The organism is Nostoc sp. DSM 114161, assembly GCF_052692665.1.
On the sequence record NZ_CP195141.1, the window covers coordinates 2,715,560 to 2,773,230 of the forward strand.

General features: G+C 39.7%; 52 protein-coding genes, 2 tRNA genes, 3 pseudogenes and 1 other annotated feature (2 of these 58 running past the window's edge). Of the genes and pseudogenes, 29 read left to right on the forward strand and 28 right to left on the reverse strand.

Features of this window, described 5'->3' with window-relative positions; all coding sequences use genetic code 11:
- A protein-coding gene (locus NSTC745_RS11825; protein WP_445637304.1) for an efflux RND transporter permease subunit crosses the window boundary here: on the forward strand, nt 1-2,834 show its 3' portion. The gene continues 466 nt to the left of window position 1, outside the view; the window shows 2,834 of its 3,300 coding nt (coding positions 467-3,300); its start codon lies off the left edge, out of view; the stop codon is at nt 2,832-2,834.
- Nucleotides 2,835-3,004: 170 nt separating this feature from the next.
- Here the strand turns inward: NSTC745_RS11825 and NSTC745_RS11830 are convergent, their stop codons facing one another.
- Entirely contained in the window at nt 3,005-3,475 is a 471-nt protein-coding gene (locus NSTC745_RS11830) for a GNAT family N-acetyltransferase (protein WP_445637305.1), read from the reverse strand.
- 349 nt (nt 3,476-3,824) lie between these two features.
- On the reverse strand, nt 3,825-5,225 hold the full coding sequence (locus NSTC745_RS11835; RefSeq protein WP_445637306.1) for a sugar porter family MFS transporter: 1,401 nt from the start codon (nt 5,223-5,225) through the stop codon (nt 3,825-3,827).
- Between the two features lie 938 nt (nt 5,226-6,163).
- On the opposite strand from NSTC745_RS11835, the gene NSTC745_RS11840 reads away from it, so the two are divergent.
- Nucleotides 6,164-6,826: a hypothetical protein gene (locus NSTC745_RS11840; RefSeq protein WP_445637307.1), complete on the forward strand. Its 663-nt coding sequence runs from the start codon at nt 6,164-6,166 to the stop codon at nt 6,824-6,826.
- Here NSTC745_RS11840 and NSTC745_RS11845 read toward each other — a convergent pair.
- Nucleotides 6,823-7,875, reverse strand: coding sequence for a glycosyltransferase family 4 protein (locus tag NSTC745_RS11845; RefSeq protein ID WP_445637308.1), 1,053 nt, complete (start codon nt 7,873-7,875; stop codon nt 6,823-6,825). The two genes, NSTC745_RS11840 and NSTC745_RS11845, sit on opposite strands and share 4 nt — an antisense overlap.
- Before the next feature lie 300 nt (nt 7,876-8,175).
- Between NSTC745_RS11845 and NSTC745_RS11850 the strand changes: the two genes are divergently transcribed.
- The gene (locus tag NSTC745_RS11850; RefSeq protein WP_445637309.1) at nt 8,176-8,493 is read left to right on the forward strand and encodes a hypothetical protein; all 318 of its coding nucleotides are present in this window, start codon (nt 8,176-8,178) and stop codon (nt 8,491-8,493) included.
- On the forward strand, nt 8,490-8,858 hold the full coding sequence (locus NSTC745_RS11855; protein WP_445637310.1) for an aspartyl protease: 369 nt from the start codon (nt 8,490-8,492) through the stop codon (nt 8,856-8,858). The genes NSTC745_RS11850 and NSTC745_RS11855 overlap by 4 nt, the downstream gene beginning before the upstream one ends.
- Nucleotides 8,859-8,990: 132 nt before the next feature.
- Here the strand turns inward: NSTC745_RS11855 and NSTC745_RS11860 are convergent, their stop codons facing one another.
- Complete coding sequence (locus NSTC745_RS11860) at nt 8,991-9,935, reverse strand: glycosyltransferase family 2 protein (RefSeq protein ID WP_445637311.1); 945 nt, start codon at nt 9,933-9,935, stop codon at nt 8,991-8,993.
- A 151-nt stretch (nt 9,936-10,086) separates the two neighbouring features.
- Between NSTC745_RS11860 and rplS the strand changes: the two genes are divergently transcribed.
- The 10 genes from rplS (at nt 10,087) to NSTC745_RS11910 (ending at nt 17,513) form a co-directional block, all read left to right on the forward strand.
- Nucleotides 10,087-10,449: a 50S ribosomal protein L19 gene (rplS, locus tag NSTC745_RS11865; protein ID WP_096541468.1), complete on the forward strand. Its 363-nt coding sequence runs from the start codon at nt 10,087-10,089 to the stop codon at nt 10,447-10,449.
- A 154-nt stretch (nt 10,450-10,603) separates the two neighbouring features.
- Nucleotides 10,604-10,676 (forward strand) — tRNA-Trp (locus NSTC745_RS11870).
- 279 nt (nt 10,677-10,955) lie between these two features.
- On the forward strand, nt 10,956-11,177 hold the full coding sequence (gene secE, locus NSTC745_RS11875; protein WP_096541471.1) for a preprotein translocase subunit SecE: 222 nt from the start codon (nt 10,956-10,958) through the stop codon (nt 11,175-11,177).
- Nucleotides 11,177-11,818, forward strand: coding sequence for a transcription termination/antitermination protein NusG (nusG, locus tag NSTC745_RS11880; RefSeq protein ID WP_445637312.1), 642 nt, complete (start codon nt 11,177-11,179; stop codon nt 11,816-11,818). Before secE ends, nusG begins: the two co-directional genes overlap by 1 nt.
- 6 nt (nt 11,819-11,824) lie before the next feature.
- Nucleotides 11,825-12,250 carry a 50S ribosomal protein L11 gene (gene rplK / locus NSTC745_RS11885; RefSeq protein WP_445637313.1) on the forward strand — a complete coding sequence of 142 codons (426 nt, stop codon included), beginning with the start codon at nt 11,825-11,827 and terminating at the stop codon, nt 12,248-12,250.
- Between the two features lie 129 nt (nt 12,251-12,379).
- Nucleotides 12,380-13,096, forward strand: coding sequence for a 50S ribosomal protein L1 (rplA, locus tag NSTC745_RS11890; RefSeq protein WP_445637314.1), 717 nt, complete (start codon nt 12,380-12,382; stop codon nt 13,094-13,096).
- 82 nt (nt 13,097-13,178) lie between these two features.
- Nucleotides 13,179-13,346 (forward strand) — a sequence feature (ribosomal protein L10 leader region).
- A gap of 62 nt (nt 13,347-13,408) precedes the next feature.
- Nucleotides 13,409-13,951 carry a 50S ribosomal protein L10 gene (gene rplJ, locus NSTC745_RS11895; RefSeq protein WP_445637315.1) on the forward strand — a complete coding sequence of 181 codons (543 nt, stop codon included), beginning with the start codon at nt 13,409-13,411 and terminating at the stop codon, nt 13,949-13,951.
- Between the two features lie 113 nt (nt 13,952-14,064).
- The gene (rplL, locus tag NSTC745_RS11900; RefSeq protein ID WP_445637316.1) at nt 14,065-14,454 is read left to right on the forward strand and encodes a 50S ribosomal protein L7/L12; all 390 of its coding nucleotides are present in this window, start codon (nt 14,065-14,067) and stop codon (nt 14,452-14,454) included.
- A gap of 155 nt (nt 14,455-14,609) precedes the next feature.
- Nucleotides 14,610-16,634, forward strand: coding sequence for a hypothetical protein (locus tag NSTC745_RS11905; protein WP_445637317.1), 2,025 nt, complete (start codon nt 14,610-14,612; stop codon nt 16,632-16,634).
- Nucleotides 16,635-16,889: 255 nt separating this feature from the next.
- Nucleotides 16,890-17,513, forward strand: a complete 624-nt coding sequence (locus tag NSTC745_RS11910; RefSeq protein WP_445637318.1) for a Uma2 family endonuclease — start codon at nt 16,890-16,892, stop codon at nt 17,511-17,513.
- A gap of 3 nt (nt 17,514-17,516) precedes the next feature.
- Here the strand turns inward: NSTC745_RS11910 and NSTC745_RS11915 are convergent, their stop codons facing one another.
- Complete coding sequence (locus NSTC745_RS11915; protein WP_445637319.1) at nt 17,517-19,502, reverse strand: amylo-alpha-1,6-glucosidase; 1,986 nt, start codon at nt 19,500-19,502, stop codon at nt 17,517-17,519.
- A 701-nt stretch (nt 19,503-20,203) separates the two neighbouring features.
- Here NSTC745_RS11915 and NSTC745_RS11920 point away from each other — a divergent pair.
- The 6 genes and pseudogenes from NSTC745_RS11920 (at nt 20,204) to NSTC745_RS11945 (ending at nt 25,731) form a co-directional block, all read left to right on the forward strand.
- Complete coding sequence (locus NSTC745_RS11920) at nt 20,204-21,670, forward strand: diguanylate cyclase (RefSeq protein WP_445637320.1); 1,467 nt, start codon at nt 20,204-20,206, stop codon at nt 21,668-21,670.
- Nucleotides 21,671-21,843: pseudogene (locus tag NSTC745_RS11925) on the forward strand (Uma2 family endonuclease); the annotation flags it as partial.
- A gap of 114 nt (nt 21,844-21,957) precedes the next feature.
- Nucleotides 21,958-22,042, forward strand: a tRNA-Ser gene (locus NSTC745_RS11930).
- Nucleotides 22,043-22,242: 200 nt separating this feature from the next.
- A complete protein-coding gene (locus tag NSTC745_RS11935; RefSeq protein WP_445637321.1) occupies nt 22,243-23,415 on the forward strand; it encodes a CapA family protein in 1,173 nt (390 codons plus the stop codon).
- A gap of 308 nt (nt 23,416-23,723) precedes the next feature.
- Complete coding sequence (locus NSTC745_RS11940; protein ID WP_445637322.1) at nt 23,724-25,208, forward strand: CIA30 family protein; 1,485 nt, start codon at nt 23,724-23,726, stop codon at nt 25,206-25,208.
- A 175-nt stretch (nt 25,209-25,383) separates the two neighbouring features.
- A complete protein-coding gene (locus NSTC745_RS11945; protein WP_445637323.1) occupies nt 25,384-25,731 on the forward strand; it encodes a hypothetical protein in 348 nt (115 codons plus the stop codon).
- 29 nt (nt 25,732-25,760) lie between these two features.
- Here NSTC745_RS11945 and NSTC745_RS11950 read toward each other — a convergent pair whose 3' ends face one another.
- From NSTC745_RS11950 to NSTC745_RS11965, 4 genes are all read right to left on the reverse strand, one after another.
- Nucleotides 25,761-26,333, reverse strand: a complete 573-nt coding sequence (locus NSTC745_RS11950) for a nitrate transporter (protein ID WP_445637324.1) — start codon at nt 26,331-26,333, stop codon at nt 25,761-25,763.
- Between the two features lie 377 nt (nt 26,334-26,710).
- Nucleotides 26,711-27,286: a TIGR04376 family protein gene (locus NSTC745_RS11955; protein WP_445638585.1), complete on the reverse strand. Its 576-nt coding sequence runs from the start codon at nt 27,284-27,286 to the stop codon at nt 26,711-26,713.
- Between the two features lie 75 nt (nt 27,287-27,361).
- Nucleotides 27,362-28,522 (reverse strand): NYN domain-containing protein, encoded by a 1,161-nt coding sequence (locus NSTC745_RS11960; RefSeq protein WP_445637325.1) that lies wholly within the window; start codon nt 28,520-28,522, stop codon nt 27,362-27,364.
- 67 nt (nt 28,523-28,589) lie between these two features.
- Nucleotides 28,590-29,462 (reverse strand): D-alanyl-D-alanine carboxypeptidase family protein, encoded by an 873-nt coding sequence (locus tag NSTC745_RS11965; protein WP_445637326.1) that lies wholly within the window; start codon nt 29,460-29,462, stop codon nt 28,590-28,592.
- Between the two features lie 397 nt (nt 29,463-29,859).
- Between NSTC745_RS11965 and mnmG the strand changes: the two genes are divergently transcribed.
- Complete coding sequence (gene mnmG, locus NSTC745_RS11970; protein WP_445637327.1) at nt 29,860-31,782, forward strand: tRNA uridine-5-carboxymethylaminomethyl(34) synthesis enzyme MnmG; 1,923 nt, start codon at nt 29,860-29,862, stop codon at nt 31,780-31,782.
- A gap of 230 nt (nt 31,783-32,012) precedes the next feature.
- Nucleotides 32,013-33,386 (forward strand): hypothetical protein, encoded by a 1,374-nt coding sequence (locus tag NSTC745_RS11975; RefSeq protein WP_445637328.1) that lies wholly within the window; start codon nt 32,013-32,015, stop codon nt 33,384-33,386.
- Nucleotides 33,387-33,944: 558 nt separating this feature from the next.
- Here NSTC745_RS11975 and NSTC745_RS11980 read toward each other — a convergent pair.
- Both NSTC745_RS11980 and NSTC745_RS11985 read right to left on the reverse strand, forming a co-directional pair.
- Entirely contained in the window at nt 33,945-34,271 is a 327-nt protein-coding gene (locus NSTC745_RS11980) for a hypothetical protein (RefSeq protein WP_445637329.1), read from the reverse strand.
- A gap of 381 nt (nt 34,272-34,652) precedes the next feature.
- Nucleotides 34,653-35,417, reverse strand: coding sequence for an N-acetylmuramoyl-L-alanine amidase (locus NSTC745_RS11985; protein ID WP_445637330.1), 765 nt, complete (start codon nt 35,415-35,417; stop codon nt 34,653-34,655).
- A gap of 558 nt (nt 35,418-35,975) precedes the next feature.
- Between NSTC745_RS11985 and NSTC745_RS11990 the strand changes: the two genes are divergently transcribed.
- On the forward strand, nt 35,976-36,545 hold the full coding sequence (locus NSTC745_RS11990) for a Uma2 family endonuclease (protein ID WP_445638586.1): 570 nt from the start codon (nt 35,976-35,978) through the stop codon (nt 36,543-36,545).
- A gap of 63 nt (nt 36,546-36,608) precedes the next feature.
- On the opposite strand, the gene NSTC745_RS11995 is transcribed toward NSTC745_RS11990, so the two are convergent.
- From NSTC745_RS11995 to NSTC745_RS12010, 4 genes and pseudogenes are all read right to left on the reverse strand, one after another.
- Nucleotides 36,609-38,024 (reverse strand): PAS domain-containing sensor histidine kinase, encoded by a 1,416-nt coding sequence (locus NSTC745_RS11995; RefSeq protein WP_445637331.1) that lies wholly within the window; start codon nt 38,022-38,024, stop codon nt 36,609-36,611.
- Between the two features lie 140 nt (nt 38,025-38,164).
- Nucleotides 38,165-38,375, reverse strand: a pseudogene (locus NSTC745_RS12000) (hypothetical protein); the annotation flags it as partial.
- Nucleotides 38,376-38,672: 297 nt separating this feature from the next.
- On the reverse strand, nt 38,673-39,503 hold the full coding sequence (locus tag NSTC745_RS12005) for a class I SAM-dependent methyltransferase (protein WP_445637332.1): 831 nt from the start codon (nt 39,501-39,503) through the stop codon (nt 38,673-38,675).
- 192 nt (nt 39,504-39,695) lie between these two features.
- Nucleotides 39,696-40,106, reverse strand: coding sequence for a hypothetical protein (locus NSTC745_RS12010; RefSeq protein ID WP_445637333.1), 411 nt, complete (start codon nt 40,104-40,106; stop codon nt 39,696-39,698).
- 291 nt (nt 40,107-40,397) lie between these two features.
- Between NSTC745_RS12010 and NSTC745_RS12015 the strand changes: the two genes are divergently transcribed.
- Complete coding sequence (locus NSTC745_RS12015) at nt 40,398-40,670, forward strand: hypothetical protein (protein ID WP_445637334.1); 273 nt, start codon at nt 40,398-40,400, stop codon at nt 40,668-40,670.
- Between the two features lie 257 nt (nt 40,671-40,927).
- On the opposite strand, the gene NSTC745_RS12020 is transcribed toward NSTC745_RS12015, so the two are convergent.
- Nucleotides 40,928-41,506, reverse strand: coding sequence for a DUF1634 domain-containing protein (locus NSTC745_RS12020; RefSeq protein ID WP_445637335.1), 579 nt, complete (start codon nt 41,504-41,506; stop codon nt 40,928-40,930).
- A gap of 4 nt (nt 41,507-41,510) precedes the next feature.
- The gene (locus NSTC745_RS12025) at nt 41,511-42,344 is read right to left on the reverse strand and encodes a sulfite exporter TauE/SafE family protein (protein ID WP_445637336.1); all 834 of its coding nucleotides are present in this window, start codon (nt 42,342-42,344) and stop codon (nt 41,511-41,513) included.
- 1,017 nt (nt 42,345-43,361) lie between these two features.
- Here NSTC745_RS12025 and NSTC745_RS12030 point away from each other — a divergent pair.
- On the forward strand, nt 43,362-44,015 hold the full coding sequence (locus tag NSTC745_RS12030; RefSeq protein WP_445637337.1) for a hypothetical protein: 654 nt from the start codon (nt 43,362-43,364) through the stop codon (nt 44,013-44,015).
- A 256-nt stretch (nt 44,016-44,271) separates the two neighbouring features.
- On the opposite strand, the gene NSTC745_RS12035 is transcribed toward NSTC745_RS12030, so the two are convergent.
- The 8 genes from NSTC745_RS12035 to NSTC745_RS12070 form a co-directional block, all read right to left on the reverse strand.
- The gene (locus tag NSTC745_RS12035) at nt 44,272-45,033 is read right to left on the reverse strand and encodes a phosphatase PAP2 family protein (RefSeq protein ID WP_445637338.1); all 762 of its coding nucleotides are present in this window, start codon (nt 45,031-45,033) and stop codon (nt 44,272-44,274) included.
- A gap of 250 nt (nt 45,034-45,283) precedes the next feature.
- A complete protein-coding gene (locus NSTC745_RS12040; protein WP_445637339.1) occupies nt 45,284-46,531 on the reverse strand; it encodes a hypothetical protein in 1,248 nt (415 codons plus the stop codon).
- Between the two features lie 288 nt (nt 46,532-46,819).
- On the reverse strand, nt 46,820-47,458 hold the full coding sequence (locus tag NSTC745_RS12045; protein ID WP_445637340.1) for a histidine phosphatase family protein: 639 nt from the start codon (nt 47,456-47,458) through the stop codon (nt 46,820-46,822).
- A 341-nt stretch (nt 47,459-47,799) separates the two neighbouring features.
- Nucleotides 47,800-48,579, reverse strand: coding sequence for a PEP-CTERM sorting domain-containing protein (locus NSTC745_RS12050; RefSeq protein ID WP_445637341.1), 780 nt, complete (start codon nt 48,577-48,579; stop codon nt 47,800-47,802).
- Nucleotides 48,580-49,008: 429 nt separating this feature from the next.
- Entirely contained in the window at nt 49,009-49,530 is a 522-nt protein-coding gene (locus NSTC745_RS12055; RefSeq protein WP_445637342.1) for a hypothetical protein, read from the reverse strand.
- Nucleotides 49,531-49,602: 72 nt separating this feature from the next.
- On the reverse strand, nt 49,603-50,043 hold the full coding sequence (locus NSTC745_RS12060) for a hypothetical protein (RefSeq protein WP_445637343.1): 441 nt from the start codon (nt 50,041-50,043) through the stop codon (nt 49,603-49,605).
- Between the two features lie 309 nt (nt 50,044-50,352).
- Nucleotides 50,353-50,535, reverse strand: a complete 183-nt coding sequence (locus NSTC745_RS12065; protein ID WP_096534524.1) for a CsbD family protein — start codon at nt 50,533-50,535, stop codon at nt 50,353-50,355.
- A 637-nt stretch (nt 50,536-51,172) separates the two neighbouring features.
- Nucleotides 51,173-51,640: a hypothetical protein gene (locus tag NSTC745_RS12070; protein ID WP_445637344.1), complete on the reverse strand. Its 468-nt coding sequence runs from the start codon at nt 51,638-51,640 to the stop codon at nt 51,173-51,175.
- 248 nt (nt 51,641-51,888) lie between these two features.
- Between NSTC745_RS12070 and uvrB the strand changes: the two genes are divergently transcribed.
- From uvrB to vapB, 3 genes are all read left to right on the forward strand, one after another.
- A complete protein-coding gene (uvrB, locus tag NSTC745_RS12075) occupies nt 51,889-53,886 on the forward strand; it encodes an excinuclease ABC subunit UvrB (RefSeq protein WP_445637345.1) in 1,998 nt (665 codons plus the stop codon).
- Between the two features lie 12 nt (nt 53,887-53,898).
- On the forward strand, nt 53,899-54,480 hold the full coding sequence (locus tag NSTC745_RS12080) for a Uma2 family endonuclease (RefSeq protein ID WP_445638587.1): 582 nt from the start codon (nt 53,899-53,901) through the stop codon (nt 54,478-54,480).
- Nucleotides 54,481-54,688: 208 nt separating this feature from the next.
- The gene (gene vapB / locus NSTC745_RS12085) at nt 54,689-54,919 is read left to right on the forward strand and encodes a type II toxin-antitoxin system VapB family antitoxin (RefSeq protein WP_445637346.1); all 231 of its coding nucleotides are present in this window, start codon (nt 54,689-54,691) and stop codon (nt 54,917-54,919) included.
- Nucleotides 54,920-55,144: 225 nt separating this feature from the next.
- On the opposite strand, the gene NSTC745_RS12090 is transcribed toward vapB, so the two are convergent.
- On the reverse strand, nt 55,145-55,765 hold the full coding sequence (locus NSTC745_RS12090) for a hypothetical protein (protein WP_445638588.1): 621 nt from the start codon (nt 55,763-55,765) through the stop codon (nt 55,145-55,147).
- A 144-nt stretch (nt 55,766-55,909) separates the two neighbouring features.
- Here NSTC745_RS12090 and NSTC745_RS12095 point away from each other — a divergent pair, with 144 nt between their 5' ends.
- Complete coding sequence (locus NSTC745_RS12095; RefSeq protein WP_445637347.1) at nt 55,910-56,677, forward strand: SDR family oxidoreductase; 768 nt, start codon at nt 55,910-55,912, stop codon at nt 56,675-56,677.
- Between the two features lie 193 nt (nt 56,678-56,870).
- Here NSTC745_RS12095 and NSTC745_RS12100 read toward each other — a convergent pair.
- Nucleotides 56,871-57,152, reverse strand: a pseudogene (locus NSTC745_RS12100) (DUF1257 domain-containing protein); the annotation flags it as partial.
- An 83-nt stretch (nt 57,153-57,235) separates the two neighbouring features.
- Nucleotides 57,236-57,671: the 3' portion of a hypothetical protein gene (locus NSTC745_RS12105; RefSeq protein ID WP_445637348.1), read on the reverse strand. It continues 659 nt past the right edge of the window; 436 of the gene's 1,095 nt are visible here — the last part of the coding sequence; its start codon lies beyond the right edge, outside the window — the gene reads right to left on this strand; it ends in the stop codon at nt 57,236-57,238.

Genomic DNA, 57,671 nt, shown 5'->3' on the forward strand with positions numbered 1-57,671 from the left:
CTGCTTCGTTGCCAGGTAAAGATTTACGCGTATTTGCTGATGAAGAGTTGACGCGTGAACTCAGTGTTGTGCCGGGAGTCGCCTCAATCGATGTATCTGGTGGTGCTGAGGAAGAAGTAAGAGTGCTTGTTGACTTAAACCGATTGCAAGCTTTGGGTGTGGGCTTAAATGATGTATTAGATGAATTAACAGCTCGTAACCAAGACACTTCTGGCGGTCGGATTCTAGGGCAAAATTCCGAGCCATTGACTCGGACTGTAGGACGCTTCCAAAATGCTAGTGAAATTGAAAACCTTTCTTTAGAAGTTTCCTCCCCTGCCTCCTCTGCTTCCCCTGCCTCCCCTGCCTCCCCTGCCTCCCCTGCTTCCCCTACCCCTTCCCGCCGCGTCTACTTGCGAGACTTTGCGGAGGTAATTGACGATACAGAAGAACAGCGAGTATTTGTTTACCTCAATCGTCAACCTGCTGTGAAAGTTTCAGTGCAAAAGCAGCCTGAGGCCAACACAATTACCGTTGTCAATGCTGTGAAGCAGCGAATTGAACAATTACGGCAATCGGGTTTAATCCCAGCAGACATGACCTTGAGTCCCACCACAGATGAATCTGTTTTCATCCGCAATTCTTTAAATGATGTCATCTTTTCGGGGATTTCTGGAGCATTGCTGGCAGCAGCAGCAGTGTTATTATTTTTGGGATCGTTTAGGCAAACATTAATTATCAGTTTGACGATTCCGCTGTGTACTCTGGCTGCGATCGCTTTGATGAAAATATTTGGCCTTACTTTGAATGTTTTTAGTTTGGCAGGTCTGACATTAGGAGTCGGTCAAGCAATTGATACATCGGTTGTGATCTTAGAGAATATCTCCGAAAAAGCAGGCATGACTCCCAATCAAAGAGAGAGGGGGGAGCAGGGGAGGCAGGGTAATTCCAAATTCTTTATTGACACTGCCATTAATGCTTCCCAAGAAGTCGAATCTGCTTTGGTTGCTGCCACAGGCGCCAACTTAGTTTCTGTAGTACCATTCCTCTTAATTGGCGGCTTTATTGCACTGCTATTTAATGAACTGATTCTGACAATTAGCTTCGCAGTTGCAGCTTCCCTTGTGGTTGCCATTACAGTAGTGCCGATGCTGTCTTCTCGACTTTTGGGAATTTCCTGGTCTAGTCGCATCAGTGAATTTTGGCTGCTGAGACAGTTTAATCACCGATTTGAAGATGCTACGCGCGGATACAGTAACTTTTTAACCAAGGTTTTACGCTATCGTCTCCTGGTAGTAACTGCTGCGTTACTAATTTTAGGTGGCAGTAGCTTTTTGATGTTTGGTCAAATTCCCCAAGAAATTTTACCCCGCATCAGTACCGGACAAGCTAACTTGAGAGCGCAGTTTCCTCCCGGTACACCTTTAGCAACTTCTGAGAAAGTTATGCAAATTGTCGATGACATTTTGCTCAAACAACCAGAAACCGAGTCTGCTTTCACAACTGTCGGTGGTAATTTATTTGGCAACAATACTACAGAAAATCCTTTACGTGCCAGCAGCACCATCAATCTCAAACCAGGCACAGATGTTGAAGGCTTCGTCAAAAAAGTAACTCAGGAATTTAACAAACTCAACTTAGCAGGAATTCTGCTGCGCCTCAATCCAGGTCAAGTGCGGGGTTTAATCTTGAGTAATTCTCCAGTGCAAGGGTCAGAAATTGACGTGATTTTGCAAGGCGAGAATGAAGAAAACTTAACGCAAGCAGGGGCACAAGTGCTGGAGGCATTGCAGGAAAGGGCAAGATTGGCGACATTTCGACCAGATGCCGACCCCCGGCAACCAGAAATCCAAATTCGCCCTGACTGGGAGAGGGTTTCAGCTTTAGGGTTGAGCGCTCAAGAAATTGGTGCAACAGTCCAGACAGCAATTGAAGGTTCAGTTCCCACGCAAATTCAACGCGGTAATCGTTTAGTTGATGTGCGGGTGCAGCTGAATAAAGAAGCCATTCAGCGTCCTTCACAGCTAGAACAATTACCGCTATTTACAGAAAATAATCAACTAGTCCGGCTTTCAGACGTTGCCAACATTCAAGAAGGTCAAGCGCCTGGTGAGGTGCAACGGATTAATCAGCGCCAAGCTTTTATTGTGGCAGGCAATCTCAGCGAGGGAGCTAGTCTTGGTGAAGCAATAGCAGAAGCTAATGCAATAGTCAAGAATGTAGACTTACCTGATGGCGTTTCAATTGTGCCTAGTTCTGCTCAAGAAACTAATCAGCAACTCCAAGATGCTTTAAAAACATTGGGAGCGTTGGCGACATTCTTAATCTTTGTAGTGATGGCGGTGCAATACAATTCGCTGATTGACCCATTGGTAATTATGTTCACCGTACCACTGGCCTTAGCTGGGGGAATTTTTGGACTTTACATTACCCAAACAGCAATTGGCGCAACTGTAATTGTTGGTGTGGTGTTGCTGGTGGGAATTGTGGTAAACGCGGGGATTCTCATGGTAGAACTGGCAAACCAAATTCGGGAAGAAGTTGGTTGTACTCGCCAAGTTGCGATTATCAAAGCTGCTCCTCAACGCTTGCGCCCGATTATGATGACTACAGTCACTACCATTTTGGGACTGTTTCCCTTGGCATTAGGCATTGGCGAAGGTTCTGAGTTTTTGCAACCTTTAGGGATTGTAGTTTTCTTTGGGATGGCGATCGCAACAATGCTAACGTTGTTTATCATCCCCTGTTTTTATGTCCTACTCCACGATTTACTGGGTGGAAATTGGGCAAAGCCACTATTAACCATGTTGCGTGGATTTAAGAAAAAACTTATTTCCATCACTGATAGGCATTGAATTTTAAGGCAGAGGTAAAATTCTGAAACGTTCTTCCTCTTAAAATTGAATCTTGGAGCAAGTGACGCTATCACTTGCTCACAAATGATTTAAGGAATTTTATTTCATTTTCTAGGAGTCCTCAAAAAATTTTACCTAGATAAAATGTCCAGGCGTGAATTTATAAGTATTCAGACAGGATGTTCATACTTCATAAATAGTACAAAAGCTTTTAGTAATGTCTTTCGTAATTGAGACAAGCGAAACTTAGACTTGAGTGATACTGGTAATTCCTCATAGCTGATAGGAATAAAGCCTTTTTTAGCGTAAAAAGAACCTAATTTATTTTTTAAACATTTTAAATAAAGCGGTTGAGTAGATTGAGCAATTAAATGCTGGATTAAAAAAGTTCCTAATCCCTGATTTCGGTGAGTTGGTACAACAAATAAACTACCAAGTTCTTGTGCAAATTCAAAGTTTCGTAACTGTCCGAAAGCTACTAAACGCCCATCATACTCAATAACCCAAAATTGATGCCATTTTAGTTGAGAAGCGTCAAGACTTGCTCTAATAATAAATAAACAAATTAACCACATATCAGAAGGTTTCGCTTGGCGAATAACATACCCCAGTGGTAATAAATAATTATCTGTATTATTCATCGAGATGAAGCAGAAAGCATGATTTTCAGCTTAAGAGGATGTTTTAAAAGCTATTATTGTTAATAAAGTATCTAAGAGGTTGTTTGAAAAGTGGTTGACTGTGATTTTAATTGCGTTTTTATCTGCCTTGTTAAGGGAGAAAAAGAGATCTTGTTCCCTCCCCTTGACAAGGGGAGGGCTAGGATGGGGTAATTCGATAACTTGTGTGTACACCGTAGCCTTTACAAGGGGAGGGTTAGGGTGGGGTAAAAAAATATTTGATATATCATCATAACTTTTCAAACATCCTCTAATACTCTCCCTAACCCGCTGCTTATGAAGCAGGTCTGTTGCGTTCTCTAAAGCCCCTTTACATATCTTCTAATTCAATTCCTTTGGTTTCTTTAATAAAAAACAGAACGAAGAAGAAGGAAATAGCTGCCGCAATTGTATACAGACCATAAGCAGCACCTAGCCCAAAATATTGCAGGATGGGAGGAAATGTTGTGGAAACGGCAAAATTAGCAACCCATTGTATTGCCGCAGCTACCGAAAGTGCAGCAGCTCGGATCTTGTTATTAAACATTTCTCCTAACAGCACCCAGGTGACTGGGCCCCAGGAAAAACCGAAGCAAAATACATAAAAATTAGCTGCTAAAAGAGCAATAAGACCGGCTGAACCGTTGAGAGTCAGGTTGCCAGCAGGATCTAGTTGCCCGGTTCTAAAAACAGCAGTCATTGTCCCCAAGGTCACGACCATGCCAAGTGACCCTAAAACCAGTAAAGGCTTGCGACCAAATTTATCTACAAAGGCGATCGCAATTAAAGTAGTAATAATATTTACCGCCCCTGTAATCACTGTAGTTGTCAGGGAATCTTTTTCAGAAAAACCAACTGCCTGCCACAAAACGCTGCTGTAATAAAAGATGACATTAATCCCAACCAATTGCTGGAATACGGATAAACCTATTCCTATCCAAACAATCGGCAAAAGCCCACCACTTCTTCCTAACAAATCAGAAAACTTAGGCTGACGTTCGCGTAAAACTGTTTGCCGAATTTCTTCGATTTTTGCTAATACGTTACCCCCCAAAATCTTAGTCAGAACGTTAGCAGCTTCTGGTTCCCGTCCTTGAGCAACTAAGTAACGCGGGGATTCTGGAATCATTAAAGCTGACATTCCGTAGAGTATCGCAGGAGGAATTTCCGTCCAAAACATCCAGCGCCAAGCTGCTATTCCAAACAAAAACGGCTTCTCAGCTGAACCAGCTGATACAGCAATAAAGTAGTCGCATAGGAGTGCGATGAAAATACCAACCACAATCGCTAATTGCTGGAGAGATCCCAACCTTCCCCGCAAATGGGTAGGAGAACATTCTGCAATGTAAGCTGGCGCGATGACGCTAGCAGCTCCCACTGCAAGCCCACCCAGTAGCCGCCAAAAGGTAAAATCCCAAATACCTACAGCAAGGCCGGAGCCAATTCCACTAATAGTAAATAACACCGAAGCTACCACCATTGCCTTAACTCGACCATAGCGGTCTGCAATTTTTCCTGCATAAAACGCTCCTACCGCAGACCCTAATAATGCCAGCGACACAGCAAGGCCAGTCTCTACACTGTTAGCGTTAAAAGCTTTCGAGATAGCTGCAACTGCACCGTTAATTACTGCGGTGTCAAAACCAAATAAAAAACCGCCAAGAGCCGCAGCACCAGCAATCAAAATCACATAAAACGTGTTGGATTTCCGACGTTCAGTAGTAGTAGTCATGGTTATATCTCATAGATTAAGTAACCTGAATAGAATGAAAAATCTTCTATTAGTAAATCAAGATATAAGGATAATTTTGTATAGCATTACATCCTATTTATCGGACAATATATTACTTTTGCTTAGTAAATTTTAAGCAATGAAATTTAAAATTTATGTTGCATTTAGTAAATATGCACATAAAGTTTCTATCGTGATGTTGCAAACTTGGAAATTTTTCAATTTTTTCATAGTATTTTATACCCAAATTTCAACTTCAATAGAGGACAGCATTGTCTTACATCTATCTGTGCTAAATGACTATAAAAGTCTGTATTTTATTCAAAGCAAACTTCTGTATGTACAGCTAATTAAACCAAAATCAAGGAAATTTTTGGTTTAAAAATTCAAAACAGAAGTCTTTTATTACATACAAATCTTCACAGTTATAAGGTTTGCAAATATATGTCTGTAATCACAAAAATTGACCAGCTTTCTACTAAAATTTTCAGAAGCTGATGTTTTTCAAGAAAAAAAATTGTATTTATATTTACATTATTTTTAGCTTAACCTGCATCATTACAAATGCGATCGCTGTTTATTGAACTTTACACAGGTTAAAAAACTTAACAATAATCTTGCTATTTTCTCTTAAAAAATTATAAGCATTATTACTTATTGACAAAATTTGAATATTCTGAATCATCTATCAGGAATTAATACTTAAGCTCTAACTTAGATTTTTTATAAAGATTACGTGAAATTACTAGTAATAGTGATAAAGCAATATAAGAATTGCTTTATAAATCAACCTATGGGTAGATATCAAATAAGTAAACAAACGCAGATTAACTGTTATTTAAGTAGCAAGTAGATAGCAGTTAAGCATGAATCTTAATTGATTTAACTCACCTGGTATACGTAGCATTCTTTCAATCAATATTCAAAGAGGGCGTAAAATGGCTAAAATAGCAACAAAAATAGCCTTGTCTGTTTTAGGAGCAGCAGGAATTAGTTTTTTATCTTTGACACCAGCAAGAGGCGTCATCTTTGTAGAACCCATCGTAACCACTATAAATGACGAGGTATTTGAAACCAGACCCCCAAGAACCCTTGGAGCAGATATTCTCCCAGGGCAAATAATAGAATATGGTGTTCCAGATCGAGCGAATAACTTGCTCAATGGTACTGGCAATGATATTGGTAGCTTGGTTTTTGACTTAAAAACGCTGTTTTATACTAATCCGGATTCTACTCCCGGATTTGATAATGAGCCTGTACAGTGGGGAGACGTTGATGGAGATGGCAAAATTGGTTTCTCTAGCGTTCCCGAACTCAAGGATATCTTTGCAAACGTTACCGTTGAGGACAACATTCTTACTTACAGCGGTGGTGTAATCCCAGACGGAACCATATTTTTCAATCGATTTGCTACTCAGCCCAATTTAACCCCAGGTGAGGGAATCATTCCAGCAATACCAGAAGACCAAGTGGATAAAGATGGGCCTATCAGAGTGGCGGCTTCTTACACCGCTATTCCCGAACCAACTAGTGTTTTAGGTGTATTAGTGTTTGGTGCTTTGGGCGTAGCGTTCAAACTAAAGCGATCGCAACATTGTTAATACTTTAACTCACGATATACTGCCAACGTTTCCTGATGGACGCGGGCAACACTCAGCCGTTCCAGGTTTTGATTTGCCCGCTGTTTCCATTCTTGCAGCATCTCGGCATTACTCAGTAATTCCACTAAGACACCAGCCAAAGAATGACTGTCTTTTGCCGACACCAAAAGACCTGCTTGACCATTATCCAAAGCTTCGGGAATTCCATCGACGTGAGTGCCAACGATAGCAGTTCCAGCTTCTCTAGCTTCCGAAAGCACCAAAGGACAGGGGTCGCGGTGAGAAGCAAGCACAAATATGTCACAAGATTTAAGGTAGCGTTGGGGTTCTGGTTGAAAGCCCTCAAAATGAATGCGTTCTGCCACAGAAGTTGCTTTTGCCTGTGCTTCAAATAGCTGTTTATCAGGGCCGTTGCCTACCAAATAAAGATGTGTTTGGGGAAAATCTGAGGCAATTTCTTCAAAAGCAGCGATTAACTCCGCAATTCCCTTGCGTTGATACATTCCGGCTACAGTGGCGATCGCCGGACGTTGTAACGGTAAACTTTGATAATCTTGTATTTGTCGCGTGCGGGGACTACCCAGAGTTCCATTGCACACTACCCGCAACTTATTTTCTGGGATACCGCGCCGTACCATAGAATCTCTTACAGCCTGACTGACGGCAATTACCCTGTCAGCTAAACCCATCATTACGCTAGCACGCTGAAATTCATTGTGTACCGTAGAAACTAAAGCATAACGATTTTGAAAAATGCGTGCTAGTAAGACTCCCGTCATCATGTGTGCGTGAACGATATCGGGTTGGAATTTTGCTGCGATCGCTCTGTAACCGATAGCTGCTTTAATTGTATTTATAGGTTTGCGAGTTTGGTCTAATTCGTAATGTTTCACACCAAACTTTTTTAGTAATATCTCGTACTCACCACCACCAGAAATAACCGCTACTTCATGACCAGATTTGGCTTGAAAGCAAGCCAAATCCACAGCCACATTTACAATCCCGTTACCTATCTCTTGAACGTGGTTCAAAATATGTATAATTCGCATAGTGTTTAAGATATGTATAAAAAATAAAGACAAGTGACTGAGTAGACAAAGACACAATTCTTGAGTTTTTAAGGAGAACTCAAAATCAACCAGTAGCTTGTAAAAATCACAAATTACTACTGACAAATAGCTCATGTCTTCAGCTACTTAGCTTTAAAGACTTATTCAGTAACGGTTTAATAAATCGGGATAAAATACTAAAATATGGCGATCGCTCGTTGGTAAGATTTGGGAACCAATAGTTCCCGTTGGGCATTTTATAATAAAATATGAAAAATAAATTTTAATGAGGTCAAAAATATGACACACTCTTCACCAGAAAGAATTGTCAGACGCGGGAGAGTATTTCCAGAAATTCAATGGACAGAAGCACAAAAAGCTCAAGACAAAGCTAGAAGACAGGCATTTTATGAGCGTTGTTGGGTAATTTTTGAGCGTTTAAAACCAGAAATACTAGATAAATATTATGGTTGGTATATTGCCATTGAACCTGATAGTGGGGATTATTTTATCGATCGGGATAAAGAAGTAGCAAGTAAAATGGCCAAAGACAAATATCTTCGCGTGATTCATCATATTTTTGGCATTAATGAAACTGGAGTTAGTGGCCGAATATGATTGAGGGAAGATTTGGAGAAAATGGACAAATTTATTTTGAAATTGATTTAATAAGTGAGGATAGTATTAGTTTTCCTGTAGAAACAATGTTAGATACAGGATTTACTGAATTTTTAGCCATGAACAAACAAGATGTACAAAGTCTTGATTGGAATTTTTTAAATCAAGATAAATTAAGAACTGCTCAAGGAGAAACTGAATTTGATGTTTATAGTGGTAGGGTAATAATAGATAGTCAAGAATGGGAAATTCCTGTATTTGCTGGAGATGAAATACAGGAAATTTTACTAGGTTTTCAATGGCTGAAATTATTTATATTAGTCGCCAATTATAGTCAAAATATAGCTAGTTTAGAGTTAATTTAATTTAAAAGTTTATATATGGCGATCGCCCTGTACCAGTTGCGTAAGTCCTGTAACTATTTAGTCAAATTTAGAACTTACGCATTGACAAAAAATTGTTTGACTTCTGAATTCTGTATTCTGAATTCTCCTCTACTACGATTCAATCAACACAAATTTGCGAACTTGAGAATTGTTTCCCTGAGTGCGACGCGATAAAGCAGCACTTACCAAAAACTTCCAAGACTGAGGAGAAAGTGCAGAGGGTTCAATCATTGAAAGAAAACTTTTAATATTTTTTTGCTTGAGCGCCACTATACTCCAATGTAATTTGAGGTAATTTTTTATATCTTGAAAACGGGGAATTTTGACGCGGTGTTCTTCATTTACTAAAGCGTAAATTTTCTCCTTCATTAAGATATTTGTCGCCAACCGCCGAGATAAAGAAAACTTTTGATTATAAGCACCAGGCCAGATAGTCCGGTAAGCAAGACACTGATTTAAGAAAATAGCATCACCGAATTGAGCAATCTTAATCCACGAATCGATATCATCGCAGTTAGCATCCAATGTGGAATCCCAACCACCAGTTTGTAGAAAAGCATCGCGCCGACAAGCCACTTGTGCAGGTGTGCCAAAGGGTACAACTTCTAGAAGCATACCGTAGTGTATATCAGCTTGGGGAATATAAAAAGCTAAACCAGGGCCGACTTGGGGAGTACGGGAAAGTTCAACTTCATTGGCATCTACCTGAGCCGCCACACAAGAGCAGATTACTGCATCGGGACGAAGTGCGATCGCCTTAGTTATTTCTTCTACACAATTAGCAGCTAAATAGTCATCATCGTCGAGAAACTTAATCCAGTCGCCGGTAGCTTTAGCAACTCCAGCATTTACCGTCGCCGCATGACCAAGGTTCGCTTCATTACGATGATAAACAACCTTATCGCCTAAGCTTTGAACATAGCTTTGGGTGTCATCAGAAGAACAGTCATCAGCAACAACCACCTCACACTCGATTGTTTGGTTACAAGCCGAATCAATTGCTCTTTTGAGCAAATCCAAGCGATTATAAGTAGTAATGACGACGCTAAATTTCATAAATTCATACCTGTGGTACAGCATTTTGCAATATAGCTTCCCTTTGGAGGCTGTTGTATCGGTGAAATTATCAATCTCCAACAGGTAGACTGAAATGGGATTGTCGATTTATAATTGACGATCGTGAGTTTTTGAAGCAGACAGAAAGACTATGAACGCTCAAGAGATTATCCGCTCCATTGAAGCGGAACAGCTAAAATCAAATCTGCCCGATATATATGTGGGCGATACAGTAAAAGTGGGAGTGAAAATCAAAGAAGGTGATAAATACCGCGTACAACCCTACGAAGGAGTAGTGATAGCCAAGCGCAATGGTGGCATCAACGAAACTATTACAGTCCGCAAAGTTTTTCAAGGCGTGGGCGTCGAGAGAGTCTTTCTGTTACATTCTCCCCGGATTGAGAGCATCAAAGTCCTACGTCGCGGTAAAGTACGCCGCGCTAAGTTGTATTATCTACGCGATCGCGTCGGCAAAGCAACCCGGATCAAGCAACGCTTCGACCGTCCTTTGTAGTTATCCTCTTATAAAGTATGGGAGAAATCTCAAGCTTCAAGCGGCATCTGCCGCTGACTTGTTTTCTCCATGAAATTGATGTATGATAAAAATCGCAATCTTGCGTTAAACTAAAATTTAGTTCAGCGCAATGACTGAATGAAAAACAGCTTGTGCGCTCTTAGTTCAGTTGGTAGAACGCAGGTCTCCAAAACCTGATGTCGGGGGTTCAAGTCCTCCAGGGCGCGCTCAAGAGCAAAAAACAAAGCCCGAAATAATTACGCAAGCTGCTAAAATAGCAGTTAGTGTTAATATTTTCGGGCATAGCTATTGCATTTGCAGCTGTTTTGCTTTGAGTAAGTGAAATAGAGTCGAAGCTGCAAACCAAGACGACTGAATTTTAGATTTTAGCTTGCTCGGAAATCTAACATAAAACGGATAAACTAAAATCTCAAGTTGAGCGTCCTTGCCCTCAATTGGGTAAATCCAAAATCCAAAATTGACTGACAAACGGGGGATAAACGGTCGTGGCCAAAAAAAATGAAGCAGAATTGCCAGAAACCACAAACGGGTTTAGCTTCGGTAACTTCATACAAGGAATCAAAGAAGAACTTGAAAAAGTAGTTTGGCCTAGTCGCAAACAGATAGTGAGCGAATCCGCCGCCGTATTGTTAATGGTGGCACTCTCGGCATCTTTGATATACTTGGTCGATGGATTGTTTGGTTGGGCAGCAAAACAGGTGTTCTAATGAGTTTTGCAACAGACGAACCGCGCAACTCAATGTTGCAGCCAGAAGAAACAGCAGAAATAGCAGAAACAGCGTCAAAAGAAGCACGCTGGTACGCTGTGCAAGTTGCCTCAGGCTGTGAAAAGCGTGTAAAGACGAATTTAGAGCAGCGCATTCAAACATTTGATGTCGCTGATAAAATTATCCAAGTGGAAATTCCCCACACCCCAGCGGTGAAAATCCGCAAAGATGGTAGTCGCCAGCATACAGAAGAGAAAGTTTTTCCAGGCTATGTGCTGGTGCGGATGAAGATGGATGATGATACTTGGCAGGTGGTACGAAACACATCACACGTGATAAATTTTGTTGGTTCAGAACAAAAACGTGGCAGTAGTAAGGGTCGCGGACACGTCAACCCCATACCACTGAGTGCTTCAGAAGTAGAACGCATCTTCAAACAGACCAGCGAACAAGAGCCGGTCGTTAAAATTGACATGGCTACTGGTGATAAGATAATTGTGCTTTCCGGCCCATTTAAGGACTTTGAAGGCGAGGTGATTGAAGTCTCTCCAGAGCGGAGTAAGCTTAAAGCTTTGCTCTCCATATTTGGTAGAGATACACCAGTAGAATTGGAATTTAATCAGGTAGAGAAACAGAGCTAAATACAAATGGCGAAGAAAGTAGTGGCGGTCATTAAACTGGCCTTAAATGCTGGAAAAGCCAACCCAGCACCGCCAGTAGGCCCCGCCTTGGGTCAACACGGCGTCAACATCATGATGTTCTGCAAAGAGTACAACGCCAAAACAGCAGACCAAGCTGGAATGGTGATTCCCGTAGAAATTTCGGTTTTTGAAGACCGGAGTTTCACATTTGTACTCAAGACGCCACCAGCGTCAGTACTAATTCGCAAGGCAGCGAAAATCGAAAGAGGCTCTAACGAACCCAACAAAAAGAAAGTTGGTAAAATCACCAGAGCGCAATTGCAAGAAATAGCCCAAACCAAACTTCCCGACCTCAACGCCAACGACATCGAAGCGGCGATGAAGATTGTGGAAGGAACCGCTAAAAATATGGGCGTAACAGTAGCGGATTAGTTATTAGTCATTGGTCATTATTGGTCATTGGTCATTAGTTATTAATGACAAACGACAAAGGACAAAGGACAAAAGACAAAATTTTATCGGGGGAGAGGCAAGGCTTCGGAATTACCCCAGGAGAGAAAAATGACAAAAAAAGTATCGCGTCGCTTGCAGGCGCTACAAGAAAAAGTAGAAGATCGGGATTATCAACCCCTAGATGCTTTAGCACTGCTAAAAGAAACAGCAACAGCTAAATTCCCCGAAGCCGCAGAAGCACATATCCGGCTGGGAATTGACCCCAAGTATACAGACCAACAGTTGCGGACAACGGTAGCACTGCCCAAAGGTACGGGACAAATCGTCCGAGTGGCGGTGATTGCTAGAGGTGAAAAAGTAACAGAAGCAACAAACGCTGGTGCTGATTTAGCTGGTTCGGAAGAACTAATTGACGAAATTCAAAAAGGCATGATGGACTTTGACAAGCTGATTGCCACACCCGATGTCATGCCACAGGTGGCGAAGTTAGGTAAGTTGCTTGGGCCTCGTGGTTTGATGCCATCACCCAAGGGTGGAACGGTGACATTTGACATCGCAAGTGCGATCGCTGAATTCAAAGCTGGTAAATTAGAATTCCGGGCCGATCGAACTGGCATCGTCCATGTTATGTTTGGTAAGGCATCCTTCTCGCCTGAAGATTTGTTAGTCAACCTGAAGGCGTTGCAAGAGACAATTGACCGTAACCGTCCTTCAGGAGCTAAAGGTCGCTATTGGCGGACATTTTATGTATCTGCTACGATGGGGCCAGCAATTAAAGTTGATATCAGTGCCCTACGAGATTTGAAACTAAGCGAAGCAGCATAGATAGGAATAGGGAGTAGGGAGTAGGGAGTAGGGAATTTTTTCACTCCCCATTCCCCACTCACCACTCCCCACTCCCCTCTAAAAAATTAAATAGTCAAAGCCGGAGACAGCAGGTGCTAATAGCTTAATATCCTGCCGAGGTGAAAACTCTAGTTGCCAGAATTGGCACCGAGAAAGGTGTGATAACTATGGCGTCAGAAGTTTTGCTAATTAACCCCGGCTGAGACAGCTGGGGTTTGTTGTTTTCAACTTAGTTAAGAAAAAACGCAAAAGTAGGGAAATTGCTGATTGTTTTGAGGAGGTGAGATAGGAATGGGTAGAACGCTAGAAGATAAACAAGAGATTGTAGCTGACCTCAAAGAAACTTTGAGCGAGTCAACTCTGGCACTGGTAATTGAATATCAGGGGCTAACAGTTGCCGAAATTACCGACTTACGGCGGCGGCTGCGTCCCAGTGGCGCTGTTTGTAAGGTAACTAAAAATACCCTGATGGGCATTGCCATTCAAGATCAGGAAAAATGGGAGCCATTATCAGAACTGCTCAAAGGATCTTCAGCTTTTTTGCTAGTCAAAGAAGATTTTTCATCTGCAATTAAGGCTTACCAAGACTTCCAAAAAGCCACCAAGAAGACAGAACTTCGCGGCGGTGTGATGGAAGGTCGCCTACTCAAAGAAAACGATGTCAAGGCTTTAGGTGACTTACCATCTAAGGAACAACTCATGGGTCAAATTGCTGGTGCAATCAATTCCTTGGCAAGCAAGATTGCCGTGGGTATCAACGAAGTTCCAGGTTCGCTGGCTCGTGCTTTGCAAGCTGTGGCCGAAGCAGAAAAAGGTGATAGCACTGCTGAATAGACTTCACAGGCGATCGCTAGGTCAACAGTCACCACTCAACAGTCAAAAACTAATGACCAATGACTAATGACCAATGACCAAATAAATAATCAAAAATTACAGGAGTTATATCAATGTCAACTGCAACCGATGAAATTTTGGAAAAACTTAAAGGCTTAACTTTGCTGGAAGCTGCTGAGTTAGTTAAGCAAATTGAAGAAGCTTTTGGTGTTAGTGCTGCTGCACCTGTTGGCGTGGCGATCGCCGGCCCCGGCCCAGCTACTCAAACTGCTGAACCAGTAGAAGAAAAAACGGAGTTTGACGTAATTCTCGAATCAGTTCCTGCTGATAAGAAGATTGCCGTACTGAAGATTGTCCGCGAATTGACCGGTCTGGGTCTGAAAGAAGCTAAAGACTTGGTAGAAGCTGCACCCAAACCAGTTAAGGAAGGTATTGCTAAGGATGCTGCTGAAGACGCTAAGAAGCGCATCGAAGAAGCTGGCGGTCAGGTAACTATTAAGTAGTCACAATTACGTTTCTTGTTTTTATATCGAGAAGCCTGAATTAGTCAGGCTTCTTTTTTTGGCGATTTTTAATCAAAAATTGATAAAAACATTAGTAAATAAAATGTAGTATACACTCAAGAAAAACTTATACTAATTTTTAGAGGGATATGCGTATGGATCTTTTACCTACGATTGCATCCATTCTAGCTGCCAAAGCTATGGAAAACATTGGTGTCAAGTTAAGCGAATCTACCATTGAAGCGTTAAACTCCCTTGTTGAAACTACGTTTAAAAAACTTAAAGAAAAGAAAAATACACAGACAAGGGCACTTATAGCTTCAGTTGAACAAGGTAATCCTAAGGATTTACCAGAACAAAGCTTAGAGATAATTGCCGAATCCATAGAGGAGGAAATGAATGAGAATCCAGAGTTCGCTAAAGAGTTTCAAGAAAAAACTAAGCATTTATTAGAGCAGATCAGTGCTGAAGATCCGGATATTGCCGAAGAAATTCATATAAAAACAAAAGATTTATTAAATAGATTACAAAAATTCCAAGAAGACCTAAATGATATAAGAAATAAAATTGATAATATTTCAGCTAATATTCCAAGTGCTGATTTTGTTGGTAGAGATGATACTCTATTCTCCGGCGTTCCCACGATTTACCAATACCACTTTTATGGCAGTGAAAACCAAGTTCAAATAAATCCTCAAGAAGGAATTTTTTCTTCTAAAGAAAACAATGGTTTTAGAACAGATGATTTTGTCAATACGAATATTGATGAAATATTTACTCAAATAGAAAGAATACGGAAACAAATAGAACGCCTAAGAAGTGCAATAACTAAAATCATTCCAGTAGAAAAACGCCTTGAAAAGCTTGAAAAACTTAGACAACCAAAACCTATATTTAACTATAACGCTTTCGTGAAGTTTACTAAAGATTTTTTATATATCTTTGTGCTAGTTTTTCAAGGATTAATTTTAGGATTTTTAGGAGTAACAAATTTATTTGAGAAAAGAAAAAATAAAGATGTAGAAAAATCAATATTGTTAGACGAAGATCTAATAAAACTAGAGACAGTAGAAGAATATCTTGCGTCAGCTATAGAAAAAGAAAAGAGAAATAGCTTGCAATATGTCAAGGAAAATCTAAGTCGTTTGGTTGATAAAGTAAATGTTAGAATTGCGATTACTAACGATTTATTTATTAGCCTCATATATCCTGCTTCTTCAAGCAAGGAACTAGTTGCTAATATGGCTTCTAGAATCGGGCATAAAGATTTACGTGATGAGGCAGAGATGCATCTCGGTATAATTAGTCGGCTTGTAGAAAAACTCAATAAAATAACAGAAAAGCTTGATATAGAAAGACTGACAGATTCAAAAGAAAACAAAATTAATAATTCAGAAAGTGATTCAGTAAAGATTCTCAAGGCTATTGTAAATAATTTAGATGCTGATAGCTTAAAAAATTTTACAAGTATAATGAAAAGCCTTGTTGATAAGCCACAAGAAAAGAGCAAGGAACATGCCAAGGAAGATGAAGAAAAAAAGGATGAAAGTATTTATGTTCTGAGTGATGAAGCACAAGCAGCTGTAGGAATAATGACTGAGATTGAAGAACGTCGATTGATAGTTGAAAAATTAGTACGCTCAGATCGAGTCAGGCAAAATTTCACTATTATGGTTGTGACAATTTATATTGGGGCTGTTATTATTCTAACAATTCGGGCATATCTCCAATTTGGCTCTAACTCAAAATTTATTGTTGGTAATGATTTAGGTCAGACAAAGTTAGCTTTTCTAGGTATTCCTTGGCCAGTTGTTATCTGGAGTTTAATCGGAAGTTTTGCCGCGATGATTTATCGCTTTAATCGCCAGCCAATTTATGATTTTACTGATGCTATAAAGTGGATGCTAACACGACCTACTCAAGGCGTTGTACTTGGTTCAGCATTTTACTTAGTATTAGCCTCTGGATTATTCCTCCTAACAGGTGGTGCTTCTGGCAGTACATCTAGTGGCGTTGGCAAGGTAACTACCGAAATAATTTTAGTTCTATCTTTTTTAGTGGGTTTTAGTGATAAATTTGCAGATAGTGTTTTTAATGCACTTGTAGATAAATATTCAGGAAAAGAGCCTAAAAGTACAGAAGATACTAAAGATAGTGATAGAAGTAAAAAATATGATTAATTATTAGGATTCATAGAAGATTGTTCAAATTACAATTGAAAAACAGCGTTTGTTAGAGCAAATCTTTACATCTCTTCAATATATGAAAAAGCAAGCCCGTCAACTATATGTTAACAAGTGTCTTGAACTGATATAATAACCAACCTCAAGTTATTATCGAGAGCTACACCAGGAAAATCAGCGAAGACTCATAAACAAATCTGTACATCGTTGATATCATTGAACGAAGTACCCGTCAGCAATGGAGCGAGGGCGATGTACGCAACCGTTACACAACCACTGACTTTTCAAGAGTTTCTTGTCTGGGATGATGGTTCAGGCAGAGAGTTTGAGCTATTGGATGGGATTCCTGTGCCGTTATCAGAACCAAATGCAAATCATGAGGATTTAATCGAGCGACTGTGTGCGTACTTAGAAAATCACTGCCAAGAAAATGACCTGCCTTATGTGTCGCGCCAGTCGAAGCAGGTTCGGCTCAAGACAGCACCACCAGAAAAGGAAAAAAGCCGCAAAGCAGATATTGTCATATTTGCAAAAGAAGAATGGCAGAGGATGAAAACTAGCTCTAGTTCTGCTGCTGCATATATTCCGCCACCAGGAATCATTGAGGTGGTTAGCAATAACTGGAAGGACGACTATCTGACAAAACTTGCTGAATATGAGGACTTGGGCGTTTTAGAATATATCATTGTGGACTATGCTGCTTTTGGTGGCATTCGGTTTATTGGTTCCCCCAAGCAGCCAACCATTACAATCTACCAACTTGAAGATGGAGAGTATTTACCCGCAAAGGTGTTTCGAGGGCAAGATGAAATTGATTCTAGATTATTTCCCAACATTCGCCTAACGGCTGAACAGATTTTTGCAATGAGTCGCTGATAATCAAATCTCCGTTACCAGCCAAGCACGCAACACCTCTGCGACTGTCCAGGCTTGGGCAATACATCCGCGTGGAGTCATCGGAGCATCACCATCAAAAATTTCGCTGAGACTGCCAATGCCGTGTGCTGTGAGATGATTAGCCATTGGTTGTAGAAATTGACGCGCCTGTTTGGGATTTTTGTAGACGCGTAGATGTGCTAGAACAAACGACCCCAACAACCAACCCCAGACGGTTCCTTGATGGTAACCGCCATCGCGTTGATACTGGTTTCCACCGTATTTTCCTTGGTATTGGGGATGATTGGGGGCAAGCGATCGCAATCCATGTGAAGTTAGTAGCATCTGTCCGCAAACGTCTACCACTGCTTTTTGTTGGGCTGGTGTCAGCGGGCTTTCGGGTAAGGAAACGGTAAAAATCTGGTTAGGACGCGCAGATGCGTCATCTCCATCTGGAGTATCCAGCACATCGTAGCAGTAGCCTGTTTCCTGATTCCAAAAGCGAGAAAATCTGATTTGGGCGCGGTCGGCGATCGCCTGATACTCTTGGTGTGGCTTGCCAATCAAACGAGCAAATTTAGCCATTGTCCGCAAAGCATTATACCACAGAGCGTTGACTTCAATTGGTTTGCCAATGCGAGGCGTGACTACCCAATCTCCGACTTTCGCATCCATCCAAGTGAGTTGCACGCCTTTGTCGCCTGCATACAGTAAACCATCGGTGGCATCGAGGCGGATGTTGTAGCGGGTACCGCGACAGTGCCAGTCGATGATATCTGCCAGCACGGGGAACAGTTCCATCAGCAAATCATTATCTTCAGTGGCGTTGTAATAAGCTCGAATGGCTTCAAAATACCAAAGAGTTGCATCGACTGTGTTGTATTCTGGTGTCTGGCCTGCATCGGGGAAACGATTGGGCAACATTCCCTGGTCTACGTGCCTAGCAAAGGTGCGAAGAATCGAACGTGCAATTTCTGGGCGACCGGTGGCGAGGGTCAAACCAGGGAGGCTAATCATAGTATCGCGTCCCCAGTCACTAAACCAGGGATAACCAGCGATGATAGTTTTACCATAAACGTCTTCTGGCACTGAGCGATCGACGATAAACTGGTCGGCAGCCAAAACTAAATGATTCACCCAAGCAGGAGAATCGGCAGCATTCAAAGGTCGGTTAGATTTCCAGAGTCCGATTAATTTCTGTTCTAGGATGTGACGGTGTTTGAGTGCTGCTTCGCCATTCAACTCTGGTTGCTTGTGAGTGCTGGCAACAAACGTAATTGATTCTCCCACATTAAGCGCAACTTCAAAGGTAGCGGCGTGGAGGTGGTCTTCTTTATCGCTTAATCCCCGATAGCGTTCAACTGCTAGGTCAAAGTTATAGTACCAGTCGTGGACAGGGGAGGCGCTGGCGCGGTCAGTTAGCAGATATATTGGTACGGCATCAGGATAGGCAGTTACACAAATTCCCTGTTCCACCTGTTCGACGGACATCTGCCAATCATTGTAATTATGCGTGTCGCTGTGATAATCGCGGTAGTTGACCATCGCCTTAAGCGTCAACTTCAGTGGTTGGCTGGCGCGACGCAGAGTATATTGGACATAAGTTGTATTAGCTGCCTGTTGCATCCAAATTCGTTTTTCTAACAAAGCATCAGCAACAGCAAAACGCCAGAGGGGAACTGTACCTTCTAAAGAAAAATGTTCGATCTGTAGATAGCCGTGGGGACTGACGGTACCATCTGCCCAACGATTGGTGTGTAGAGAATAAAAGCGATCGCCATACAAGACTGTTTCATCTAGCTTTGCCAACAGTAAGGTGCGACCGAGAGGCGGTTGCAAGGCTGCTACTAGTAAACCGTGATAGCGGCGAGTCAATAAACCTGCCACCGTTCCAGAGGCGTAACCACCAATGCCGTTAGTAACCAACCATTCCCGCGACTCGGCTATGTCGAGATTACCGCAGATTTCCCGCCCAAATTCAATACACATAACTCAACACTCTTGCTGGCGATCGATATTTGGATTATCAGTTATCAATCACATAGTATGGTGAGATGGACATTAAGAAATTATAAAAAAGTGGCGTTGCGGAATCTCAGTAGAAGGCAGGAGGGAGTTGCGATCGGGGTTTTCAAATTTTGAATTTTACATTTAATTATGTCTACCTACTTAGAATCTTCGCAGATATCAATTCATTTATGTCCATCTAATCAGTTATGAAACAAATTCTTGCCGTCCCTGTGTCCTAATGCCCTCTGTAGGGTAGAAAGAACCTGAAGTTGTCGGCGCTCAATTTTTGTTGATATCAGTCCAAAGATCCAACAGATTTAAAGGAAACTAAAGTACGCAATCTAAGTCTTAAAGCTAGACTACAACGAGGATAAGAAAATCTTCCTTTGCCACTTCCTAGTTCCTACTCACCAGTTGCTATTTCAACACAATGATTAATTCTGTTTTACTTGCTAATTATGAGGTTTTAGCAAAGCATCTTTGGCTTTACTGCTGAATTCCCTAATTATACTGTAAGTCTTTAGGAATTTAATTTTCTGACATCAACAAATGATGACGTTGGCGTCAGATATAATAGTCATCCCTGAATTTTGGTTGTTAAACTTTAAATTACCAATAAAAGCATAATTAATTATTTGAGTAAACTATCCCACAGTTATCTGTTGGTAAAGTCGGAATTAATGAATAAACAAGTAGAAGCGATACGAGTTGCTTGGTGCAGTTCAACTGATTTGCCCCAACCAAACAATTTTTACCTCAACTTTGAGTGGATTAGAGTTGATAGTTCAGCTTTATTTGATAAAGGTTTTGATGCTGCTGTACTCGATATCAGGACTTTTGAAAACTTGGAGGGAGTTAAGTATATATACACCAATATTGGCTTACCAACAGTAGTTTTAATAGATACGATTGAGCAAGAATCTACTGCTCTTTCCTGGTTGGAAGCAGGAGATGAAACTTGTAAACGCGATGCAATTGATTGGCAGATAGGTTTGCGTTTGCAGCGGAGTTTATGGCATAGCAAGCAAAAGCATTCATTTAACCTTGATAAGTTAACGGGGACTGCTAATTTTCGTAAGTTTAATGATTATGCCATCGAGCTTTTGACATCCAAGGAAGATGGAGAGTCTGTATGTTTGATTTACTTAGATATTGACCGTTTCAAGTTTATTAACGATAGTCATGGCCATATTGCGGGAGATCGGATTTTGCAGGAGGTTGGTCAGATTCTACAAAAGTACTCATTAGGAGCAGGTATTGTGGCTCGGACGGGGGGCGATAAATTCGCTATTTGTATGCGTGGCAATAGTGAGCAGGGAAAAGCGTTTGCAGAATTTCTCAGAACTCAGATCGAGACTCATGAATTCTGGCTCGATGAAAAGTCTCCAGTTCATATCACAGCTTCCTTGGGAGTGGTGCCGATGACAGGACATTCATCTATCGAGCAACTGTGGCAGGAAATCAATCAATGCGTCTATGCTGCTAAGCAGAAGGGACGCAACCAAGTTGTCACTGCTGAGGAATTTGATGCTATTGCAGACGCTTCTGGACAAGACAAGCTAATCACTGATTTTGAGCATCGAATTCGGGTGACTGCTGAGAGGATGATTAATGAGATGGTGCTTAAGGCTAGTCGTTTAGCTAAGAAATACAGAGCAGAAGCCGAACACGATGGCTTGACTGAGATTTTCAATCGCCGCTATCTCGACAGATTACTACCACGGGAGATAGAAAAGTCTCACAAGTATAAGCAACCACTAACAGTGATACTCCTCGATCTGGATCATTTCGGTGAAGTAAATCGAACTTACGGCTTTCCGACTGGGGATCAAGCACTGAGAACTGCTGCACAAGTATTTAAAAGTAATGTCAGAGCAGTGGATTGGGTGACACGTTACGGCGGTGAGGAATTCTGTATTATCATGTCCGATACCGATTTCAATACAGGATGTCAGATAGCGGAACGAATTCGCCTAGCTTTGAGCGAGGAAATACTTACAGCTTACAACGGTCAGCAGTTTCGACTCACTGCTAGCATTGGAGTTGTGGAACTCATGCAAGAAGAAAGTCTTGGTTCTTTGTTGCAGCGTGCTAGTGACAAAGTTCGAGAGGCAAAGAAAAACGGGCGCAATCGAACTTGCTTTTAAGATTATGAGGCAATAGGCATCCCCGAATACTGGATTATAAAGCCGCTTTAGGCCGTAGGCGGTTTATCGGCAATCCTAAGCAACCCACTATCTCGGTTTACTCATTAGTTGAGGGAGAATACCAAGTCCGGCAGTTTGGAAATAGCGATCGCCTTACCTACCACTCATATTAAGTGCGATCGCTTGATTAATTTGAATGCTATAATAGTAAAGGGGATGCACTAGACATTTCCCTCATATTGCAAGATTTGAATGTAAATAAATTTCAAATCTGTGAATAAATAACTGGAGAGGTGTCCGAGCGGTTCATGGTGACGCACTCGAAATGCGTTTTGGGGAAACCCAACGGGGGTTCGAATCCCCCCCTCTCCGTTAACAACATAGTCTTACAACTGATACTAGAAGCTAGAAGTATTTGCTGTGACCTTCTAATCACCAGATGTATTGTACCCAAGCTAGAACGACTATACTTCAGTAATTACTTAGCTTGATATTTGCTAGGAAATAATAAAATATACATCGCGAACACAGATTTTTAGGATAAACTAATGCCATCGTGTGAGGAGTGAACGATGGCTAATACAAGCTTGGGGCGAGCAGTTTCGTTCGCTTTTGTTGGTGTTTGTTTTTATCTGGGTATTGGTGCAGGGGTCGTAGTTCGGCTGGGGCAATCACAGCGAACAAATGCTGCTACTACACCCGCTCAATCTGGTTTATTACCATTGACCATACCTAAATCTACGCAACCAACATCGAAAAAACAAACCTTTGCAAGCACTATTACCATTAAAGCTGTTGGAGATATTATTCCTGGTACTAATTTTCCTAACTACAGATTACCCCGCTTTCGAGATCGACTTTTACCAAAATCAGTGAGAAACCACTTGCAAGGATCTGATATCTTGTTTGGGAACTTTGAAAGTAGTTTAACTAATTATCCATACACTACTAAAGATATTAATCGAGAACAAGTTTTTGCATTTCGCTCCCCACCTGCATATGCTCAGCTGTTTGCTAAAGCTGGTTTTAATGTATTTAATATGGCGAATAACCATGCAATGGATTTTGGCTTGGTAGGGTTCAAAGATACAAAGAAGAATCTTGAGGCTGCGGGTATTGCTACATTAGGTCATAAAAATCAAATTCTCTATTTAAAAGCTAACAATATACCTGTAGGAATGATTGGTTTTTCTCCTTATGAAATGTATAATTCCATCCATAATTTAGCGGCAGCCCAAAAACTAGTAGCACAAGCCAAAAAGAATGCCAACATTGTAATAGTATCGATGCACGCTGGAGCAGAAGGGACGGAGGCATTACACGTTAAGAATCAAACAGAGTTTTTTTATGGAGAAAACCGAGGTAATTCAATCAATTTTGCTAGAAAAATGATTGATGCAGGAGCAGATTTAGTGCTGGGACACGGCCCTCACGTTCCGAGAGCGATGGAAATTTATAAGAATAAAATCATAGCCTATTCTTTAGGAAATTTTTTGGGATATAGGACTTTATCTACAAATGCTCAAACTGGAGACTCACTAATTTTAGAAGTCACACTCAATTCATCTGGAAATTTGGTATCAAGTAAAATTATTCCTATTCGCATGGATAAGGAGGGAATTCCTGAAGTAGATCGGCATTTTCGGACTGTGAAGCTCATGCGTTATTTGAATAATCAAGCTTTTCCTAAAAATCCGGTGAAAATTAATAACAAAGGAGAAATCGTTGTAAAAAATAAATTATAGCGATCGCCCTCTTATTCATAATCCAAAACCTAAAATTGCATTATTTTTTATCCTTGTACCCCTAGATGGTGATGTTGATAGTCATCAATGGGATTTTTAAATGCGTAAGCATAGCTTCTTGTAGACATCGCCGCGGTTGGCTGAGTTTATAAATACCCGCTTTTATATTACGATGTTGCTACGCATGGGTTCATATCTTAAGTCTTGCATTGGAGTTATAAATCATACATTGCCCTTGCTGCTCCTCATTTTCCCCACTCGCCACTCCCCAAAATTGCTAGAGTGAAGAAAGTTATGAGGACGCAAATATGACTGACAAAAATCGTTCTCAATGGGACTTAGGCAGGTTTATCAAAACCCTGACTTACTTTGAGGTAATTCCTTTCCTTAACTGGGTACAGCAATTAATCCAAGGCCGTCCTCAGGATAATCGAGATAGACCCAATGGAGGAAGAAATGTGGGTGTAATATTAGTAGCAGGTGCCACAGGTGGTGTAGGTAAGCGAGTAGTAAAGCGATCGCTTGAACGCGGTTATAAAGTTCGCGCATTGGTGAGAGATATTGACAAAGCACGCTCAACTCTTGGTAATGATGTTGACTTAGTAGTTGCAGATATCACCAAACCAGAAACTTTAACTCCTGTAATTATGGCTAATATTGAAGCTGTAATTTGTTGCACGGCAGTGCGCGTACAACCAGTAGAGGGAGACACAGCAGATAGAGCAAAATACTACCAAGGTGTTAAGTTTTACCAGCCAGAAATTGTTGGCGACACCCCAGAAAATGTCGAATATCAAGGTGTCAAAAACTTAGTCCAAGCAGCAGCAAAATATTTGCCCCAAGCAAACGAAAAACTAATATTTGATTTTACAAAACCATCAGCAGAATTAAAAGATGTTTGGGGAGCGCTGGATGATGTTGTGATGGGTGGCGTGAGTGCTAGTAATATCCAATTACTAGAAAATACAGCTTTGTTTGCTGGCAATGTTTCCACTGAGAACTCTGGCGGATTTGCTTCTGTAAGAACTAAGAATTTCGATCCACCATTTAACTTATCTGGTTACGAAGGTGTGAAATTGCGCGTCAAAGGTGACGGACAGCGTTATAAAATCTTTCTCCGAACAGATACAAAATGGGATGGCATTGGCTATGCTTATTCTTTCGATATGGTAGCTAATACCTGGGTTGATATTCACGTTCCCTTTAAAGATTTGGTTCCTGTATTTCGGGCAAAAGTTGTCAAAGATGCACCGCCAATTGAACAAAGTAGAATTTGTTCATTCCAACTCATGTTAAGCAAATTTGAATATGATGGTGCTTTAAATCCTAAATTTTCTCCAGGTGGTTTTGCTTTCCAGTTAGAATCAATTAAAGCTTACGGCAGCGAAAATCTCCCCCAGTTTATCCTTGTCAGTTCAGCAGGCGTAACTCGTCCTGGGCGTCCTGGCATTAATTTAGATGAAGAACCCCCAGCAGTGAGATTAAATGACCAATTGGGAGGAATTTTAACTTGGAAACTCAAAGGAGAAGATAGTTTAAGAACAAGTGGAATTCCTTATACAATTATTCGACCTTGTGCCTTAACTGAGGAAGCAGGGGGTAAGGAATTAATATTTGAGCAAGGCGATAATATTAAAGGCAAAATCAGCCGTGAGGATGTCGCAGAACTTTGCGTGCAAGTGCTAAAAGTAGCAAAGGCATGTAATGTCACGTTTGAGGTGAAAGAGGGAAATAATACTGTTAACTATATCGATTGGCAGAGGTTATTTTCTTATTTAGAACAGGATAAATAATAAGTCATAATTCAGAATTCAGGAATCAGAATTCAGTAATTTATATAGTGTGGGTAATGCTGAGTATTCGCTAAAAGCCTAAAAAGTTTATTAAAAACCCTGATTTTAGGCATGAGCATATTCTGAATTCTGAATTCCGAATTCTCGCTTATTAAGAACACTGCAAGATATTAATATGAATAAAATTAAGCTGCTAATACTTGCTGGTATTTTAGGAGTAATTATCTGGGGTGGGTTATTTTCAAACAGTGCTTCATCGCAGCAAATAGAGTCGCGTCTAAACAACTTGGAAGCGGACTTTAATCGTGTTGAGTCGCGGTTAAACCAGCTAGAATCTCAAATAAATCGAGGCGGGCGATCGCCATCGCCAAGAACAACACTTACTCCACGACAATCAACAGGTTCTAGACAGAATTTATCACGCCAAGATCCTATGTTCGATCGGCTTGCAACTTTAGTGATTGAATTGAAGCAACAAGTCAATAAACTAGAGGAGCGAGTGTCTAAAATAGAATCGCGCTAGGCTTTTACAATCAAAAATCAAAAATGCTACTATGAAGATTTTTTACTATCTGAAACCATTTGCGAGAGAATATATGCTGCAAAATCTAGCAACTGATCCAGCAAAAAGCCAATAATACCAATGTAGAGTATTGCCTCGATTATCGAATCGATGTTACCAGTTTTATAACTATCCCAAAGAAAAAAGCCTAGTCCTTTTGGGCCTAGCAACATTTCTATGGCAATTACTGTAAACCAAGCTACCCAAATTCCAACTTTCAGAGCATGAAATATATGAAATATAGCTACTCGAAAGTTCTTATTTTGCCTATGAAAATGTCGCAGACCTATTGCAGTATTAATTATTACTGTCCAGAGAGTTCCAAAAAAAATAACAACAATAGCAGCAGCTTCACTTTCTCTAAATACTAATAAAGTAATTGGTAGTAACGCTATGGGGGGAATACTATGTGGTATCTGGAATATCCGCCTGAATATCTGATAAACCATGCTATTCATACCAATAAAATATCCGATGAAACTACCCAATACGGCAGCTGGAATGTAACCAACAAATAATCGTTGCAGGCTTGCTAAAAATTCTAAAAACATGTTATTTTCCATGCCTCAGTTCTCATTGAGAACATGTAGGAAATACTGGGAGAACAGCAGAAAATAGAAGAGTGTGAGGGAGAAGGAGAAAACGAATAATAGCTTAGGAGTAGTACAAACAAAAGGTAAAACCTGGCTTTCCTAAAATTTATCATCAAAATAAATCCTGATTAGTAAATTCAATACAATTTCTATAATTGACTTGCTTGTCAACAAAGAGATCCCCGACTTCTTAGACAAGTCGGGGATCTATGATTTTTATAAATCGAATTAGATTAATATAGTTAAACTTGTGAGCGGCAATACAGATAATCAATAAAATAAGAAATATAAAGGATGAAATGATAAATAATATTTAACTTTCATCCTTAATGCTTGATAGTTTGGGATTATTTTCCCATATTCCGCTTCATTTGCTCTAATTCATCTTGTGTTTCCCAACGGCGGAACTTTTCTTCTAAGTCGTCAAAACTACTAGAATCGCTGCTAGTTTGATTCCACCAGCCATTAGTTTCCAAGCGCTGCTGGGTTTGGGCTTTGGCGCGGGCTGTTTGTGCTTCGGCTGCTTTGGCTTGCACCTCTTGTCGTCGCTGCTGAATTTTCCGCAGTAATTCTTGAGATTGGTTAATGCGTTCTTTCAGCCCTTGCATCTGTCCCCAGCGCTGATTTCCTTCTCGCAACAAAGCTGCTTCTCGTTCGCTGGCCGCAGTTACCAAATCTTGTCTACCAGCGTCTTTGGCTTTTTGGACGCGGATGTGCCAACGCTGGATTTCTTGAGCTGTAGCGAGAATATCCTCTTGCGATCGCTTTTCTTGTAATTGTAAATCTGCAATCAGCTTTAATGTATCTTCCTCTTGCTCGCGCAGCTGTTCTAACAGCGCCTCTAACTCCAAATGTGGATTGTTACGCAAGAATTCTTCTAAACGGTTTTCTAGAAACCGACTCAAATCATCAAATAAACCCACTGCCAGAACTCCAGAGGTCGCGTGTGTGACTATTTTATTGTAGTAAATTATCGACCAAGGAAAAAATTGTAACAATCATGTTTTGCTACTAATTATTGGCTTAACCCGATTGATATTCTGGTTCACAGTTTCTACTTCTGGTTCAGGTATTGAAATAAAATAATCACAAACAGCAGCAAGTACTTTGTTGGTTTGGTTTTTATAAGCACATCCAATTACTGTCTTTCCATACTCATGTAGCTTTTTTGCTAAAGAGGCAAATGCCCCATCACCAGATACAATAACAAAGACTTGCAACGATGGTCGGGTGTGAATTAATTCAACTGCATCAATTGTTAGTTGAATATCTGCTGCATTTCTTTGAAAGGAAAAACCAAAAATCTGTATTGGTTCAATACCAAGTTGTTGAATATCATTTTTTATAGTTTTTAGACTCTTATTACTCCAATCCCCATAAGCACATTGGATAGCAATTTTATCAACTAATTCTATTTCTTTAATATTGTCTATATTTTTTGTTAGCGAAAAGTTGAAAGTAGGGTTTTTATTACCCCTTGTCAAGTTTTCAATATCATATAAAATTACCGTATTAAAATGTTGGATAGATGTTTTTATATTTTTAATTGCTGAAAATATAGGTTCTAAAGTAATTTGGGTGATGGAATTGTCTCTGAACTGCTCTAATCTAGCCAAGTTTGTTTTGAGATTATTAATTTCTTGCTTAGTATGTTCTAAATCATCAATCTGCTGTTTTGCTTCTTGTAATTCCTGCTGTAACTGTTTATTTGATACTTGAATTTCAGAGGATGTTTGAACAGTTGTGTTTTTGAACTCTTCAATAACTTGATTCAAAGTTTTTTCACGTTGTTGATATGCAGCTACTAAATCTTGCTGTATGGCGTCCCAGTATTCTGGAAAAGTGTCGCGGGTAAAAAAATTTATCACTGACTCATAACCAGCGATCGCGATTTCCAAATTAATAGCATAATTTCCTTTTTCAAAAACTTGAATAAGCTTACTAAATTTTATAACTACTTTAGCTAAATTAGTGGTAGTTTGATTGCTAAACTGGTCAACAGCCCATTGTCGCAATAGTAAAGCAAATTCATGATTGAGTTTGTCTAAATTTTGCTGTAAAAGCGAATAGATTTCCTGATTTTGGTATGTTGCTTTTAATAATTCTTTTAAAAAATTAATTAGAAGCCTTTGTTGCTGATGGACTATTTTGCTTGTCATAGCTATATCCCTGATTTAAATGCAACTCTTTAGTTAAGTTTTCCCAATTTAGCATTACCTATAATGTTCAAAGCGGTGTCACCCAATAACTAATACCTCTGACAAGTTTATTTTTCAAACCAAACAAAGGTAATTTGTCCTCGGATAAACCTATATAAGTCCAATGTGGGACATCGTTTTCTACAGTTTGAAACCAACCATTTTCATTTAGCGCTTTTCTCTGTTGTTGGCTGGATACGCGTAAATCAATCGCTAACCCCCAGAGATGTTGTGAAGTTCCAGGAGGTGCAACTACACCAAGAATTCTTGTTTCTGTACCTTGTTGAACTCTTGCCAAAGTTTGGTTATTTGCATATTTGTGCCAGAATCTTAAATTTGTGTTAAAAGTGCGAGTACAATCTCCAGAACCATAACCAGATTTAAGTGGAATGTTTTCTAGCTTTCGCGCTTTATTTAAAGCGTCTGCTGCGGATTGTTGTAAATAACAATCTTTAGTTCCTTCAACATGGCCCATTGTTAAAGTAGTCTGGAAATTTTGGGTTTCTTGTTCGTTAGCAAAAATTTCTTTTGGCGGTAATTTAATTGCTATATCTTGATTGACAAAAACTGAGCCGTATGTACGTAGCAAAGTATATTCATAAGTATTCGGCTGGGGAATTGTCGATAAATTTTTGGCGATCGCTGCTAAAAAACGCTGTTGTTCGTTTAATTTTTGGTCGGGAATAAATGGTTGTGGGGATACATCTTTTGAAGTATCTGTGCAGGATACTAAATCAGTGCTTAAACATGCGTTTAATGGTTGGGCAGTTTTACCCAAACTATGATGGCTAATCTCATGACTAGCTACTAGGGCGAAAATCATCGAAATTACTATAGTGACAAAAGTTGCAATTTTGACAATTTTCTTATTTGAATACTTTTTAGTACTGATGATTTTCATTTTTAATATTTACCTAAATATAGTTACAATTAATCTTCATCAAGTTTTGGTCTTGATCGGGTATTTATAGATTAAAAACTATGAGTTAATAAAAATAATTTAACTCAAAATTATTTACACAGGTAGGGGCGCACAGCTGTGCGCCCCTAGTACATCTGTGTGTATCTGTCGTCATATCTCTAAGTTATCTATTTTGGCAAGATATTTAATCTACATCACGGCAGAAATCAACTTGTGATTATCGCTGACAAGATGAAAAATCTTTGTAAAAAATAGAAATCTCTTTGTTATTGAGTAATAGTAAATTTGATAACTTATTTATTAGTAGAGTTACATCCATGAAATCACTGGAAAGGTTAAAATTGGAGAGAACTTTCAGCTTGCTGTTCCTGTAAGTATGACCATGCACAACTCTGTTGAATTCCAAGACGCTTTTGATGTGATTGTCGTCGGTGCAGGTCACTCCGGTTGCGAAGCAGCTCTCGCCTCTGCCCGCCTCGGTTGTCGTACCTTGCTATTGACGCTCAATTTGGATAAAATCGCTTGGCAACCTTGTAACCCAGCAGTGGGTGGCCCGGCAAAATCCCAGTTGACGCATGAGGTAGATGCCCTCGGCGGGGAAATTGGGAAAATGGCAGACCGCACATACTTGCAAAAGCGCATCCTCAACTCTTCACGAGGGCCTGCTGTTTGGGCTTTACGCGCCCAGACTGACAAGCGCGAATATGCAGCGGTGATGAAAAATATTGTGGAAAACCAAGAAAACCTGACCATCCGTGAAAGTATGGCAGTAGATTTGGTGTTGGGCGCTAACGATGAAGTCATCGGTGTGGAAACTTATTTTGGCGTGGCGTTCCAATGCAAAGCCGTCATTTTGACAACTGGCACCTTTTTGGGTGGGAAAATTTGGGTAGGTAATAAATCAATGCCAGCCGGACGAGCTGGTGAATTTGCCGCTGAGGGATTGACACAAACCCTGAATCGACTGGGGTTTGAAACCGGCAGACTCAAAACCGGAACTCCAGCCAGGGTAGACAAGCGATCGGTGGATTACAGTAAAATGCAAATCCAGCCAGGGGATGAAGATGTGCGCTGGTTTAGCTTTGACCCGGATGTATGGGTAGAACGCGAACAAATGCCTTGCTACATTACCCGTACAACTACAGAAACTCATCGTTTAATTCAGGAAAATTTACACCTCTCGCCAGTTTATGGCGGTTGGGTGGAAGCCAAAGGGCCTCGTTATTGTCCGAGCATTGAAGATAAGATTGTCCGTTTTGCTGATAAAGAAAGCCATCAAATCTTTATTGAACCCGAAGGACGAGATATACCCGAACTTTATATTCAAGGCTTTTCTACAGGGTTGCCAGAAAATCTGCAACTACAAATGTTGCGGAGTCTCCCCGGTCTGGAAAAATGCGTAATGCTGCGTCCAGCTTATGCTGTGGAATATGATTATTTACCTGCAACTCAGTGTTATCCCACACTGATGACCAAAAAGATAGCAGGACTGTTTTGTGCTGGGCAGATTAACGGCACCACAGGCTACGAAGAAGCCGCAGCTCAAGGCCTTGTGGCAGGAATTAACGCAGCTCGGTTTGTGAATTCCCAGGAAATGATTGTCTTCCCCCGCGAACAAAGTTACATGGGGACGCTCGTTGATGACTTGTGTACCAAAGACTTGCGGGAACCTTACCGAATGCTTACTAGTAGGTCAGAGTATCGGTTGATTTTGCGTTCTGACAATGCCGACCAACGCTTAACACCCTTGGGACGGGAAATTGGTTTAATTGACGATCGCCGTTGGAATTTATTTACCCAAAAACAAACCCAGATTACCACAGAAAAATCGCGGCTATCCAACACCCGCATTAAAGAACATGATGAAATTGGTATAGCGATCGCATCTCATACTCAGCAAGCAATCAAAGGTTCAATTACCTTAAACGACTTACTGCGGCGTCCGGGATTTCATTACGTTGACCTCGACAGGTTCGGGCTGGGAAACCCCGAACTCAACCGCGCCGAGAAAGAAGGCGCAGAAATTGACATTAAATATTCTGGATATCTTGCTAGGCAGCAAAATCAGATCGACCAAATCGCCCGCCAAGCTCACCGCCAGTTACCTGCGGATTTGGATTACACAAAAATTGATACTCTCTCCAAAGAAGCGCGGGAAAAACTGACTCGCGTAAAACCGCTCACACTCGGTCAAGCTGCACGTATAGGTGGTGTCAACCCAGCCGATATTAACGCCTTGTTATTATATCTGGAATTGCGTAAAACAAAGAGCCAGCGAGAGTTTACAGCGTTAATTTAACGAAAACTTTATAAAGGGCGAGTATAGTAGAAAAGAGGGAGATGGGTATGATAGATGACATAAGTCTTAGTACTGCCCTCATTAACAATCCCCAGATTGAAGTTGATTTTAATACCACCGCTCAATAACTCGTCTTCATCAGACGGGAAATTGACTATTCGATGGATAAATCTTGATTAAAAGGCAGTAGGAGCGGCGTTTCCCTGTCCTAGCAACAACCCAAAACGTCTATGTTACAACAAGCCACGACCCGTCTCATAGTTCCAGAACCATCAGAAGACTTAATCGCCAACGAACCTTGGTCGATAGAAAACTATGCTGATGGCTTAATGGATGAACTCTTTGCGGATATCGACTACATTCTCGATGCTAGTGGTAATCTGGCTTCTCAAACCTTTAGGCAAAGTAGTCATAAAAAATCGAGCCAGTCCGTTGGTGGGGTTTCTTCCGAAGTTCAGAGCGGCCCAAACCACCGTGGCTTCTCTCCAGTTGTAGCAACTGGCCCAGGGAACCCACTGCAAACAGTTACCATGCCGCAGGTTATCTCAGCAAACACAGCCAATAATTCGGGCCAGTCAGTTACTCAAGCTAACCACAAGCAATTGAGTACCGTTGTGTTTGAAACCGCCACCGTAAAACCAGTTACTAGAAAGCGCCACAAAAGCAGTTCTGCTTTGGGCAAACTGCTGATTGCCGGAACAACATTAGGCGTGGCGATCGCCAGTATGATTTACATGGTACAGTCTGGCGTTGTCCATCTTTTAAATAGCAAATTGCCCGAATCAGCTCTTGTACTGCCACAACAGTCAGAAGTATCGGCAAAGCCAGAAATTGAGGCAGAGTTAGTTGACTACATGCTCAGCTCTCTATCAGTTATAGATAAGCAAGGTGCAAAAAATCATCAAAACTACGTTAGACCAGGATTTTACAGTCAAACCAGTGCTAGCCAAATAGCTGCTGCCAATCGGTTACCAAGTAATAACCTACCACCACTGCCACCTTTAGCAGCTAACAACACATCATCAATTCCTAGCCGTGCCAACGTTGTCGAACGCATCTACGTGCGTAACCCAATCCGCTACGCTCTCCCAGCTATTCCTGGTAGTCCCACACTTTTGCCACAAGTTGCCACAGCATTGCAAGGTTCTCAACCTAATGTTGTGAAAACTGCCTTGAATACTGTGCGACAAGCTGCGAAACCCGCCACTGTCAACATGTTAGCTGCGGCTGTACGCCCAGACATGAAAGGTGTGGCTACAAAAACTGCACCCATAACCGTGCGCCAAACACCCAACCCCCTGCCAGCATTACCAGTTGTGCCATTGCGTGCAGCACTCGCACCAGAAGCAGAACCAACTATCACCCAGCATCAAGTGTATTTGCCAACTGCGATCGCAGAGGCTCCGAGTAGTACATTGGAAGGATTGCTAGAGTTAGGCAATAAATCTGCTGCTTTGTTTAAAATTGATGGCGTGACTCGCCGCATCAATATGGGTGAAACCATTGGTTCTAGTGGTTGGACACTTGTAGATGTTAGTAATGGCGAAGCAGTCATCCGGCGTAACGGCGAAGTGCGATCGATTTACGCAGGGCAGAAATTGTAAGGATTTACAAAAAATATAGCAGGTAATAAGCAACAGGCAAAGAAAGTCTTTTGGTGTCTGTGTTTTACCAACGGTTTATGTCCTAACCTAGCTGGCAACTGCTATATCTTTAAAAATTTTTAGTCTACTTCAGTAGACTTTAGCTGTTAGCCTTGAACTTGAGTTCAAGGGACGTGACTAACAAGCAACACGCTTTAATTCTCTGCGATATTAATCATATCATGTTTGCTTAATCACTTATCAAAAAACTCTCCGCGTCCCTGCATCCCAACATCAGCTCTCATAATAAGTGTTCAACCAGACACGAGATCGCAATCCAAAATCTAAAATCCAAAATTTTACAGCACAGAATTAGCTTCTCAGTGGTGGGTTAATTTCAAAATGAATATGACGATCGTGGCCACCCAAATACGTACAAAGCCCCTCTGTAATTAGCTTTGGATCGTTAAAGAAAATCGCCCCTGGCTTTATTGATTTGTGTTTACGAATAGATTTGAGAATGGCTTGTGTAGCATCTCCATCGTATTCAGAACTCTACCACAAAATCCCGCCAAAAGCTCAATTTTTTTGCGCCAGTTCACCGTTAATCAAACCATTGTCTGGCTCGCTTTTTGGCATTAACATCCACCGCGGCGCGTTAGCTGCTTGCAGCCATCGATGTGTCATTTGCCCAACATCAACTCGACCATCACCATTAACAGTACTGTGACCAGCAATAATTGATTGAAATAGTTTGATGGCGTCAAATAATCCTCTGTCTATGGTTGCAGTGTTAGGATCGCCTACCCAGGTGTAGCCTAGCTGATACAATAGTGCTTTTACTGCCTTAACATCATCAGCTTTATTGACTTTGCCAATTCGTACACTACCAGTGAGTTGAATCACCTTCGCTCCTGATACACTGGATGCTGTAGGTTGTTGAGTTTCTTCATCGTTGTTGTTATCAAAAGGGACAACAACTTTAATGGCGATCGCTAGAGTTCGATCCTCTACACTAAGGATTATACGGCGATCGCCTTCTTGTTTAAAGACAAAATCAAATTGCCACTTTCCGTCCTCTTTAATTGGTACACTTGGCGCTGGAAATTTGTCATCTCTAAAAATGCTAAAATTTAATTTCTACGAAGCAAAATCAATAGATTAAGATCTCCGACTTCTTATATAAGTCGGAGATCTAATTATTCACGTATGGAGACGTATTTAGGCGATTCACCGTTAACATTCATCAGTCCAACGTGAAATTCCACACCCTTGTAGCGGTTGACATTAATCTTTTTCTATCACTTTGCTATGTCCAGCAAAAACAAAATGTTCATCTCGATTTCCTTTACTTTTATCAGGCCACTTAACCCAATAATGATTTTCCTCAAAACGGACATCTAAAACTGCGTAATCCCCTGGCTCTATATCAATTAGAGAATCTTTTGGAAGATCTGACGCCTGTTCTGTAGAAGGCTTGAGAACAGTTTTTGTGGTAATTTCCAAAACATATTTCTTATCAGATTTATGTTCCTCGTCATTTGACTCACCAACTAATCCATCTTTAATCGCTTCCGCCATTTTTTCAGCATCAAAGCGATCCATATCTACTTTGGCGTCACAAAAGCAGCACTCAATTAAAATAGCTGGCATTTGTGTATTCTTCAGAACGAAGAAACCTGCGTTTTTAACTCCTCTGTTATAAAAACCAAGTTTAACAATCTCTTTGAGAACTGATTGAGCAATACCTTTTGATGCATTACTAATGGCATAAATTTCTGTGCCATTCGCTGTACCGTTGAATTTATTGAAGTGAATCGAAACAAAAACATTAACGTTATTAATATTTGCCTTATTAGTTCGTTGTCTCAAAGAATCAGTAACATTGCTGGCGCTGGTAGCAGTGCAATCAATAGCAGTATGACCTGCGGCTTTGAGCTTTTGAATTAAATATGTACCAACTGCTTTAGTTAAAGTATCTTCTTGTTTAATGCCTGTTGCTCCTGTATCGTGAGGAGGGCAATTGTGTCCCATATCAATACCAAATTTCATAGGATAAATCTCCTTGTTATAAATTTTGAGGTATCCATTATCTCCCTACAGTGTATTAATTATTAAGCCAAATGCAATGCTATGTAAGTGAGAAAAAGTGAGTACCTACTGTAAAAATTTGTAACGGTTAACGTAATTATCTCTTAGACAACAGAAATTTCATAAGTCTAACCTATAAATAAAGCAGGCTGACTAATGACGGCAGAAGAAGCGCTAAATCTAGTCGATAGTCTTTTATGCTCTACGTTTGGGCAAAGACTCAATGATGTTCAATCTGTGGTATTTCTGGAAAGCTGGCTAGGACGTACCTATGCGGAAATCGCGGTGCAGATAAGTTATGAACACGACTATATTAAACAAATTGGTTGTCAGTTGTGGCGATCGCTATCTCAGTTATTTGGTCAAGAAGTATGTAAAAAAAATATCCAAACTGTTTTACGTTGCTATCATCTGTCTTCAAACAGTAGCTATTCAAAAACAGCGATCGACATCAATATATTTAAATTAGGTAAAGTAGGAATTCAGAATTCACAATCGAGAAAGCAAACGGCAACAATCATGAGCCAAGCCATTGACGGAGTAGGCTGGACAGTTCAGGATTTAGAGGTTTTACCCGAAAATGAGTGGACACGCTATGAAATAATTAATGGTGAACTCTTTGTGACTCCCGCTCCTCACCGCCGCCATCAACAAGTTTGTATGAAAATTGCTCGATCGCTTGATACTTGGTCGGAGTTTATTGGTTTAGGCGAAACAATTGTGGCTCCTGGGGTGCTGTTTTCCCAAGCAGATAGCGTCATCCCGGATGTAGTTTGGGTAAGTCGAGAAGGACTAGCCCAAATTGAAGATGAAGCGGGACATCTAATCGGCGCACCAGAGTTAGTAGTGGAAGTTTTATCTTCTGGTAAACAAAACGAACTTCGAGACAAAGAAGCTAAATTGAAACTATATTCAATTCACGGCGTGAGTGAGTATTGGATTGTCGATCGCTTTACTCAAAAAATTGAAGTTTATCGTCGAGAAAAAGCACAGTTGGTTTTAGTTACAACTTTATTAGATGGCGACGAAATTACATCGCCATTATTACCCGGATTTTCTTGTTCCATCCGTTTATTTTTTCCTGCATAAATCAACGGATAGAACAAATTAAAACTTCCTAAAAAAATAATCTCAAACTCCAATACGGTTAGGTTAAGCTGTTTTTTCCTCCCCAGCTTCCCCTGCCTCCCCTACCTCCCCTGCCTCCCCTATCTCTGCATAACTGCCCTGGATATTACTGGAAAATGGCACAATAACTTTAAAAGTACTTCCTACATCGATCGCACTTTTGACAGTAATCTCCCCGCCGTGCAAATCTACAGCTTTTTTGACGATGGACAACCCTAATCCTAGTCCTGGAATATTGTCGGTATTACTGGCGCGATGGAAAGGTTCAAAAATGTGTTCAATGTCAGCAGCAGGAATACCAATACCAAAATCTTGAATTTCAAATATAGCTCTATCGCTGGTAGTACTAACCGAAAAATTAATTGTGCTGCCAATGGGAGAGTATTTTAAAGAGTTGGAAAATAAATTATTTAATATTTGTCGCAGCAGTTGAGCATCGAAGTTTGCTTGCGTGTTTTGGGATTCATAGCTAAAAGCGATCGCATGTTGAGAACCATCGCATTGTTTTAATTGTTTTAACAAATGTTGGCAAAATTCCGCTAAATTCAAAGGTCTTGGATTAAACCCTAACTTGCTCATTTCATCTTGACTCAACATTAATACATCATCTAAAAGCTGAGTCATATGCATTACAGATTTTTGAATGCGGCGCAGGTGAGTATTTTGTCGCTCCTCACTCCAGCGATGGCGATAATATTCTAGTAATTCGGCAGAAGAATGGATAGCAGCTAAAGGCGTGCGAAATTCATGGGAAGTAGTAGTAAGCAAACGTGATTTGAGTTCGCTCAGTTGCCTTTCTTTGGCAAGTGCTTGTCGCATCGCTTCTTCTGCCCATTGCAACTTTGCTTCGGTTCGTTTGCTTTCGCTAACATCCCGCAATAGCCAACGTAGACCGACTAATTCACCTTGTTGATTTCGCACAGCAGCCACCTTAAGGGCAACAATAATCGGTGTTTTCTCATGCGGTCGCAAGTTTACTTCCCATTCTTGGGTTTTCCACTCTGGAATTTGGCGATCGCGTAGATGAGTCAGTTTCAGATGAAAAGCAATTAGCTCTTTCTCAAGTGCAAAATTTTCCAAAAATTTGCCCACTAATAAACTTTTGGAAACGTTCAATAAAGTACTAGCAGCCGAATTAGCTTCCTGAATTATTCCTTGTATATCAGTTACCAAATAAGCATCTGGTAATTCCTCAAAAAGTTCCTGGTAGCGTTGATGTTCTACTATCAAAGCTTGTTGAACATTGTGTAATTCTTTATTTTGTTGTTGTAGGTTTTCATTAGCTAATTGCAATTCTTCCAAAGCTAAGTAGACTTCTCCAAATACTGCGGCGACGAGTTCAATATCTTGCTGTACTTTTTGCTCTTCACTTTTGCTTTGCAAAATGGCGACGCGTTTACGTATATTTTCTATCTGTAGGGCTAAATCGTCCAAATTCACGTTTTTGCTCCTATTGGATATCTAAATTTGGATTTTCTTTGAGATTCCTTTATGAGACGATTTTAGCTTTTGAAATTTATATAATTATTAATTGTCAGTTATTATTTTTAATTATCAGTTACGAACCTGTTAATCAATCGCTATTGACTGGTTAATCGAGCTAAGGCACTTCCAAAAAAAAATGTGTAAGCGTCAATCTCTCGATGACGCTTATGCCTTACTTTAACTAATCCAAACAGCTTTTGACGTTCCACAAGATAAGGAATAGCGTCACTAGCATCACCACGGAGAACACAAGAGTAAAAAATGGTATAAAGCACGAAATACCATTTGTGTAGAAATTCGGTCTAAAAGAGGCAAGCCGCTTCTCTCTCCTGTCGCAATACTTGTCGGGTTTTGGGGAAAAGGGGAAAGAAAAAACCTTTAACCTTTACCCTTTAACCTTTTCTCCAATTCCGAGTTAAAAATCCACTGAAGCAGCAGTATTGTCTCCTGTCAAAGACGCTTCGCGTAGCAAGATCCAGAAGGGTACGCGTCTACGCTACATCGATACACAATTGGCTAAGAACGGCATAAAAAATCCAAGTAGCCAGAATTTGGATTTGTACGCCATTTGCATCGCCCACCCAGATATAAGCTAAACCTAGCTCATGGTTTGCAACCTACAGCCAAAACCACAGAAGCGGGAATTTGAATAACACCATTTATGGCATACTTCTTAGCTCCCTCGATAATCGCGTTCTCAATATCATGGCGTTGTTCTTGGGTTTGCATTGCCAGCATCGGCCCAAGACGTGCGGAACTTGCAATAATCGTTGGCACTATATCCTGTGGTCTAGAGAAAGTCCATGTTATTGGTAATTCCCTCAGAGACACCGACACAAATCCACTGGCGGTTAAGATATTTTTGCATTCTTCAGGTTCGCCGAAACGAAACAGTGGCGGCCCCGGAGGTAAATCCACATTGATGATGCCATAAGTCTGCACTGCTCCCAGAATCAAGGCCATGAAAGGATTGCGTGCTGGTGGTGTCCAACAAGTGAAGGCATAGTGCCCTCCTGATTTGAGGACTCGCAAGGACTGGGCGATCGCTTTTTCGGGTTCGGGAAAATGCAAGATGCCCAAGTTACATACCACCGCATCAAATTCATTAGGCTCAAAGGGAAGGTTTTCGGCATCTCCGACTCGAAATTCGACTTGGGGAAATCGCGATCGCCCGATCGCTACCATATTCTCAGCGTAGTCTAATCCAATAACTATAGCCTGTCGCTTCAACGCCGCCGCACTCAGCCACCCCGTACCACAGGCGACATCTAGCAATCGTGTACCAGCTCTGGTTTCTACGGCATCCAATATGGCTTCATTGACTTGAGATGTTACCTGAGCGATCGCTCCATCGTATCCTTGAGCCACCCTGGAAAACCCGTCACGCTCAAACTGCTTAAATGCCTCGCGATCTATAGAAGGATCGCCCGTCATTTTTAGCTCCTTTTCTCTAGGAAAAAATATAATACCTTCGTAAATCCTATATGTTTACATAACAGTTGAAAAGTCAAGATATATACTTGAAACCTCTCTCCACGTAGGAAAGAGGCTTTAAACTCCCCAGTACACTAACAAAAGTTTTTCTGCTTCCTTCTCTTAAAATGAGAAGCTAAGGGAGAAACTGATTTAACCGTTGGAGAATAAAACGGGAGAATCGAGAATCTTCAATTGAATCAATACCAAAATCAACAAGGTATAAACTGTTGAAGAAATGAGACCCGTAAATAACTCTTTTTTGAGGTTATGCTCTTTGGGTTCTTTTTGAAACATGTCCTTAGAACCAAATTGCATCAACAGAATTCCCACAATATTGGAGAGCCAATACCCTATAATGGAACAGGGTAAAAGTAATTTTGGGGAAAGTAAACTACATCCATAGCCAAAAGCATAAGCTATTGGCAGATTAAAAAGTAAGTCATTCCACCAACATAGCGGTGACAATAAATATCCCAGTACTAGAAAAAATCCACCTCTGAGCTTTTTGAAAATATCTTTTTTGAACTCCTTTGAAATAGCTGGCTCTAACTGCTCAGTCATTGTCTGGTTTTCGAGGCTCAACTCTTGACTCACTTTTGGGACGCTTTGCATAAAAACCCACTATTCCTACCTACTTAGTGTAGTTTAAACTAAAAACTAGACCAAAGTCTAGTACACAAGTGATACTATTTTGGGTTGTTGGCACTAAAAGCTCTATCAATTGCCATCCTCGTTAGTCATTGGTTATTAGTTATTCACCTTGTCTCTCTATCTGCTGGATGTATATAGCAGTTCCAAAAATCTCAAATAATAATAGCTACAATAAAACTACTGAACTATCTGAATAGGAAAATGACAGATTTAACTGCAAATAACACATTTGTCATAGCAGGAATTGTGTTTATAACAATTGCTGTCATCGGGCAATCTAAATTAGGTTTTATTGAAATTAATCCAGGTTGCTTTGGAAGATTTTTAGCTTTAATTATAGGGATTTCAAGTCTCTTGTATGCTGTAGGATTATTAAATTTTTCACTGGCAAATCTTGATTCAGTAAGAACTTATTTACTAGAGCTAATTCAACAAAGCCTAACCTCAATTAATGAACTTTTGCAAGGTTCATAATGATTAGGAAGGATTTTAATTTGGGATTAAGGGTAAAGGTGTTAATAAAACTCCAAGAAATAAGCTAGTACTATAGCAATCCTAAATCATTCGTGAAAAAATCTGTTGCCTATTGCCTGCCTCCACGACTAATTTCACAACTCAAATAGGCTTGCTATACTTGTGGGGTGGCTTAGAAAGACCACCCCACAAATAGTTAATTGGATATTTTTTGATTTGCCAGTTCCTAATTTAGCCTTGAACTATCGCAAGTATAATTAATAATAGGCTCCGAGAAGGCTGTAAGTCAAACTAGCTAGGACTAATAGGGTAACAATTACATAAATAAATTCTCGCTTGATTAGAAAAGCCAATAGAGAAATTACTACCCGTAAAATTGGAGTAGCAATTAGTAGTAATAATCCTAGTTGGATAATACCGCGTTGGCGTAGCCCGCCGTAGGCATCGCTACCTGACAAAACCGCCTGCACTACACCTACTGGCGAGCGAAATTGTAATGGTTCTCCTCGAAAAAACTGATATCTTGCAGGTTCGGCACCGTGATGAATTAAGTAAAGGATACCTCCCAATAAAACCACAGCACTAGCTATTAAAACACCATATTTAAGTAGATTACTGAGCAAATATTCTAATTGTTGCTCGCTTAATGTTTTCGTTAAATTACTGTTAGCATCAAGTTCAGAGGTATTCGGCAATTGTGCCACTGTGGCAACTTGTTGTTCTTCTAAGTTTTGAATATCAGAGTGTGAATTTTCTGGCGGTAAGGTTAGTGCAATTACTTTACTCTCTGGCTGCGGCCATGATGCCCAGCGAAAACCAGCATTCAATTTATACATTTTATTACCCCCCGATTAAATTGTTGTAAACCATCTTTAAAGCCATTACCACCAGCACAATGCTGAAAATAGTTCTTAAAATTTGTGTTTGAGTCCCTGCAAGGACTCGTGCGCCCAAAAAAGCACCGGGTAATACTCCCAACATTACCGGCATAGATAGTCCCGGATCGATGTAACCTCGTGCAAGATAAACTCCGGCTGAAGCTGCTGCTGTCACGCCAATCATAAAATTGCTAGTGGTGGTAGAAACTTTGAAGGGTAGACGCATGGCTTGATCCATCGCTAAAACCTTAAATCCGCCGGAACCAATACCCAGCAATCCAGAAAGCACGCCAGCTAAAATCATCATGCTAAATCCCATTGGTACTGAATGAACTTGATAAGACATCAGTCCATCAGGAGTTGGATAACTGTTATTTAGTTTTAAATAATTTGCTAGAGGATCTGCTGGTTCGTCTTCAGTGTTTTCTATTCTCGGTCGTTGTGAAAGGTATGCTGAATAAATCAGGGCGATCGCTAATACAATAGCTAGTGCTTTCACAGATACAAAAGTAGCAATTATCGCACCAACGATCGCACCTATAGTTGTCCCTACTTCTAAAAACATCCCCAATCGCAAATTGGTATAGCCTTTTTTAATATAAGTAGATGCTGCACCCAATGAAGTAGCGATTACAGATACTAGAGAAGCACCAACCGCATATCGGAGATCGACGCCAAATACTGAAGTTAATAAAGGGACAATTACTACTCCACCCCCTAACCCAGTTAACGCACCTAAAAAGCCAGCACTAAATGAACCGAGCCAAACTAATAAAGAAAATTCTAAAATTGACAAATTTAATACCTCTTTTTTTCAATGTATAACAGGATGCCAAATATTTTTTTGTATTCTATAAAACTTAAATGGTAAGTTTGTCACTCCTGAGTGTTGACTAATAACTAAGATTAATGATTAACTACCACTATCTATAATGATAAAAGCGCCTAATACCATTAATACAAAAGGCATAAAATCGTTACCGTAACGAATCAAAAGGTTGCGCTAATACTTCTGAGAAAGAAAGACAATCTGGTTTTAAAACATGAATACTCTGATGCGATGCTTTTTCCGTTTTCATTGAGCAAGTTTTAATCTCATTAAAAGGCACACACGTCGATAGAATTACAGGAAATTAAAGTTGAGTTTTTGAGGGATTTCCAAAAAATAAAATATACGTAGTAACGCACTCAAAATACCTGGCGGTGCGTTAGCGACAGCGTAACGCACCCTACAAAATTGGGTATTTTTTTAATTGGAAGTCCCTGAGTAAAATTTTCCTTCCACCAGCCGCGGATTTTTAATTATGGATATAGATATATTTCCCACTTACATGCCTATGTCTTTAGTTGTATTTCTCTAGATAGATTTAATACTAGCTGATGTATTTTCTACAATCAAGTATTAGAAAGAATCTGGACTCAAGTTTTATTTGTATAATATTTAAAATTAATTTTTTCTAATGAATATGATAAAGATTGCTTAATATAAGTCAGAAATTATACTTATATATCTACTATAGATTCTTATTCTGAAATTATTATAGACAATAAAATCATTGCATAGAGAGATAAAGATAACATAGCCTCATATTAGTACTTAAAAATTGAATGTATTAAATTAACTTAAAAGTTAGTGTTTGCAAAAAGCAGTTTAGATGATATAGAAAACTGAAATTAATACTTTTAATCCCACAAAAAACCGATGACTTAGGGGTGATTTTTGAGAAAGATTTAAGATTTAAGATTAGTTAGAGTGTTGACAATTGTGTTTAAAATGTCATCAACTGCAATTTTTAAAACTTGGAACAAAAACATGAAAATCTTTAAATATTTTTTGATGGCAGTCTTATTACTTGTAAATCTAGTATTTGCAGAACCTTCGTTAGCCGATCGCCCGAAATATTCGGAAAATCCCGATTATATAAATTTGACTGAAGAGTTAAATGGTTTGCAAACTCTCAAAGAAACACAAACTAAATTAGAGGGTGCAACATCAGAGCAAATCGACCAAAAAATTAATGAGTTAGAGTTGCAAAAATATGCCTTTGAATCAGGAATTGACTGGGGTCAATGCAGCAATCAAACAGGAAAAACTCTAGCTATCTACGGCCCCGAACCAGGTGTTGATGATGATGAATACTCTGAAGGCGCTGCACTGTATTTTTTAGGTAATGGTGAGACAACTCAAGATAGATGGAATTGTAAGGGAGTTTATCTACCAAATGATGTTACAGCGATCGCTTCAGGTGTAAGCGGACAACAGGAAGAATTGCCGGGTGGTGTTGCAATTAAGGTTCCCAATGGAACTAACTTAGTTTTGAAGGCAAATCCAGATACTGGAGCGATCGAATTCAATCAAGCTGGTACTAAAATTTTGAAAGCTGGTGAAGTGAATTGGTTTATCCCGAATGTATCGCAAAATATTGTAGATGCACGAGTGACTAATGCACCTACTAACAAAGCTTAAAATTTTGGTATATAAAGTACTGCTTTACTAAAGCTACTTTAGTTGGCGTGGCAAGTCGAATCTGACTTGCCTTGCTTTTTTAACCAACAAAGATTGTTGGTTTAAGTTGTGAAAACTATCTTTTTTGAATTTTGGCTTTCATCATTAGACATCTCCAGAAATTAAATATGCGTTAACCAGAAGCTTGTAGAGACGTAGCAATGCTACGTCTCTACATTCTTTTTCGGAGATGTCCATTAGCATTGTTGGACGCATATTAGCTTACCAATTTTTTTTCTTCGGGTAGTAAAGTAGTTTCCTCCTTAGCGGGTTTTTCATCTACAGATTTGGCTGTAGTTAAATACGGTTTGATAATTAGACTTACACCAATTGCCCAAGCTGATGCAAGCATCCAACCGGCAAGAATGTCGCTAGGAAAATGAACTCCCAAATAGAGACGACACCATGCAATAGCTATTACATATAAGCTACCGAAGATGAAAATTAACCGACGCCAGGGGGTAGCCCAACCTAAGATTAGGAAAATAGCAACTAGAGTTATACTTGTTATGGCGTGTCCGCTGGGAAATGCAAAACTCAATTCAGGCGCAATGGAATCCCACAAATGAGGACGAACTCGATGCATTAATTCCTTACCCGTGCGACTGATGATGACACTTCCCGTTGAAATTGTGAGTACGTAAGCTAGCGATCGCCACCGTTTTTGAAGTAGTAAGATTAGTGCGATGGCGGCTGCGATTACAGTTCCAGTCCAAGGCGATCCAATTCTAGCCAGCATTACTGCTAAAACATCCAATTGTGGGTTTTGTGTAGAGTGAACTGCCAATAAAGTAGGCACATCCCACGGAAAGCCATCTCCATTTTCCCATACCTTAACTGCCAAGATTTCAAATACCTGCAAAGGTAAATATACTCCTATCAAGAGGAGTAAGAGCGATCGCCAACGGGCAATCAATAAATTTTTTAGAAAAGAAAAAAGCGATCGGCTTTCTTGATTTGGTTTTTTGACACTTTGCATATTCTGAACTTTGACTCCTGAACGCCGGCTGCTTCATTTAGGGAGGCCCCAAACTTGCACTGGTTCCTTGTTACTAAGTAGGTAGACAGAATTAAATGTAAAATACAAAAGTTGAAAACCCTTATATATAAAGAGAGGTTTTTCTCTTCTGCACTTCGGCTACGCGGAAATCGAGCGAAGTCGAGATTCAGCGTAAACCTCCTACCTTCTACTTAATTTATTTCCATCAAGTATCAAATGCCATCTATCACTAGTTAATACTTTTACTAGAATTTTGAAAAGTTCCACAATGTTTACAGTACGGCAGATGTTGATAAGTCAGATGATGGCAGTTTTCGCATTCTAAATATTGATAATAGCCGCAGTGGGGACAGTAGGAATCGCTACGCCGAATTTTTTTGGCACAGTTGACACAGAGTGATTTTTGAACTCTGTTAGCTGCTTGGACTTTAGCATTAAAGACAAATTTTTGGAAAAACTTGATAACTCCAAAACCAATAAGTGGAATCAGCAAGATATAGACATAATTAATTAAGAAAAGCAATCCGCCAAAAATTTGGCTAATAATATCAAATATAAATTGGAATATTGCCCCAATTTGTAAAAATTCAAATACTTTAACTAACAGGGGTATAAAAAATATAACTAACAAATGCCAGCTAATTAGTGAAATTAGCCCATATCCTCTGCCTTCGGCAAATCTATGAACTGATAAGGCAATGAAAATTAGCGGTAGAAGAAATAGGGACTGAAAACCAAGCTGAATACTTGGATACCAAAACGATGCTTTTTGATAGCCTTTATCAACTTGTGTAAATTGGTTTCCATCTTTAAGAAAGGTAAGAAAACTAGTACTTTCTGGTTTGGCTAATAGTTGATTTTGAAGATTAGAATTTTCCTGTTTTAGTGTAGAAATTTGGCGGTTATTGTTATCTAACTCCTGTTTTGCTTTTTCAGCACTGACTTGATTAATTGATTGTTCGCGGGGCTGACCTGCAATTTTTTCTAAGAGAGTAGAATCATATTTAGCGCGAATATCGCGATTGGTTTGTTCTAACGTACTAATTTTGGCTTGTTTTTGATCGATAGTTTTGATGATTTGTTGATTTTGCGGGTTGTTAATTTTGTCTTGATACTCGCCATACTTTAAGCATGTTGGTTCAACTTTTCCGAGATGTCCTATTTGGGCTTGTAGATAGTTTTGCTGAAAACTATATTTATTGTTTGCGCTATAGGGAAATGAACGCTTGATAATTTCATAATCTTTATCTTTAGTATCTTTTTCCCGGTAATTTTGCCAATCAGAATAACACGGATAAGCCTGAGTCGGACTGATGTGCCATTTACTAATATCATCCAGTCCTGTAAAAACATTAATTAAGATAAAAATATCAATGAAAATAATCACAATCAAACTCACTTTATTTAGTGGTTCGTTGTTGATTTTTCTTGATTTATTAAAAAATTGATTTAAAAAATGGCGGATTCTGGCAAACATGTTGTGTTTTTAATATCTGGTAATTTAATCAAGATTCATTTTATGCGATCGCATAACCATTTGCCACAAAAGCGATCGCTTTCATAACCTCTCAGAGGTGATTTATAAAGTAAACCTCAAATTGTAGGGTGCGTTATAGCAACGCTTAACGCACCATGTTTCTCGGTGTGTTATGTATTCTAAAAATCGGCATCAAAGTTTTCTGCAAATACACCCAACCAGATACTCACAACCAACAAAACGATAATAAATAACTTCTCTCCCATTCTCCCCATCCCCGCATCCTCTTTACGTTCCTGGCAAATTTCGCAAACGTTCATCTAAATGAGTACGGTCTGCCAAATATTTTAACAACGGGCCGTGTGAGCTAAATTCTACTACGCTGACCGACCCCACAGGACATCCCAAACGAAAGCGGAAGCGTCCGACATCAATTCCTAATAAATTACACAAAATAATTCTGATAGTTGCTTTGTGGGAAACTACTAAAACATTGCCACTACTGTAATTTTGCTTGATTTCTTCAATTACTTGCATGGCGCGAGAAGCAATTGTAACTGCCATTTCTCCGCCGTTTGGCGCATTCCAAGCCGGATCTGCTGACCAACGAATATAATCATCGTGATATTCACGGCTAATTACTTCTGGGGTTTTTCCTTCCCACTCACCGTAATTAATTTCCTTCAAACCATCTCTAAGTTGTGGTTCGATTCCGATGGCTTGATATAAAGGTTTTGCTGTGTCTAAAGTTCGCTGCATTGGACTACAAAAGATTGCTGTCCAAGGTGTAGAACTGTATGCAGCGGCAAAAGCTTTTGCCATTTCTAAGCCTTCTGGGGTCAGTTCTGAGTTTAGAGAACCACAAAAGGAATTATTACGACTACATTCTGTCTGTCCGTGACGGAGAAAGTAAAGAGTTAGGCTCACTGTATATTCTCATCGATTGTAAGTTTTATAGCGCTAACAATCAGATGTAACTGAAGATAGTTAATGCCTGTGGTATATTACTACGGAATCTATCATATTTTGAATAATTTTCGGATTGGGTAAAGTTTCGTCACTGTACAGGCCGTCGTAGAAATCGCTACTAAAAGAGTAGGTATTGCGGCCGCAACAGAAATTAAATTAATTTTTCAGGCAATATTACACCATCTTTGACAAAAAAATATATAAAACATAATGAGAAATGTGGAGTTAAAAACTCATAACTCCACACTTAAAAGACTCTTTTTAGTCGAATGCAACTATCTATTGGATGAGTTTGTTGTCTAAACTTTGCTAGTAGCTTTTTGTTGCTGCTTTTGTTTGCGGTTCAAAGCCACACCAAAACTGGCGACTGTCAATAAACCTAAGATAGTTGTAGGTTCGGGAACAGTCTCAAAATCATAGGTGAAGTTATCTAAGACAAATTGTGTGCCAAAGCCACCATATCCTACATCGATGCCACCAAAGGATGTAAATCTTAAACTGTCAATGCCAAGAAAGTCAAAATTAAACAGTGTCGGAGATGTAGTATCTACGCTTACTGTTGTTGAATATTTAGTTATTCCACCTAAGAAGCCCTCTACCAGAATATTTAAGCCATTATTGAAAGCTGCTGTCAGATAAGTACTATTGAAGTTAAATGTACTACCTGCTAAACTTACATTACTTACTGTGGCGGGTTCTCCAAATCCATTGTAGGCAACATTTGGTGATGAAACTGTTCCAAATTGATAACCAGATGGGTTAATCTCAAAAGTTGGAGTAGTTAGATAAAAAAAGTTATCCCAATTCAATCCGCCATAGCCGTTTGGAATTGGATTGCCATCAAATTCACTAGTCGCAGGAAGATCGTCAAAAGTCACAACAAGCGCCTGCGCCTGTCCTGTGCTAATTGTTCCGGCTGCGACAGCAGTAAATAATGCTACGCTACAAACGTTAAGTAAATTTTGTTTTGCTGTCAATTTAATCATTGAAATAATTCCTGTAAACCGATAAAAGTTGATGATGGATTTACGGTAAATCCAAAGTTCGCAGTACCTCAAAGCGATCGCCGATCGAAGCATCTAAGGCGATCGCTCACACTGTCACATCTGAAAATAGCGATCGAGATGACTGAAGTCTTCAATCTCTCTTGGGTATTGATATGCTGAAAATAATTACGTGTTTTCTCGGTAGATATAAGCTTAATTTCGCGGAAAAACTAAATATTTGCAACTCATTTTTATCTGAATTTACAGAAATTTCAAAGTATACTTTTTATCTAAACCTTTAAAAATAGTTCTATAAGTTATGAATAGTCAGCATTTTAAGGTATTTCAATAGATAAATACAGATGTAAGATTTATATGAGTTCTATTTAGTTAAAAATAAATCTCGTTATATTAAATGTATTGTTTTATACATAAATCTCTTAATAATAGGCAAAAAGAAAGGTGGGCATAGCCCACCATACTTTGTTACGCAACACAACAAATTAAGAACCCAGACACAGCTTATTTACGACTACCTAGCCATTTAGCAGCTGCAATTCCAAGAATACCTGCCACTACAGGATTACTGAGAAATTTAATCAAAGCTGGTTGATCTGCTAATACTTCGCGGAAAATATCTGGATGGTTGTGATAAACAAAGGACGCGAGTTTGCTAACATCATCAGCACTCATGCGGCTGGCGTGATGTGTAGAAAGACCCAACTGTTGTTCTAGATGTCGTTCATCTAGTCCTCTTTCTTTTAAGTGTTTGAAAAAGCCCCTTGCTACATCATCGCGTTCGTTGGGTTTAATTTGAGCGATCGCCTGTTGTAATTCCGGCTCCATTTGGCTAGTAGGAATTTTATCTGGATGCAAAGATCTACCAAACAAATGCTTACGCTGATCTGGTGTTGTCCGTTGGGCAAAATCATCAAAATTTTGATATTCGGTTGTTGAATTGACTGTAGGTTCATCCAGAGATTCTACATTTCCTTCAGCCAAATCTTTCATGATTTGGCGTCTATATTCTTGATTACTTGTCATTTTTTTAATCTCCTTTTTTATGGTTCGATTTACCCATCTCCCCACTGCCTATTTTCTCGATGGCATCAGCAATTAGGTATACTTGACTTGGTTAGTCTGAACGTCATATTCAGTAGTCAAAATTAATTGCTTGTCAGGGCTATAAACCAAAACTTTCAAATCTTGATTTGGGAAATTCTTACGAAAACCTTGGACTAAAGATTTTGCTAATGGTCGAACTTCATTAGGGCGCACTTGAGGAGAAATCACAATGCCTAATTTGTTGTTATCACGAACATAGGCATCTTTAATTAATCCTTGGGATGTTTGCACAACCCAGTTACCAAAAGTTTGCCCTCCTGGAGTATTGCCACGCTCTAACTGTGCATAAGCTACATCTCGACTAGCGGCTGGCGCGGTTGTTGTACGGTCAAGTTGTGCCACTGTACCACCAGCACAAGCAGTAGTTATCATCAAAACTACAGTTAAAACTAAAGCCGCGAATATTTTGCGACTTTGTTGAAGTAGGCTCATCTTTTCCTCCTAACAAAACACTTTGAAGAACAAAGTAAATAGCTAGTAAATTCCAGCTAATGAAATTTGTAAAACTTTCAAGATTTACAGACAAGTCTCTATTTAAAAAAGCTGATTTAAAGAGTGTAGAGACGCGATGAATTACGTCTCTACATAATTTCTGTCAGCTAAGCTAAGACCCTTATTTATCCTTTATTTAGGAACTGTAAAATGAGTTTAGCTTAGCTAGCTCCTAGACATTTCATATCTGGTTTGCAAAAATTGGATACACCTTGATAACTTTGATATTTTTGGCAAAAAATATGAAATCTAGTCAATTTTCCGCTTGATATTTTCTTTTACGTCTTCAATGCCGTGACGCACTTCGCTTTCTGCTTGTTTTGCTTTACCTTCAGTTTTATCTTCTGGATCGCCAGTAACATTTCCTGCTACTTCTTGGGCTTTTCCTTCAATGTTCTTAGCAGCAGCTTTAGCCCGATCTTCTAAGCTCATTTTGATACTCCTGTTTATTTTATCTAAGTTTATTTCAAAGCAATAAAGTAACTTTGAAATCCTTTGTTATTACCCTTACACCCTAACTTAAGGTTTTCGATAGAGCCTTCCACCACAAGGTATATTAAATAATTTAGATTTATGAATTTAGAATTCAGAATTCAGAAAAGTAATTAGAATAAGCATCGTAGCTATTGTTTAAACTTAAATTAAAAGAATTAAAGCTTAGTTACCTATGCTAAAAGACATAGAAGAAATACAAATATAGGAATCCGCTTTGATTTTTTAAATTATTTATCTGATGCGCTTGGCACAGCACAAGCGTTATATAAGACTGCTATTTGATTTTTGAATAAAATTCTGTAACCTTCAATCTTCTATAACCCTCTTACTTCTTGCCTACCCACATAGATAAGTTCAGAAATAAAACCGGATTCCTATCTATATAAGTAGGTAGACATAATTAAATGTAAAATACAAAAGTTTAAAACCGCGAACGACGCTGGCTTTTCCCTTCTGCACTTCGGCTACGCTCAGCGTAAACCTCCTGCCTTCTCCTTATTTGGCCTGTTGAAACTAAAAAACCCAGTTTCCTTACGGAACTGGGTTAATAAAGTTATGGGGATATTCTTTTTGTCTAATCTAGAAAACCCATGAGGTTTGCAGAATCGTCTATATCATTTGATGCTACTGGACGGTTACCAAATACTGAATAGCTTTCGGCTACTACTAATGAACTTGAGCTAACTGGACGAACACCAGAGAGATTAATACTTTCAACTACTTTGAATGTATTAGCACCAATTGGACGAATACCCATTGCATTATAGGTTTCTACAACTTCCAAGCTACTGGTACTAACAGGACGCACTCCAGAAATTGAAAGTTGTTCTGCAACTTGCAAGTCGCTGCTACCTATGGGACGAACTCCAGCAATGGTCAGTGTTCCACGAGTTTCTGGTGCTGACTGTTCGCTAGCTTGCTCGACTCGATCTTTATTCACGTTCTCGCCTTGGTGATTTTCAACTTCCACTGTAGTTTCCCCTTTCAGTTTTGCGTACTTCTGCCGAGGATTAATCGCTTTAGCACCACTGCTAATAGCCATAACTAAACACCTCTGGTTTATTAATTGAATTTTACAATAATTAAGGAAAGATGATTTTTTCCTATGTATCAAAGTTTAACCTTAAAAATCCTCACATAGATATAAAAATCTTTAAAACTTACACATAAGTAAATCGGAATAGTAAAACTTTGTAAAGGATTATTGCTATTTTGTCGCTTAATTAGCGAGCTACAATATATAGGGCGTGAAATCGTCACAATCAGGCAGGGTATTTTCAGCAAAACTGTATGACAGAATTTTGTCTTCAAGCTCCCTTTAGTCCGACAGGCGATCAACCGCAAGCGATCGCCCAACTCAGTGCTAGTATCAAAGCTGGCAATCATTACCAAACTTTACTAGGTGCCACGGGAACAGGCAAGACATTTTCAGTAGCAGCAGTAATTGAAAAAATTGGCAAGCCTACTTTAGTCTTGGCGCACAACAAAACCTTAGCTGCACAACTTTGTAACGAACTACGAGAATTCTTTCCCAACAACGCAGTCGAGTATTTCGTCAGCTACTACGATTATTATCAGCCGGAAGCATATATTCCCGTCACCGATACTTATATTGAAAAAACAGCGGCAATTAATGATGAAATAGATATGTTGCGGCATTCAGCGACGCGATCGCTTTTTGAACGCCGTGATGTCATCGTCGTTGCTTCCATCAGTTGCATCTACGGTTTAGGAATCCCATCAGAATATCTCAAAGCTGCCATCCCTCTCCAGATAGGTATGGAAGTAAATCAACGTCAAATTTTACGGGATTTGACAAATGTGCAATACAGCCGTAACGACATAGAAATGGGTCGGGGAAAATTTCGCGTCCGGGGTGATGTTTTAGAAATTGGCCCGGCTTACGAAGACCGAATAATTCGCGTCGAATTTTTTGGCGATGAAATAGATGCGATTCGTTATATTGACCCAGTAACCGGGGAAATTATTAAAAGCTTAGAAGCCGTAAATGTTTATCCTGCGCGTCACTTTGTCACTCCAGAAGAACGCTTAGAAATAGCTTGTCAAGACATCGCCGCAGAATTAAAAGAACAAAAAGCTTACTTAGAAGAAGCTGGGAAATTATTAGAAGCGCAACGTATAGACCAGCGCACGCGTTACGACTTAGAAATGCTGCGGGAAGTTGGTTATTGTAATGGCGTCGAGAACTATTCCCGTCACTTAGCAGGAAGACAAGCTGGAGAACCACCAGAATGTTTAATTGATTATTTTCCCAAAGATTGGCTATTAGTTATCGATGAATCTCACGTTACTGTACCTCAAATTCGGGGTATGTATAACGGCGACCAAGCAAGAAAAAAAGTTTTAATCGAACATGGATTTCGGCTTCCTAGTGCTGCTGATAATCGTCCTTTGAAAGCAGAAGAATTCTGGCAAAAAGTCAACCAATGTATTTTCGTTTCAGCAACTCCCGGAAATTGGGAATTAGAAGTTTCTGAAGGTCATATCGTAGAACAAGTAATTCGACCAACTGGAGTAATCGATCCAGAAATTTCTGTGCGTCCGACGGAAGGACAAATTGATGATTTATTAGGAGAAATTAAAGACAGAGTAGACCGCCACGAACGAGTTTTAGTTACCACATTAACTAAGCGTATGGCGGAAGATTTAACAGAATACTTGGAAGACCACAGTATTCGAGTGCGGTATCTACATTCTGAGATTAATTCAATTGAACGAATTGAAATTTTGCAGAACTTACGCGAAGGTAACTTCGATGTCTTGGTGGGAGTAAACTTGCTGCGGGAAGGTTTGGATTTACCAGAAGTTTCCTTAGTAGTAATTATGGACGCAGACAAAGAAGGTTTCTTGCGAGCCGAACGTTCTCTAATTCAAACTATTGGTAGAGCTGCGCGTCACGTCAAAGGACAAGCAATTTTATATGCTGATAATCTCACCGATAGCATGATTAAAGCCATTGACGAAACAGACAGGCGGCGCGGGATTCAGACAGCATATAACAAACTGCATGGAATTACACCACAACCGATTGTGAAAAAATCGAGTAATGCGATTTTGTCATTTTTAGATATATCTCGACGGTTGAATGCAACTGACTTAAAAGTCGTAGACGAACATATCGATGAACTACCTTTAGAACAGATTCCAGAATTGATTACTTTGTTAGAAACACAGATGAAAGAAGCGGCGAAAAAACTCGAATTTGAAGAAGCTGCAAAACTGCGCGATCGCATTAAACATTTGCGGGATAAAATGCTGGGGCGTTAACCTGAACTTACGATCGCCAATCTTCGCTTAATTAGCGTTAAAGAATATCATAAAATGGCGGAAACAGGAATTTTTCATCCTGAAGAACGCTTAGAATTAATAGCGGGACAAATTATCAAAATGTCCGCCAAAGGAATGGTTACTGAGCGGAGTCGAAGTACTGCTCACGAATCTGCAATTATCCGCACAGAAAGGCTATTACGTCAACGCTTGGGTGACAAAGTTTTATTAAGAATTCAGTCACCAGTGCAACTTGATGATTACTCGGAACCAGAACCAGATATTTCAGTGGTGAAGCCGAATCCATTGGATTATGAAGACCATCATCCCAATGCTTCGGAAGTGTTTTTAGTTATTGAAATAGCTGATTCTAGTCTTAAATACGATCGCGAAATCAAAGCGATGGCATATTCTAAATCAGGTATTATTGAGTACTGGATTTTAGATATCAATGGACGCAAGTTGTATATGTATCGTCTTCCGAGTCCAGACGGCTATCGCAGTGAGAGTATTTTTGCAGAGGATGTGACGATTTCACCTTTAGCTTTTGGTGATTGTGCGATCGTAATTCGGGAATTATTAGTGAAAATCTAAGGAGCGATCGCATTAAACATTTGCCAGATAAAATGCTGGGGCGTTAGTACTTATTCAGGATATCAATTAAGATAACGCTCTTTTTTTGCTACCTTAAATAAGGTGAATCATTCATCGATTGCTTAAAGCTGTAAAGGTTCATGTGAGATAAAATCTCTGCCATCACTTACCAGACAATTACCAGCAGAATAACCTCTCAGGAGAAATCATGGCTATTGATGCAGAAATTTTACAAACAATAGAGCAAATGCCAGATTCACTTAAACAAGAACTATTACATTATGCTAAATATTTAGTTGAGAATTATTCAAAGAGTGTTTCTCAGGAAAGTTCAGCACAACAAAAGCGTCGTTCTGGAATTTTACAAGGAACTTTTGTTTTACCTTTGCCTCATGACTTTGATGAACCTCTTGAAGTCTTCCAGGAATACATGGAATGAGTGCTTTCTTGTTAGATACTCTTCTCTACGAGACGCTGCGCGAAGGCGTTCTTCTCTACGAGACGCTACGCGAACGCGTTGGCGGAAGCCTCTCGTAGAGAAGGCGTCTTGGCGGTTCGATAGATTAGGCTTTTCAGCAATTAGCAAAATACAATGGGCTGGACTTGCTAAGACCATAGCCAGAAAGCATATACACGATAAAATGCTGCGATATTAGTACATAGACTATCCCCATCCTCGCAGTTTTTTATGTACCTGCGCCAAATACCACATATAATCATCAATTTTGTAATTATCAGCAGCTTTAACTATATATTCCTGAGCTAAATTAAGATTATTCTCAGCTTCATAATATAATCCCAAATAAAGATGACTGTAAAAATTTCCATTTATCCCTTCAGATATACCAACATTTAAAACATCATCTGGCGTACAATTTCCTGCATACAAATCATATACACGCTGCATGACACGCCGAGGGTCATTTTTCACAGTTAGTAAAGAATTACGTGCCTCTTCAACACCTGAAATACGAGCTATGCAGAGATATCGCCAGACTGTTTCTTCTACATCTTGAGCATTCACAGTTAAATCTATTTCAAACTGTTGAGCGCCCTCGGCAAATCTTTCTGCATAATAGTACGATAATCCCCGTTGCCACAGGTAGGGTTTGACACGGGCATCCAATTGCTCTGCCATATCAAAATCTTCAATAGATTCATCAATTTTCGCTAACTGGAACTTAACCATGCCTCGACGAATATAAGCATTAGGATTTTGGGGTTGATTGCGAATAGTTTCGTTCCACCGTTGTAGTTGATTTTCTAATGAATTTCCAAAAAACATGAGTTTGTCAGTGGGTTGAAATGCTGTGAATGGTTTAGGGATGGCAATCATCTAGATTACGACAAAAGGCGATCGCATTGGACGCCTGCAAGATAAACTCTTAGGTTATTGGGAGCTTGAAAAGAAAAAATCAGTCTAATTCAAATGAGCGAACGCTGGACACTGACAGGAAAGAAAGCGCTGATTACAGGTGCTACCAAAGGTATTGGACTAGCTGTTGCCAATGAGTTTTTATCTCTCGGTGCAGAAGTCATAATAGTAGCGCGGAGTTCTGAAGATATTGACCGACAAGTGAGTATCTGGCAACAGTCTGGATTACCTGCATCTGGGATAACAGCAGATGTTGCAACCTCTGATGGTCGTCAAGTCATCTTTGAGCAGGTTAGCAAAACCTGGGATAAATTAGATATTCTGGTCAACAATGTTGGCACAAATATTAGTAAAAAACTCGTAGACTATACACTAACTGAGTATCAATTCATCATCGAGACAAACCAGACATCAATTTTTGAGATGTGCCGTCTGTTTTATCCTTTGCTGCAAAATAGCAAAAACGGCAGCATTGTTAATATCAGTTCTGTAGCGGGTTTAGTCTCGAATCGTACAGGCGCTCCCTATGGTATGACTAAAGCGGCTATAAATCAACTGACGCGATCGCTATCCGTTGAATGGGCTTCAGATAGTATTAGAGTCAATACTGTAGCACCTTGGGCTATTCGCACGCCTCTAACTGAGTCTGTACTTGATAACCAAGATTTCTTGAAATTAGTTCTGTCTCAAACACCTATGGGAAGAGTTGGTCAACCAGAAGAAGTAGCAGGTATAGTGGCATTTCTTTGTATGCCTGTGGCATCTTTCATCACTGGACAATGTATCACCGTTGATGGTGGATTTTTAGCTTTCGGATTTTAATGTGATATCGTAGCCTCAAATTTTGGAAAATCCCGCTTATACTTTTGAGTAGCAATTTAGTTTGAAGTTAAAATTATGCCTTAAAAAATTCATTGCCGCAGCTTTGACACTTATAAGTTTTCTTATAGTTATGATATCCAGATTGAACAACTTGAACAAAGCCACATCTTGAACATTTAGGTTTTATTGTTTCTCTATTTTTGATATTTGCCAAAGTTTGATTAACAGCATATCTCTGATTTATGCTGTTAATTAGCTCAGTCTGATTATGCTTGTTGGTAATACCCGCTAAATCTGCAATCATATCAAAACTGCCGTCAGAATTACGTGCCCAACCTATATCATAGTTTCCTTCTAGAACAGCAACAACGTCACAACAAACCCTTTGACCATTGTAGCCACGAACGTCAGCCTCAGTTTTGACGCTAATCCCCAAGTCTCGGAGAGTCTTTTTGAGTATATTAGCATCAGTTATTTTAGAGCGTAAGGTACTAAAATGGCCTCCTTTTTCTTGATAACCAGCTTTCTTAAGTAGCTCCGTTGCTTCTCTCCAATTATTTAATGTGTTTCTCGCCATTTTTTTGTAATTTGTTCAATATATCGATATAGACTGAGATTAGAACTATTTAATATTTGCTCTATTTGTTTAATTTCCTTCGGTGACAAATATCCATAATAATTACGTTCGTTATCAAGGAAAAGCATCACATGTAAACATTGCTTTTCAAATGGTGTTAATTCCTTTTCTTTGCCACGACTCAATATTTGTTTAGCTGATGATAAGTCTTTATATAATGTATTTAAATTCCAATTTTGAGGATTTGCTAAAAATCTAGTTTCAATTGTTTCAAATAAATAATTTATTTCATCTTCATTAGCTTTTTGGTTAATTCCTAATATTTTGAGTATAGAAAATGAAAGTAACTTTAATGTACTATTATCTATGTTTCCTTTTGCATGTTCTTGCCTAATTTTTCGTTTTAAAGCTTGCTCA

Excerpts from the sequence above, each read along its gene's own strand:
- NSTC745_RS11830 (WP_445637305.1), bottom strand. The coding sequence starts at position 3,475 with ATGAATAATACAGATAATTATTTATTACCACTGGGGTATGTTATTCGC.
- NSTC745_RS11835 (WP_445637306.1), bottom strand. The coding sequence starts at position 5,225 with ATGACTACTACTACTGAACGTCGGAAATCCAACACGTTTTATGTGATT.
- NSTC745_RS11840 (WP_445637307.1), top strand. The coding sequence starts at position 6,164 with ATGGCTAAAATAGCAACAAAAATAGCCTTGTCTGTTTTAGGAGCAGCA.
- NSTC745_RS11845 (WP_445637308.1), bottom strand. The coding sequence starts at position 7,875 with ATGCGAATTATACATATTTTGAACCACGTTCAAGAGATAGGTAACGGG.
- NSTC745_RS11850 (WP_445637309.1), top strand. The coding sequence starts at position 8,176 with ATGACACACTCTTCACCAGAAAGAATTGTCAGACGCGGGAGAGTATTT.
- NSTC745_RS11855 (WP_445637310.1), top strand. The coding sequence starts at position 8,490 with ATGATTGAGGGAAGATTTGGAGAAAATGGACAAATTTATTTTGAAATT.
- NSTC745_RS11860 (WP_445637311.1), bottom strand. The coding sequence starts at position 9,935 with ATGAAATTTAGCGTCGTCATTACTACTTATAATCGCTTGGATTTGCTC.
- rplS (WP_096541468.1), top strand. The coding sequence starts at position 10,087 with ATGAACGCTCAAGAGATTATCCGCTCCATTGAAGCGGAACAGCTAAAA.
- nusG (WP_445637312.1), top strand. The coding sequence starts at position 11,177 with ATGAGTTTTGCAACAGACGAACCGCGCAACTCAATGTTGCAGCCAGAA.
- rplK (WP_445637313.1), top strand. The coding sequence starts at position 11,825 with ATGGCGAAGAAAGTAGTGGCGGTCATTAAACTGGCCTTAAATGCTGGA.
- rplA (WP_445637314.1), top strand. The coding sequence starts at position 12,380 with ATGACAAAAAAAGTATCGCGTCGCTTGCAGGCGCTACAAGAAAAAGTA.
- rplJ (WP_445637315.1), top strand. The coding sequence starts at position 13,409 with ATGGGTAGAACGCTAGAAGATAAACAAGAGATTGTAGCTGACCTCAAA.
- rplL (WP_445637316.1), top strand. The coding sequence starts at position 14,065 with ATGTCAACTGCAACCGATGAAATTTTGGAAAAACTTAAAGGCTTAACT.
- NSTC745_RS11905 (WP_445637317.1), top strand. The coding sequence starts at position 14,610 with ATGGATCTTTTACCTACGATTGCATCCATTCTAGCTGCCAAAGCTATG.
- NSTC745_RS11910 (WP_445637318.1), top strand. The coding sequence starts at position 16,890 with ATGTACGCAACCGTTACACAACCACTGACTTTTCAAGAGTTTCTTGTC.
- NSTC745_RS11915 (WP_445637319.1), bottom strand. The coding sequence starts at position 19,502 with ATGTGTATTGAATTTGGGCGGGAAATCTGCGGTAATCTCGACATAGCC.
- NSTC745_RS11920 (WP_445637320.1), top strand. The coding sequence starts at position 20,204 with ATGAATAAACAAGTAGAAGCGATACGAGTTGCTTGGTGCAGTTCAACT.
- NSTC745_RS11935 (WP_445637321.1), top strand. The coding sequence starts at position 22,243 with ATGGCTAATACAAGCTTGGGGCGAGCAGTTTCGTTCGCTTTTGTTGGT.
- NSTC745_RS11940 (WP_445637322.1), top strand. The coding sequence starts at position 23,724 with ATGACTGACAAAAATCGTTCTCAATGGGACTTAGGCAGGTTTATCAAA.
- NSTC745_RS11945 (WP_445637323.1), top strand. The coding sequence starts at position 25,384 with ATGAATAAAATTAAGCTGCTAATACTTGCTGGTATTTTAGGAGTAATT.
- NSTC745_RS11950 (WP_445637324.1), bottom strand. The coding sequence starts at position 26,333 with ATGGAAAATAACATGTTTTTAGAATTTTTAGCAAGCCTGCAACGATTA.
- NSTC745_RS11960 (WP_445637325.1), bottom strand. The coding sequence starts at position 28,522 with ATGACAAGCAAAATAGTCCATCAGCAACAAAGGCTTCTAATTAATTTT.
- NSTC745_RS11965 (WP_445637326.1), bottom strand. The coding sequence starts at position 29,462 with ATGAAAATCATCAGTACTAAAAAGTATTCAAATAAGAAAATTGTCAAA.
- mnmG (WP_445637327.1), top strand. The coding sequence starts at position 29,860 with ATGACCATGCACAACTCTGTTGAATTCCAAGACGCTTTTGATGTGATT.
- NSTC745_RS11975 (WP_445637328.1), top strand. The coding sequence starts at position 32,013 with ATGTTACAACAAGCCACGACCCGTCTCATAGTTCCAGAACCATCAGAA.
- NSTC745_RS11985 (WP_445637330.1), bottom strand. The coding sequence starts at position 35,417 with ATGAAATTTGGTATTGATATGGGACACAATTGCCCTCCTCACGATACA.
- NSTC745_RS11990 (WP_445638586.1), top strand. The coding sequence starts at position 35,976 with ATGAGCCAAGCCATTGACGGAGTAGGCTGGACAGTTCAGGATTTAGAG.
- NSTC745_RS12005 (WP_445637332.1), bottom strand. The coding sequence starts at position 39,503 with ATGACGGGCGATCCTTCTATAGATCGCGAGGCATTTAAGCAGTTTGAG.
- NSTC745_RS12010 (WP_445637333.1), bottom strand. The coding sequence starts at position 40,106 with ATGACTGAGCAGTTAGAGCCAGCTATTTCAAAGGAGTTCAAAAAAGAT.
- NSTC745_RS12015 (WP_445637334.1), top strand. The coding sequence starts at position 40,398 with ATGACAGATTTAACTGCAAATAACACATTTGTCATAGCAGGAATTGTG.
- NSTC745_RS12020 (WP_445637335.1), bottom strand. The coding sequence starts at position 41,506 with ATGTATAAATTGAATGCTGGTTTTCGCTGGGCATCATGGCCGCAGCCA.
- NSTC745_RS12030 (WP_445637337.1), top strand. The coding sequence starts at position 43,362 with ATGAAAATCTTTAAATATTTTTTGATGGCAGTCTTATTACTTGTAAAT.
- NSTC745_RS12035 (WP_445637338.1), bottom strand. The coding sequence starts at position 45,033 with ATGCAAAGTGTCAAAAAACCAAATCAAGAAAGCCGATCGCTTTTTTCT.
- NSTC745_RS12040 (WP_445637339.1), bottom strand. The coding sequence starts at position 46,531 with ATGTTTGCCAGAATCCGCCATTTTTTAAATCAATTTTTTAATAAATCA.
- NSTC745_RS12050 (WP_445637341.1), bottom strand. The coding sequence starts at position 48,579 with ATGCTTCGATCGGCGATCGCTTTGAGGTACTGCGAACTTTGGATTTAC.
- NSTC745_RS12055 (WP_445637342.1), bottom strand. The coding sequence starts at position 49,530 with ATGACAAGTAATCAAGAATATAGACGCCAAATCATGAAAGATTTGGCT.
- NSTC745_RS12060 (WP_445637343.1), bottom strand. The coding sequence starts at position 50,043 with ATGAGCCTACTTCAACAAAGTCGCAAAATATTCGCGGCTTTAGTTTTA.
- NSTC745_RS12065 (WP_096534524.1), bottom strand. The coding sequence starts at position 50,535 with ATGAGCTTAGAAGATCGGGCTAAAGCTGCTGCTAAGAACATTGAAGGA.
- NSTC745_RS12070 (WP_445637344.1), bottom strand. The coding sequence starts at position 51,640 with ATGGCTATTAGCAGTGGTGCTAAAGCGATTAATCCTCGGCAGAAGTAC.
- uvrB (WP_445637345.1), top strand. The coding sequence starts at position 51,889 with ATGACAGAATTTTGTCTTCAAGCTCCCTTTAGTCCGACAGGCGATCAA.
- vapB (WP_445637346.1), top strand. The coding sequence starts at position 54,689 with ATGGCTATTGATGCAGAAATTTTACAAACAATAGAGCAAATGCCAGAT.
- NSTC745_RS12090 (WP_445638588.1), bottom strand. The coding sequence starts at position 55,765 with ATGTTTTTTGGAAATTCATTAGAAAATCAACTACAACGGTGGAACGAA.
- NSTC745_RS12095 (WP_445637347.1), top strand. The coding sequence starts at position 55,910 with ATGAGCGAACGCTGGACACTGACAGGAAAGAAAGCGCTGATTACAGGT.